47 protein-coding genes and 1 riboswitch (1 of these 48 cut by a window edge) are annotated in these 57,671 nt (G+C 66.8%); of the genes, 17 read left to right on the forward strand and 30 right to left on the reverse strand.

Annotated elements, in window-relative coordinates; all coding sequences use genetic code 11:
• Window positions 1-59 precede the first annotated feature (59 nt).
• Together FA90_RS17775 and FA90_RS17780 are read left to right on the forward strand one after the other, a co-directional pair.
• Window positions 60-272: a hypothetical protein gene (locus FA90_RS17775; RefSeq protein WP_036170961.1), complete on the forward strand. Its 213-nt coding sequence runs from the start codon at window positions 60-62 to the stop codon at window positions 270-272.
• 30 nt (window positions 273-302) lie between these two features.
• Entirely contained in the window at window positions 303-1,355 is a 1,053-nt protein-coding gene (locus tag FA90_RS17780) for a glycosyltransferase family 9 protein (RefSeq protein WP_036170964.1), read from the forward strand.
• Window positions 1,356-1,493: 138 nt separating this feature from the next.
• Here the strand turns inward: FA90_RS17780 and FA90_RS17785 are convergent, their stop codons facing one another.
• From FA90_RS17785 to FA90_RS17805, 5 genes are all read right to left on the reverse strand, one after another.
• Window positions 1,494-2,645, reverse strand: coding sequence for a glycosyltransferase family 9 protein (locus FA90_RS17785; protein ID WP_239700801.1), 1,152 nt, complete (start codon window positions 2,643-2,645; stop codon window positions 1,494-1,496).
• On the reverse strand, window positions 2,642-3,661 hold the full coding sequence (locus FA90_RS27355) for a glycosyltransferase family A protein (RefSeq protein WP_239700804.1): 1,020 nt from the start codon (window positions 3,659-3,661) through the stop codon (window positions 2,642-2,644). Before FA90_RS27355 ends, FA90_RS17785 begins: the two co-directional genes overlap by 4 nt.
• Complete coding sequence (locus FA90_RS27360; protein ID WP_051971895.1) at window positions 3,658-4,281, reverse strand: DUF4254 domain-containing protein; 624 nt, start codon at window positions 4,279-4,281, stop codon at window positions 3,658-3,660. The genes FA90_RS27355 and FA90_RS27360 overlap by 4 nt, the downstream gene beginning before the upstream one ends.
• A 378-nt stretch (window positions 4,282-4,659) precedes the next feature.
• A complete protein-coding gene (locus FA90_RS17800) occupies window positions 4,660-5,820 on the reverse strand; it encodes an MFS transporter (RefSeq protein WP_239700807.1) in 1,161 nt (386 codons plus the stop codon).
• Window positions 5,821-6,161: 341 nt separating this feature from the next.
• Window positions 6,162-6,419, reverse strand: a complete 258-nt coding sequence (locus tag FA90_RS17805) for a DUF3861 family protein (protein WP_081933918.1) — start codon at window positions 6,417-6,419, stop codon at window positions 6,162-6,164.
• A gap of 54 nt (window positions 6,420-6,473) precedes the next feature.
• Here FA90_RS17805 and FA90_RS17810 point away from each other — a divergent pair, with 54 nt between their 5' ends.
• The 7 genes from FA90_RS17810 (at window position 6,474) to FA90_RS17840 (ending at window position 17,128) form a co-directional block, all read left to right on the forward strand.
• Window positions 6,474-6,980 (forward strand): hypothetical protein, encoded by a 507-nt coding sequence (locus tag FA90_RS17810; protein ID WP_197065324.1) that lies wholly within the window; start codon window positions 6,474-6,476, stop codon window positions 6,978-6,980.
• Between the two features lie 291 nt (window positions 6,981-7,271).
• Window positions 7,272-7,832 (forward strand): gluconokinase, encoded by a 561-nt coding sequence (locus FA90_RS17815; RefSeq protein ID WP_051971896.1) that lies wholly within the window; start codon window positions 7,272-7,274, stop codon window positions 7,830-7,832.
• A 93-nt stretch (window positions 7,833-7,925) separates the two neighbouring features.
• Window positions 7,926-11,015, forward strand: coding sequence for a TonB-dependent siderophore receptor (locus tag FA90_RS17820; RefSeq protein ID WP_036170968.1), 3,090 nt, complete (start codon window positions 7,926-7,928; stop codon window positions 11,013-11,015).
• 12 nt (window positions 11,016-11,027) lie between these two features.
• A complete protein-coding gene (locus FA90_RS17825) occupies window positions 11,028-12,338 on the forward strand; it encodes a gluconate:H+ symporter (RefSeq protein WP_036170971.1) in 1,311 nt (436 codons plus the stop codon).
• Window positions 12,339-12,367: 29 nt separating this feature from the next.
• Entirely contained in the window at window positions 12,368-15,418 is a 3,051-nt protein-coding gene (locus FA90_RS17830; RefSeq protein ID WP_036170974.1) for a glycosyl hydrolase family 28-related protein, read from the forward strand.
• Window positions 15,419-15,428: 10 nt separating this feature from the next.
• Window positions 15,429-16,361: an alpha/beta hydrolase gene (locus FA90_RS17835; RefSeq protein WP_036170977.1), complete on the forward strand. Its 933-nt coding sequence runs from the start codon at window positions 15,429-15,431 to the stop codon at window positions 16,359-16,361.
• Window positions 16,358-17,128, forward strand: coding sequence for a ThuA domain-containing protein (locus FA90_RS17840; RefSeq protein WP_051971897.1), 771 nt, complete (start codon window positions 16,358-16,360; stop codon window positions 17,126-17,128). Before FA90_RS17835 ends, FA90_RS17840 begins: the two co-directional genes overlap by 4 nt.
• Before the next feature lie 107 nt (window positions 17,129-17,235).
• On the opposite strand, the gene FA90_RS17845 is transcribed toward FA90_RS17840, so the two are convergent.
• From FA90_RS17845 to FA90_RS17925, 17 genes are all read right to left on the reverse strand, one after another.
• Window positions 17,236-18,060: an alpha/beta fold hydrolase gene (locus FA90_RS17845; RefSeq protein ID WP_036170980.1), complete on the reverse strand. Its 825-nt coding sequence runs from the start codon at window positions 18,058-18,060 to the stop codon at window positions 17,236-17,238.
• Between the two features lie 89 nt (window positions 18,061-18,149).
• Complete coding sequence (locus FA90_RS17850) at window positions 18,150-21,980, reverse strand: ATP-binding protein (protein ID WP_051971898.1); 3,831 nt, start codon at window positions 21,978-21,980, stop codon at window positions 18,150-18,152.
• Between the two features lie 123 nt (window positions 21,981-22,103).
• Window positions 22,104-22,439 carry a ferredoxin gene (locus FA90_RS17855; protein WP_036170986.1) on the reverse strand — a complete coding sequence of 112 codons (336 nt, stop codon included), beginning with the start codon at window positions 22,437-22,439 and terminating at the stop codon, window positions 22,104-22,106.
• Complete coding sequence (cobJ, locus tag FA90_RS17860) at window positions 22,436-23,452, reverse strand: precorrin-3B C(17)-methyltransferase (protein ID WP_081934116.1); 1,017 nt, start codon at window positions 23,450-23,452, stop codon at window positions 22,436-22,438. The genes FA90_RS17855 and cobJ overlap by 4 nt, the downstream gene beginning before the upstream one ends.
• Window positions 23,453-23,457: 5 nt before the next feature.
• Window positions 23,458-23,874: a cobalamin biosynthesis protein gene (locus FA90_RS17865; RefSeq protein ID WP_036170989.1), complete on the reverse strand. Its 417-nt coding sequence runs from the start codon at window positions 23,872-23,874 to the stop codon at window positions 23,458-23,460.
• Window positions 23,871-24,626, reverse strand: a complete 756-nt coding sequence (locus FA90_RS17870) for a cobalamin biosynthesis central domain-containing protein (RefSeq protein ID WP_036170992.1) — start codon at window positions 24,624-24,626, stop codon at window positions 23,871-23,873. Before FA90_RS17870 ends, FA90_RS17865 begins: the two co-directional genes overlap by 4 nt.
• Window positions 24,623-25,414 (reverse strand): precorrin-2 C(20)-methyltransferase, encoded by a 792-nt coding sequence (gene cobI, locus FA90_RS17875; protein ID WP_036170994.1) that lies wholly within the window; start codon window positions 25,412-25,414, stop codon window positions 24,623-24,625. Before cobI ends, FA90_RS17870 begins: the two co-directional genes overlap by 4 nt.
• On the reverse strand, window positions 25,411-26,736 hold the full coding sequence (locus FA90_RS17880) for a bifunctional cobalt-precorrin-7 (C(5))-methyltransferase/cobalt-precorrin-6B (C(15))-methyltransferase (protein ID WP_036170997.1): 1,326 nt from the start codon (window positions 26,734-26,736) through the stop codon (window positions 25,411-25,413). Before FA90_RS17880 ends, cobI begins: the two co-directional genes overlap by 4 nt.
• A 6-nt stretch (window positions 26,737-26,742) precedes the next feature.
• Window positions 26,743-27,939 (reverse strand): cobalt-precorrin-5B (C(1))-methyltransferase, encoded by a 1,197-nt coding sequence (locus FA90_RS17885; protein ID WP_036171000.1) that lies wholly within the window; start codon window positions 27,937-27,939, stop codon window positions 26,743-26,745.
• The gene (locus FA90_RS17890; protein ID WP_036171003.1) at window positions 27,936-28,631 is read right to left on the reverse strand and encodes a precorrin-8X methylmutase; all 696 of its coding nucleotides are present in this window, start codon (window positions 28,629-28,631) and stop codon (window positions 27,936-27,938) included. The genes FA90_RS17885 and FA90_RS17890 overlap by 4 nt, the downstream gene beginning before the upstream one ends.
• Entirely contained in the window at window positions 28,628-29,677 is a 1,050-nt protein-coding gene (locus tag FA90_RS17895; RefSeq protein ID WP_373994616.1) for a sirohydrochlorin chelatase, read from the reverse strand. Before FA90_RS17895 ends, FA90_RS17890 begins: the two co-directional genes overlap by 4 nt.
• Window positions 29,674-30,465 (reverse strand): precorrin-4 C(11)-methyltransferase, encoded by a 792-nt coding sequence (cobM, locus tag FA90_RS17900; protein ID WP_036171006.1) that lies wholly within the window; start codon window positions 30,463-30,465, stop codon window positions 29,674-29,676. The genes FA90_RS17895 and cobM overlap by 4 nt, the downstream gene beginning before the upstream one ends.
• Window positions 30,455-31,348 (reverse strand): energy-coupling factor ABC transporter ATP-binding protein, encoded by an 894-nt coding sequence (locus FA90_RS17905; protein WP_036171009.1) that lies wholly within the window; start codon window positions 31,346-31,348, stop codon window positions 30,455-30,457. Before FA90_RS17905 ends, cobM begins: the two co-directional genes overlap by 11 nt.
• The gene (gene cbiQ / locus FA90_RS17910; RefSeq protein ID WP_036171014.1) at window positions 31,345-32,091 is read right to left on the reverse strand and encodes a cobalt ECF transporter T component CbiQ; all 747 of its coding nucleotides are present in this window, start codon (window positions 32,089-32,091) and stop codon (window positions 31,345-31,347) included. The genes FA90_RS17905 and cbiQ overlap by 4 nt, the downstream gene beginning before the upstream one ends.
• Complete coding sequence (locus tag FA90_RS17915) at window positions 32,081-32,440, reverse strand: energy-coupling factor ABC transporter substrate-binding protein (RefSeq protein WP_036171017.1); 360 nt, start codon at window positions 32,438-32,440, stop codon at window positions 32,081-32,083. The genes cbiQ and FA90_RS17915 overlap by 11 nt, the downstream gene beginning before the upstream one ends.
• Window positions 32,437-33,117: an energy-coupling factor ABC transporter permease gene (locus FA90_RS17920; protein ID WP_036171018.1), complete on the reverse strand. Its 681-nt coding sequence runs from the start codon at window positions 33,115-33,117 to the stop codon at window positions 32,437-32,439. The genes FA90_RS17915 and FA90_RS17920 overlap by 4 nt, the downstream gene beginning before the upstream one ends.
• A gap of 120 nt (window positions 33,118-33,237) precedes the next feature.
• Window positions 33,238-33,459: riboswitch (cobalamin riboswitch) on the reverse strand.
• A 103-nt stretch (window positions 33,460-33,562) separates the two neighbouring features.
• Complete coding sequence (locus FA90_RS17925) at window positions 33,563-34,276, reverse strand: GntR family transcriptional regulator (protein WP_036171021.1); 714 nt, start codon at window positions 34,274-34,276, stop codon at window positions 33,563-33,565.
• 217 nt (window positions 34,277-34,493) lie between these two features.
• Here FA90_RS17925 and FA90_RS17930 point away from each other — a divergent pair, with 217 nt between their 5' ends.
• The 3 genes from FA90_RS17930 to FA90_RS17940 all read left to right on the forward strand — a co-directional run bounded on the left by FA90_RS17930 (window position 34,494) and on the right by FA90_RS17940 (window position 37,921).
• On the forward strand, window positions 34,494-35,711 hold the full coding sequence (locus FA90_RS17930; RefSeq protein WP_036171023.1) for an alanine--glyoxylate aminotransferase family protein: 1,218 nt from the start codon (window positions 34,494-34,496) through the stop codon (window positions 35,709-35,711).
• A gap of 156 nt (window positions 35,712-35,867) precedes the next feature.
• The gene (locus FA90_RS17935) at window positions 35,868-37,151 is read left to right on the forward strand and encodes an MFS transporter (protein WP_036171026.1); all 1,284 of its coding nucleotides are present in this window, start codon (window positions 35,868-35,870) and stop codon (window positions 37,149-37,151) included.
• Window positions 37,152-37,153: 2 nt separating this feature from the next.
• Entirely contained in the window at window positions 37,154-37,921 is a 768-nt protein-coding gene (locus tag FA90_RS17940; protein ID WP_036171029.1) for a 2-keto-4-pentenoate hydratase, read from the forward strand.
• A 75-nt stretch (window positions 37,922-37,996) separates the two neighbouring features.
• On the opposite strand, the gene ssb is transcribed toward FA90_RS17940, so the two are convergent.
• Together ssb and FA90_RS17950 are read right to left on the reverse strand one after the other, a co-directional pair.
• Window positions 37,997-38,512: a single-stranded DNA-binding protein gene (ssb, locus tag FA90_RS17945; RefSeq protein ID WP_036171033.1), complete on the reverse strand. Its 516-nt coding sequence runs from the start codon at window positions 38,510-38,512 to the stop codon at window positions 37,997-37,999.
• Between the two features lie 226 nt (window positions 38,513-38,738).
• A complete protein-coding gene (locus FA90_RS17950; RefSeq protein WP_156116762.1) occupies window positions 38,739-40,106 on the reverse strand; it encodes a hypothetical protein in 1,368 nt (455 codons plus the stop codon).
• A 327-nt stretch (window positions 40,107-40,433) separates the two neighbouring features.
• Here FA90_RS17950 and uvrA point away from each other — a divergent pair, with 327 nt between their 5' ends.
• Window positions 40,434-43,283 carry an excinuclease ABC subunit UvrA gene (gene uvrA, locus FA90_RS17955; RefSeq protein ID WP_036171039.1) on the forward strand — a complete coding sequence of 950 codons (2,850 nt, stop codon included), beginning with the start codon at window positions 40,434-40,436 and terminating at the stop codon, window positions 43,281-43,283.
• Between the two features lie 45 nt (window positions 43,284-43,328).
• Here the strand turns inward: uvrA and FA90_RS17960 are convergent, their stop codons facing one another.
• The 5 genes from FA90_RS17960 to FA90_RS17980 all read right to left on the reverse strand — a co-directional run bounded on the left by FA90_RS17960 (window position 43,329) and on the right by FA90_RS17980 (window position 53,142).
• Window positions 43,329-44,537, reverse strand: a complete 1,209-nt coding sequence (locus tag FA90_RS17960) for a cyanophycinase (RefSeq protein WP_036171041.1) — start codon at window positions 44,535-44,537, stop codon at window positions 43,329-43,331.
• A gap of 10 nt (window positions 44,538-44,547) precedes the next feature.
• On the reverse strand, window positions 44,548-47,298 hold the full coding sequence (locus FA90_RS17965) for a TonB-dependent receptor (protein WP_036171043.1): 2,751 nt from the start codon (window positions 47,296-47,298) through the stop codon (window positions 44,548-44,550).
• A 147-nt stretch (window positions 47,299-47,445) separates the two neighbouring features.
• On the reverse strand, window positions 47,446-49,008 hold the full coding sequence (locus FA90_RS17970; protein WP_081933919.1) for a beta-xylosidase: 1,563 nt from the start codon (window positions 49,006-49,008) through the stop codon (window positions 47,446-47,448).
• Between the two features lie 147 nt (window positions 49,009-49,155).
• Window positions 49,156-51,117 carry a phosphatase PAP2 family protein gene (locus FA90_RS17975; RefSeq protein ID WP_036171045.1) on the reverse strand — a complete coding sequence of 654 codons (1,962 nt, stop codon included), beginning with the start codon at window positions 51,115-51,117 and terminating at the stop codon, window positions 49,156-49,158.
• 159 nt (window positions 51,118-51,276) lie between these two features.
• A complete protein-coding gene (locus tag FA90_RS17980; protein ID WP_036171047.1) occupies window positions 51,277-53,142 on the reverse strand; it encodes a phosphoenolpyruvate carboxykinase (GTP) in 1,866 nt (621 codons plus the stop codon).
• 70 nt (window positions 53,143-53,212) lie between these two features.
• Between FA90_RS17980 and FA90_RS26600 the strand changes: the two genes are divergently transcribed.
• Window positions 53,213-53,473 (forward strand): hypothetical protein, encoded by a 261-nt coding sequence (locus FA90_RS26600; protein WP_156116763.1) that lies wholly within the window; start codon window positions 53,213-53,215, stop codon window positions 53,471-53,473.
• A gap of 78 nt (window positions 53,474-53,551) precedes the next feature.
• Window positions 53,552-54,541 (forward strand): D-2-hydroxyacid dehydrogenase family protein, encoded by a 990-nt coding sequence (locus FA90_RS17985; RefSeq protein WP_036171049.1) that lies wholly within the window; start codon window positions 53,552-53,554, stop codon window positions 54,539-54,541.
• A gap of 84 nt (window positions 54,542-54,625) precedes the next feature.
• Here FA90_RS17985 and FA90_RS17990 read toward each other — a convergent pair whose 3' ends face one another.
• Window positions 54,626-55,390, reverse strand: a complete 765-nt coding sequence (locus FA90_RS17990; RefSeq protein WP_036171052.1) for a hypothetical protein — start codon at window positions 55,388-55,390, stop codon at window positions 54,626-54,628.
• A gap of 268 nt (window positions 55,391-55,658) precedes the next feature.
• Between FA90_RS17990 and FA90_RS17995 the strand changes: the two genes are divergently transcribed.
• Window positions 55,659-56,150 (forward strand): asparaginase domain-containing protein, encoded by a 492-nt coding sequence (locus FA90_RS17995; protein ID WP_036171054.1) that lies wholly within the window; start codon window positions 55,659-55,661, stop codon window positions 56,148-56,150.
• An 86-nt stretch (window positions 56,151-56,236) separates the two neighbouring features.
• Window positions 56,237-57,671 carry the 5' portion of a catalase gene (locus tag FA90_RS18000; protein ID WP_036171055.1) on the forward strand. The gene runs 200 nt beyond the window's last position, so the window shows 1,435 of its 1,635 coding nt (coding positions 1-1,435); its start codon is at window positions 56,237-56,239; its stop codon lies off the right edge, out of view.

The raw sequence follows: 57,671 nt of genomic DNA on the forward strand, positions 1-57,671 counted from the left end.
GTACCGCTGGGCTGACGGGCCGCAGCTGATGCGCCGCTCCGACTGGCTGCCCGGCGCCGATGCCCCTGAACGCGGACCAGGACTGGGACTGGCCGGCCTATGCCTTCGCGATTCCCGCCGACTGTCGATCGAGTGTCTACGTCGCCGATCTCGAGGAAGAGGGCCGCAAGCGCGGTTTCGATGTGGCGCGCGGCTGGGGCGCGGCGTGCGCGCGCGACCGCCGGGTCGCACGGATCACGCAAAACGTGCTCGACCATCTGCTGCGCGCTTGACGCCGCCACTCAGTACTCCTGGAGAACGCCATGTACCGCCGACCGTTTTTGCAGCGCACGGCCCCGTCGTCCGTGGTCGTGTTCCGTGCGCTCCAGCTGGGCGACATGCTGTGCGCCGTTCCGGCCCTGCGCGCACTGCGCAACGCCCTGCCGCGCGCCCACATCGCGCTGGTCGGACTACCGTGGGCGCAGCAGTTCGCCGAGCGCTTTCCCGGCTACCTAGACGAATTCATCCCCTTTCCCGGCCACCCGCTGCTGCCCGAGCAACCGGTCCGGCACGAGGCGCTGGCCAGCTTTTATGCCGGCGTGTGCGCGCGCCAGTTCGCGCTGGCGATCCAGCTGCACGGCAGCGGTGACGTGAGCAACGACATCGTCAGCGGTTTCGGCGCCGACGTCATGGCCGGCTTCTGCCGTGGCGAGGCCGTCGTGCGCGAGCGCGCCATGATGCTGTCCTACCCCGACACCGGCACCGAGCCGGAACGTCTGCTGGCGCTGATGACGCAGCTCGGCGCCGATCCGGCCGGCGAGCAGCTCGAATTCCCGCTGTCGCGCCACGACGAAGACGAACTGGCCGCCAGCGGCATCGTCCGCGACCTGGCCGAAGGCCGCTATTTCTGCATTCACCCGGGCGCGCGCCACCGCGACAAATGCTGGCCCGCCGCCCACTTCGCCGACGTCGGCGACCGCATCGCCACCGAGTTCGGCCTGCGTCCCGTGCTGACCGGCTCGGCCGCGGAAGCCGACCTCACCGCCGATGTGGCGGCGCACATGCGCCACGAGCCACTCAATGCCGCCGCCCCGATCTCGATCGGCGCGATGGCGGTGTTGCTGCGCGGCGCCCGCCTGCTGCTGTGCAACGACACCGGCGTGTCCCACATCGCGGCAGGCCTGAAGCTGAAAAGCGTGGTCATCTTCAACAAGGCCGACATCGCGCGCTGGGCCCCGCTCGACCGGCTTACCCATCGCTGCATCTGGGACCCGACCGCCGAGCGCGCCGCGATGGTCTTGCAGCACGCGCGCGCCCTGCTGTCCGGCACCGCACCCAGCCGGCAGCGCAGCGTGGGCATGTGGCCGTATTGGTGATGCTGCTGGCTGCTGGCTGCTGGCTGCTGGCTGCTACCTTCCCTGCCCGCTCGCGCTGCCGCTGTCGATGCAGGCCGCGTGACGCAAAAAATGCACATCGGCTGACGCAACCGGCAACGGCTGGTGGCGCTCCCTCGGTCAGCGCCCGCCCGCCGCGTTTGCATGCGCGCCCCCGGGCGCGAGCACCCGCGCGTGTGGGTAGGCGTGCGGGTGCGGGTGCGCGAGCGCCGTGCGCGCCAGCGCCGCCACCTGTTCCAGGCTGACGTCGTCGACGAAGCTGGGGTCGTGCGCACAGCGGCTTTTCAGGTTGTCCTGCCCGCACACGGCACACCGGGTGGTGGAGGCCACCGCCAGGTACAAAAGCGATGGATGCAGCGGCATGCCCTCGAGCGCATTGGTCAGCCAGAAGATGCCGACACTCGGCACCCCCAACGCCAGCGCCAGATGCAGCGGTCCGGTGTCGTTGGAGACGACCAGCGCAGCGCGCGCGAGCAGGCCGCACAGGCCACCCAGGCCGAGCCTGCCGGCGAGCGGCGTCGCCGGGTGGCGCATCTGGCCGATCACGGCATCCACCAGCGCCGCCTCGTCGGGCGAACCATTGACCAGGACGCGCATGCCCATGGCAGCCAGCACGTCGCCGAGCGCCGCAAAGCGCTGTGTTGGCCAGCAGCGGCGCGGGTCGGTCGAGCCGGGCTGCAGCAGCACCAGGCGCTCGCCGGGCAGCGCCGGCAGCAGCGCCGCCGCTTCCCGGCGGTCGGCATCCGTGAGCGTCAGTTCGGGCAGTGTCAAAGACCGGGGCCGGGCGCCGACCAGTCCGGCAATCTCGAGCAGCGCCAGCCGGCGCGGCATCGGTTCGCGGTAGGCGATCCAGCGCTCGAGCGCCGGCGCCCCCGGGGCGCGCCAGCCGGCGGTGAGGCGTGCGCCCAGGCGCGCCAGAAAGGCATTCGAATGACGCCCGCCGCCGAACATCTGCAAGGCCAGGTCGAAGCGCTCGCCGCGCATCCGATTGACGAAAGCCGCGATGGCCGGTTCGGCGACGCACGCATCGACCGGAACGCCGACGCCCGGCACGGGCGGGAGCTCGACGACGCGGTCCACCGGCCCCGGCCGGCCAGTGAGAAAATCGCGGTGCCAGGCTTTACCCATCAGTACGAGCTCGGCCTTTGGATACGCCGCTTTCAGGGCGTGCAAGGCCGGCAGCGCGAAGACGAAATCGCCGACCGCGTTCGGGCGCAATACGGCGATCTTGGCGACGTCATCGACCAGATCGTGTCCGGAACGCGCGGTCACGGCGTGACTCCGGACGGTGGCGCCGTGACATGCACGGGCTGCGGCGCTGGATGGGCTGCTTGCTTCGAGTCGGATTGAAAGTCGGATTGAAAGTCGGATTGAGACTCGGGCTGCGACTTCAGCTGCGACGCCGGCTGCGACGCCGGCTGGGCCTCGGCTTGCGACCCGAGCGGCAGCACGTACGGCGCATCGATCGCGCGCGCCGTAACCGTGGTCGGCAATTCCATGTGATAGGCGCCGGAGGGCAGGATCGCGCAGCCGCCGAAGCGCGCCATCACGCGCTGCTGGGCCAGCACGTCCTCGCCGCAGTGCTGAGATGGCAGCGCCGGCCAGAAATCGAAGCCGCCGGCAGCGTGCAGCATGGCGCGGTCGAACATCACGCAGCCGCCGACCCAGGCGACCTTGTAGCGCCGTGTTTCCTGCTTGTCCGGACGGCCATCCGCGCCTGTGCCGCACAGGTTCGACTGTACGTGGAACAGGTTGGCGGCGCTGTGCAGGTGATGGCGCGTCCAGGCCGAGGTGCCGGGATGGACGGCTTCCGGCATGACAGGGCCTTCCCAGAATTCGATCGTTTCCTGGAGCGGCCGCCGCTCGCCCAGGTAGCTCAAGCCATGCAGCGCGCTGCCGACGAAGCCGCAGCCCTCGCTGCGAATCACGGCATGCAGGCGCGCCATCAGGTCGGGCTCGAGGAGGACGTCGTCGTCGACGAACAGGCAATAGCGCGCGCCGGCCTGGGCCAGCAGGAACGCACGCTGCTCGGCCATGCCGCGCAGCACTGGGCGGCGATGCGTCTCGACCCTGCGACCGGTGGCGCGCAGGTAGCGCAGCACGGCCTGCACCTCCGCGCACGCGCGCGCGTCGGCGCCGTCGGACTGGTCGGCGATGACGATGCGCAGCGCCGGCCAGCTTTGCGCCCCGAGCATGGCCAGCGTCACGGCCAGCGCCGCCGGACGATTACAGGTCGGCACCAGAACGTCGATGACTTCGGGCGCGCCGGCTCCCATGGACGCGTTCATGGGACGGCCCTGCCGCCGGCCTGCGCCTGGCCGTTGAGGTAGGGATTCAGGGCCGGATCGTTGTACATCTTGAATTGGCGGTAGACCTTGAAGTAGGCGCGGCCGGCGCGCGCATCGGCAAGCAGCGTGTCGAGGCAAGCCATCAGGTCGTGGCGTTGTATCAGCAGCCGCTCGAGCTTCATGGTGCAAGCGTGCACGTGCTCGTCGCCGGCATCGATGCGCAGAGTCTGCACGCGCATGTGGTGGATCTTGAGCGCAAGGATCGACAGCCGGTCGATCATGGCGCCCGGGGTTTCGCTCGACATGCGCGCGCCGGCTTGAGGTGCGATGCCGGACAGGCTGGCCAGCAGGGCTTCGTCGATGGCCTCGACGGCGTCGTTGCGCTTCTGGTTGTAGCGGTCGATCAAGCGCTTGCCGGCGGCGATTTCGGCCGGCGGCACGTCGAGCCGGCGTGCGCGGTCTTCCTCGCGCCAGAGCAGACCGTTGTAACGGTGGTTGGCATCGATCCATTGCCAGATGGCGGACTGGACCGGAGTGCGCGAGAGCATCGGCCAGTCGCGCTCGCTCAACTGGCGGTCATGCAGCCATACCACCGCTGCCGCATCGATTTGGTTTTCCATGGCGTCTCGATCCTGGTCAAGTCAGCGACATGGTTTGGAGTTCTCAGGCGTGCTGGAGTTCGCATGGACGCGCCGGCGCTTGGCGCAGCGCAAATGCCCTCGATTCCGGGCGAACCCGGCCGCCGACGCCCTGCCTAAGCCTTAACAAGAGACGCAGCTCGCGCCGGAAACCGAAGCGCGCATCGGGCGCAGGCCGGCATGGAAACGAAAACACGAACGAAAAAAAGGGCGGCGCCGGTGGCGACCGCCCTGCAAAGGAAGAGGAGGAATGAAACAAACTACTGTTACGGCAACAGCTACTGCAGAGACAACAAACTACGGGACCACAAACCACGGTAAAACAAACCTTTACTGCACAAGCCTTTACTGCACGAACCCTTACTTCAGCATGCGGGCACGGCTCGCCACGTAGGCGATCAGGGCAGCGAGGCCGCCGACGTAGGCGATGGCGATCTGCATGCCCATGCCCTGGGCGATGGCGCCGATCACCGGCGGGCCCATCAGGCTGCCGCTGTAGGCCATGCTTGCCACGCCTGCCAGGGCGGCCGGGCCTTGGGCGCCTGCTGCGCTGAACACGAACGGAAACACCAGCGACATGCCGAGACCGGCGACGGCGAAGCCGAACAGGGCGAAGTAGGCATTCGGCGACAGCACGGCGAAGAACAGGCCGGCTGCGCCGAGCATCGCGCCACTGGTCACCAGCGGACGGGCGCCGTAGCGGACTTTCAGCTTGTCGCCGACCAGGCGGGCCAGCAGCATCATGACCGAGAACGACGACAGGGCCAGCGGCGCCATGCCTTCCGACGCGCCGAAGTGCTCTTTCAGGAACACGCCGCTCCAGTCGGCGATGCTGCCTTCGGCCATCGAGCCGAGGAAGCCCAGCACGCCCAGGAACAGCAGCGGGCCGCGCGGCAGCGAGAATTTCTTCTTCTCGACGGTCTGGCCGGGTTGATCGGCTTCCAGCATGGTGTAGGCGACGTACAGCACGAAGGCCAGCGGCACGGCCAGCATCATGAAGTGGGTGGCCGGCTTGATGTGCAGGCTGGCCATCAGGCTGCCAAGGGTCGCGCCCGCCAGGCCACCGGCACAGCCGAGGCCGTGCAGCTTCGACAGTTCCGATTTGCCGGTACGCAGTTCGCGGCTGGTCGCGGCCGAGTTGATCGCGACGTCGAACGTACTGGCGGTGATGCCCAGGCTCAGCACGGCCATCATCAGCAGCGGCACGGTCGGTGCGACGCCGATGGCGATCAGCACGCACAGCAGCGCCAGGCCCGAGAACAGCAGGGTCTTGCGTGCGCCGAGCGAGCCCATCATGCGCGACGAGATCGGATACGACGCCACGGCGCCCAGGCCGCCGCACAGCAGCACCATCGACAGCGCCGAGTGCGACACGTGCACGCGCTCCGCCATCGACGGGATACGGCCGGCCCACGAGCCCATGATCAGGCCGAACAGGCTGAACAGGACCGGCAGCGCGAATTGCTGTGCTTGCGCGCGGGACAAGTAACGCGAAGTACTGGTACGAGCAGGGGTTTGCATTTGTTTGTTTTTTGAGAAATCGGTCTTCTGAAAAGCCAAACGCCAACCATAAGTAGTTGGCGTCTGGAAACTGATAGGTGGAATTCTACGCGTGTTCGACCGATTTTGCTTTGCTGCGAGGAAAAAAATTCGTAACCGTTTGCAAGCGGGTACCGAAGCGTTGTGGATTATCGACAGGTGCAATAAAAAGCGGCAAAAAGCATGCAAGAACTGCGCTTTTACTGCTCAGTTAGGCGAAAAAGAGCGGTGATACCTGCCATTCGCATGCGTGATAACGCACCGCCGGCGTAACTGGAAGTCGGCAGGCAAACGTTTGCAATGTGTCTTTGGACGCGGACGAATCAGCCGTCGGAAGGCGTGTTTGCGGCCTTCATCCTTGCCTTGAACGCGCCGATGAATCCGCGGTAGGGTTCGACGATCGGCTCGAACAGCGGGTCTTTGCGATGCTGCAGCATGACTTCGCCGAACAGCTTCATGCCCAGTGCCAGCGCGGCGGCCGTGTCGGCATCGAAGACGCCGCTGCGTTGCACATCTGCGATGCCCGCAAAGGGGCGATGTGGCCATTCTGCCCGCATCCCGGACGGGACTTCGCCCGCCATGGCTTACATCATGGCTTACACTACAGGCAAGCCGATCCATTCTACGGAGATACCATGACACGCATCCTGTTCGCATTCCTGCTCGCCGCCAGCTGCGGCGCCGCCATGGCCGACGAGCGCCAGGCCTGCGCCGCGGCCGACGGCAGTTATCTCACCGGGCAAGTCGTCAATGGGCCGAAGTTAGTGCATGGCCAGTTCCGCCAGGGCGTCGAGCTGTCGCACACCCACGTCAAGCTGCGCGCCGACCAGGACGGCCGCGTGTACGACGTGGCGATCGACGACGTGTTCGCCAACGGCTACCGCCCAGGCCAGCGCGGCGTGCCGGCGCCGCTCGACGCGATCCGCGAAGGCGACCGTCTGGAATTGTGCGGTCAACTCTACGATACCGGGGTCGGCATTCACTTCGTGCATACCAACTGCGGCGCACGTCCGACCGAAAACCATCCCGACGGCTGGATCAAGATCCTCGATGGACGCGGCGCGCCCGGACCCAACCTCGAAGCCGGCACCGGCTATTGCGGCCTGTTCGGGTCGAATTCAGGTCACCGCGCGCGGCATTGAAGCCGGTGCGCTGATACGACAGCGAAGCCAAAAACCGGCGCAAGCGTGCGATAAACGCCACACCCGCACAGCCAATAAAAGAAACTTTATTGCTGCGCACAATTGATAGCGCTATCAAGACATTGCCCTCTCATCTTTACAGATTTGGCTGGACGTTCTACCCAAATCGCGTAGGACTTGGCTAGACAATACTGCTGCGCAGCATAAATACCGGTTTACAGAACTGCTGGGTTGTTGAAGACTTAATACAAATGATAGCGCTAACGGTAGCGCAAAAAAACTGGAGACGACATGGCATCAGCAAGCAATGCTGCCCAGCCGGGCCATTCCGGCCGCTGGGTGATGATGGGCGTCAGCGGTTGCGGCAAGAGCACGATCGGCGCCGCGCTGGCACATCACTTCGACGTTCCTTTCCTCGAAGGCGACGCCTTCCATCCGGCCGAGAACGTCGCCAAGATGTCGGCCGGCACGCCGCTGGACGATACCGACCGCGCCGGCTGGCTGCAAGTGCTGGCCGCCGAGATCCGCCAGGCGCGCGACCAGGGCACCGGCCTCGTACTCTCATGCTCGGCGCTCAAGCGCCACTACCGCGACCTGCTGCGCCAGGCCGATCCGGAATTGCGCTTCGTGCACCTGAACGGTCCGCGTCCCCTCATTTCCGAACGCATGCAGGCGCGCGTCGGCCATTACATGCCGCCTTCGCTGCTGGATAGCCAGCTGGGCATCTTGGAGCCGCTGCAGAGCGACGAAGCCGGCGTCACCCTCGACATCGCGCTGCCGCCGGAGCAGCTGCTCGAGCACATCACCGAATCGACCAAAAGGACGGACCAGGCACCCAACAAATGTAGCTAGTAGCTAATGAGTAGTTTAGCGTCGCATCCAGGCGTAGCCGGCCCACCGTCCGAGGCGGGCGCGCCAACCCCTTTATATAAGAACGGAGACACCATGCGTACACCACTACAGAGGACCTTGATCAACCTCGCTGTCGCCAGCGCCTGCGGCATCCTCGCCGCCAGCGCTCATGCACAAACCCAGGCGCAGCAAACCCAGGATCAGCAAAACCAGACCGGCGCCGCCCCTGTGGACGCGAACGCGGCCGCACCAGCCGCGCCGGCAGCCGCAGCGCCGACCGCCAGCGACGCCCAAGCCGTCGCCCCGGTCAATGCCCAGCAATTCAGCGAGACGGTCCAGGCGGCCCAACCGGCGTCCTCGTCCGGCGGCGTGAACACCGTCGTCGTCTCGGGTTCGCGCATCGCCTCACGCGGCTTCACCCAGCCGACCCCGACCACCACCCTGAGCGCCGCCGACCTCGAAAAGGCCGCCCAGCCGAACATGTTCGAGACTCTGGCCGAATTGCCGGCCCTGCAGGGCTCGACCGGCCGCACCACCAGCACCAACAGCACCAGCTCGGGCATCCAGGGCCTGTCGTCGCTGTCGCTGCGCGGTCTCGGTCCGATCCGTACGCTGACCCTGCTCGACGGCCAGCGCGTGGTCGGCGCCAACGTCACCGGCGTCACCGACGTCAGCCAGTTCCCGCAGCTGCTCGTGAAGCGTGTCGACGTGGTGACCGGCGGCGCCTCGGCCTCCTACGGTTCCGATGCGGTCGGCGGTGTGGTCAACTTCATCACCGACAAGAAATTCAACGGTTTCAAGACCAACATCCAGGGCGGCGAGACCAAGTACCACGACGACAAGAACGGCACCCTCCAGGCAGCCTGGGGCCGCGGCTTCATGGATGACCGCGGCCACATCGAGGTCAGCGGCGAGTTCACCAAGGAAAACGGCATCGATGCGCCCGGCTTCGGCGAAGTCGGTGCGAACGGCCGCAGCTGGTACCGCAACACGGTGTTCGTGCGCCGTCCGACTTCGCAGACCACCGACGGCAAGCCCGAGTACATGGTGGTCGACCATGCCCAGCAGTACCAGTATGCCGGCTACGGCCTGATCACCAGCGGCCCGCTGCAGGGCACGGCTTTTGGTGCGGGCGGCGCCCCCTATAAATTCCAGTACGGCTCGAATGGCGTACCGGACGGCAAAGGCGGCGTCACCGGTTGCGTGAACCCGTTCTGCGTCGGCGGCGACTTGTCCGGCAGCGTCGGCGCCGGCACCAACCTGGCGATGAATTTCAAGCGCCAGGTGCTCTACACGCGCGCGTCCTGGGACCTCGATGCGGACAACGAGATCTATGTCACCGGCAACTGGGCGCAGGTGCGCTCGCAGTTCACGCCGAACCCGGGCGCGGCCAAGCAGGCCAACCTGAGCATCAAGTGCGACAACGCCTTCCTGCCAGCCTCGATCGCGGCCGGTTGCGCGTCCGGCTACCCGAGCGGCGCGATGCAGTTCGGCACCTCGAACGAGGAATTCCCGGCCAACATCGACGTGCACCCGACCCGCACCCAGCGCCGTGTGGTGGTCGGCGGCGACGGCAAGTTCAACCTGTTCGGCAAGGACTGGTCGTACGACAGCTACGCCGAATATGGCGAGAACACGACCGTGATCGACGTCCACAACAACACACTGATCCCACGCTACAACGCCGCGATCGACGCGATCCGCCTGGCCGACGGCAGCATCGTCTGCCGCGATCCGGTCGCGCGCGCCGCCGGCTGCGTGCCGCTGAACATCATCGGCAACAACCCGGTGTCGGCCGCGACCTGGAACTACGTGGCGCCGTACGACGGTCCGCGCCAGCACACCAACCAGAGCCAGGACGTGCTGAGCGCGAACTTCAACGGCGAAGTCTGGCAAGGCTGGGCCGGTCCGCTGGCCATGGCCTTCGGCGCCGAATGGCGCCGCGAGCAATACACCGTGCAGGGCGACCCATACGGCGCCGGCGTGTCGCCGGATTCGATCAACTATGCCGCCTACGGCAGCGATCCGACCCTGAACACGGCGGTCGGCAATAACTGGTACTCGGGCAACTATCACAACGGCGAAGGCGCCTACACGGTGCGCGAAGCCTACGTCGAATTCAACCTGCCGGTGCTGAAGTCGGCCACGTGGGGCGAGGCCAACCTGAACGTCGCCGACCGCCAGACCAAGTACAGCACCGCCGGCAGCGTCGGCAGCTGGAAGCTCGGCGCGACCTGGAAAACCCCGATCGACGGCCTGCGCCTGCGTGCGGTCAGCTCGAAAGACGTGCGCGCGCCCAACCTGTCGGAACTGTTCGCCGCGCCGGTGGTGGTCAACAACCAGGTGCAATACCAGGGCAATGCGATCAGCGTCCAGCAGCGCACCCTCGGCAACACCGACCTGCGTCCGGAGATCGGCCGCAACAACTCGTTCGGCATCGTGCTGTCCCAGCCGAGCTGGGCGCCGGGCTTCAACCTGTCGGTCGACTATTACGACATCAAGGTCAGCAACGTCATCTCGACGCTGTCGATCCAGCAGGAAGTCGACCTGTGCACCAACGGCAACCAGGACGTCTGCAAGGCGGTCGTGCTCAACAGCCCGGGCAACAACTACGTCAACGTGCAGAACTTCAACCTGGCGTCGCTGCACAACAAGGGCGTCGACATCGAGACCGCTTACCGCCACAACCTGAGCGACTTCGGCCTGCCGGGCGCGTTCACGGTACGCGGCCTGGCCACGCGCACCCTGCACTTCATCACCGATTCGGGCGTGCTCGGCACCATCCCGAGCGAAGGCGCGGGCGTGAACCTGGGCAGCACCCCGAAATGGAAGCTGCTGGCCTCGCAATCCTGGGACACCGACAAGGCCAGCCTGACGCTGACCGAGCGCTGGTTCAGCGCCGGCGTGTACAGCAACGAGTACATCGAATGCCAGACCAATTGCCCGGTGTCGACGCTGATCCACCCGACCATTTACGACAACCACATGGCGGGCGCGACCTACATCGACCTCGGCGGCAGCTACAATGTGTCGAAGCAAATGATGCTGTACTTCAAGATCGACAACCTGGCCGACCGCGATCCGGTGGCGGCCCCGCAGGCCAACCCGAGTTTTGCGGTCAATCCGACCTTGTACGACGTGATCGGACGGACCTACCGCGCCGGCCTGCGTTACAACTTCTGATCGGGGTTCGATGTGTGGAACGTAGTTTCCGTAGTACTGGCGGTGGGCCTGCTGACGCTCATGATCGCCTGGGGCAAGGTGCAGCCGCTGCTGGCCTTCGTGGTGGCGGCGGTGGTTGCCGCCGTCCTGCTCGGGATGCCGGCGGCTAAAATCCCCGGCGCGATCGAAAAGGGCATCGGCGACCTGCTCGGCTCGTTGGTGGTGGTGATCTGCGTCGGCGCGGTGTTCGGCAAGCTGATCGCCGACAGCGGCGCCGCGCGGCGCATCGCCACCAGCCTGGTGTCGGGCCTCGGCCCGGCCCGCATCCCGATCGCGATGACCATCACCGGTTTCGTGGTCGGGATGCCGCTGTACTACAACGTCGGCTTCGTGCTGATGATCCCGCTGATCTTCTCGCTGGTGGCGCAGTCGGGCCGGCCGGCGGTGGCGCTCGGGATGCCGCTGCTGGCCGGCCTGTCGATCGCGCACGGCTTCCTGCCGCCGCACCCGTCGGCGACCGCGCTGGTGGCCGCCGTGCACGCCGACATCGGCACCACGCTGGTCTACGGCCTGATGGTGGCGATCCCGACTCTGATCATCGCCGGGCCACTGTTCGCGATGACGCTGACCCGCATCCGCGGCACGCCGGCGCAGATCTTCACGACTGCCCAGGTGCCCGACCATGAACTGCCGGGCGCCTTCAACAGCTTCGCCACCGCGCTGCTGCCGGTGGTGCTGCTGGCGGCGCTGACGCTGGTCACGCTGGCACGTCCCGACCTCGCCAAGCCGCTCGCCTTTCTTTCCAGCCCGCTGGTAGTGATGCTGGTGTCGTACGGCGTGGCGGTGGTGTCGCTCGGCCTCGCGCGCGGGCGCACGCTGCCGCAGGTGATGGGCTCGGCGCAGGAGGCGCTGCGCGAGATCGCGCCGATCCTGCTGATCATCGCCGGCGCCGGCGGCCTGAAACAGGTGCTGACCGATTCCGGCGTGAGCGCCCAGTTGGGCGCGCAATTGGCCAGCCTGCCGGTGCCGCCGCTGCTGCTCGGCTGGGCCGTGGCGACCGTGATCCGCATCTGCCTCGGTTCGGCCACCGTGGCCGGCGTCACCGCCGCGGGCGTCATCGAACCGCTGGTGCAGACCACGCACTGCAACCCGAACCTGATGGTGCTGGCGGTCGGCGCGGGCAGCCTGATGTGCAGCCACGTCAACGATTCCGGCTTCTGGATGTTCAAGGAATATTTTGGCTTGTCGCTCAAGGACACCTTCCGCTCATGGTCGCTGATGGAGACCCTGGTCGGCGTGTTCGGTTTGATCTTCGTACTGATTCTGTCGCTGTTCATCAGCTGACCACAATAAAGAATAACCAGGAGACAATCATGAAAACAAAACCGTTCGCCCTGCATGCAGTGGCGCTGGCCGCCATGCTCGTCGCCGGCGCAGCCGCCGTGCCGGCCATCGCCGCACCGGCTTCCGTGTCCGCTTTCCAGACCATGCCCGAAGACCCGCGCGCGGTCGTCGTGCACGCCAAGGGCGATGGCGTCAGCGACGACACCGACGCGATCCAGCAGGCGATCAACAGCGCCTCGAACAAGGAAGAAGGCGGCGTCGTGTTCCTGCCCTCGGGCCGCTACCGCATCACCAGGACCATCCTGATCCCGCTGGCGGTACGCGTGTACGGCGTCGGCGCGAAGCGGCCGGTGTTCGTGCTGGCGCCGAACACCCCGGGCTTCCAGAAGGGCGTGGCCAATATGGTGATCTTCACCGGCGGCGACCAGAACCGCGTCGGCAAGGTGCCGATGCCGGTGCCGTCCGCGGTGCCGTTCAGCGCCGAGGAAGGCAAAGCGGTCCGCGACGCCAACTCCTCGACCTTCTATTCGGTGCTGTCGAACGTCGACTTCGAAGTCGGCAAGGGCAACCCGGCCGCCAGCGCGATCCGCATGCACACGGCCCAGCACTCGAACATCAGCCACATCGATTTCCACATGGGCGACGGCCTGGCCGGCGTCTACCAGGTCGGCAACGTCGCCTACGACTTGAAGTTTTATGGGGGCCGCTACGGCATCCTGGCCGAAAAGACCTCCCCGGCCTGGCAGTTCACGCTGCTCGACTCGCATTTCGAGGGCCAGCGCGACGCCGCCATCCGCGAGCACGAAGCCGGCCTCACGCTGGTCAACACGGACATCCGCGACACCCCGGTCGGCATCGACATCGACCGCGGCTACGGCGACTGGATGTGGGGCAAGGACGTGCGCTTCGAGAACGTCAGCAAGGCCGCGGTCGTGATCAGCAACGAGAACAACGTTTATACGCAGGTCGGCTTCGATCACGCCAGCGCGCGCAACGTGCCGACCTTCGCCCAATTCCGCGACAGCGGCAAGACCATCAAAGCCGATGGCCGCAACTACCAGGTCAGCGAATTCAACTACGGCCTGTTCCTGCCGGGCCTGGGCACCCAGGGCCAGTTCTCGACCAACTTCAAGACCGCGCCGCTGGCGTCCTCGCGCGCCCCCGCGCCCGCGCTGCGCACGCTGCCGCCGACGAAAGAGTGGGTCAACGTGCACACCCTCGGCGCCAAGGGCGACGGCGTCAGCGACGACACCGCCGCGATCCAGAAGGCGATCGACACCCACCGCGTGGTCTACCTGCCGCAGGGCTTCTATCAGGTCAACGACACCATCCGCATGAAGCCGGACACCGTGATCGTCGGCCTGCATCCGGGCCTGACCCAGCTGCTGCTGCCGAACGGCTCGGCGCTGTACCAGGGCGCCGACGGTCCCAAGGCGCTGCTCGAGAGCGCGAAAGGCGGCGACGCCATCGTGTCCGGCATCGGCCTGGCCACCGGCGAAGTCAACAACCGCGCCGTGGCCCTGCTGTGGCGCGCCGGCGAGCGCTCGATGGTCGACGACGTGCGCATCCAGGGCGGCCACGGCACCCGACTGTACGACGGCAACCGTTCCGACCCGTACAAGAAGAGCGCCAACTTCGACACCACCGCCTGGTGGGACCGCCAGTACCCGAGCGTCTGGGTGACCGACAATGGCGGCGGCACCTTCAATGGCATCTGGTCGCCCAGCACCTACGCGCAGGCCGGCTTCTACGTCACCAACACCAGCACGCCGGGCCACGTGTACGAACTCTCGGCCGAGCACCACATCCGCAACGAGATCGTGCTGGACGGCGTGAAGAACTGGGAATTCCTGGCGCCGCAGACCGAGGAAGAAGTCCGCGACGGCATGGACTCGGTGTCCTTCAACATCCGCAATTCGCAGAACATCCTGGTGGCGAACTACCACTCCTACCGCGTGACGCGCTCGATCAAGCCGGCCCTGTCGGCGGCGCTGGTCGAGAACTCGAGCGGCATCCGTTTCCGCAACGTGGCGGTCAACGGCGAGAGCGGCCTGGCCACCTGCGACGAGAACGGCTGCGCCACTTACCTGCGCGCTTCCAAGTACCCGTACGAGAACGCGATCGTCGACGTGACCCACGGCCTGCAGGTGCGCGAGCGCGAGTTCGCGGTGCTCGACTACGACGGCAAGCAGACCACCGCGCCGGCGCCGATGACGCAAGCAAAAGTCGACAAGCTGCAGGACGGCTTTTATTCGATCGCCGGCGGCGTGGTCGACGCCCAGGGCCGCCTGTACTTCGTCGACCGCTGGTTCAAGCACATCTTCAGTTACCTGGATGGCGAAGGCATGAAGGTAGTGCGCGACGCCCCGCTCGACCCGGTCAACCTGCAGATCGACCGCAGCGGCAATTTGATGGTGCTGTCCTCGTACGGCAAGGAAGCGACCGTGTACAGCTTCAAGCCGGGCACGCCGGGCACCGAAGTCACGGTGATCAAGCCGACCCCGGTCGCGCAGCACGCGGGCGCGCGCGTGGCCCTGCCCGTGAATTTCTGGCAGAACGCCGAGTTCCAGGACCAGCTCAACCCGGATACCTACGAGTTCACCACGCTGTCCGAGATGTTCGCGCGCGACGTGGCGAAGCCGAAGGCGCAGGAATACGTGTCGCCGGACGGCAGCCTGGTGCTGCCGGCCTTCCGCGTGCTGCGCCAGGGGCCGTTCGACCACCTCGGCTACCGCTGGTCGGACACGCTCCAGACCCACGGCCTGGTCGCCGCACCGGTCGGCCAGCGCGTGGTGTTTACCAACGGTTCGGAAAACCGCACCTTCAGCGGCCTGGTCGGCCAAGGCGGCGCGATCACCGACCTGAAACAGGTGGCCGACCGCGGCGGCGAAAGCGCGGCGGTGGGCCCGGACGGCAAGGTGTACGTGGCCAACGGCCAGGTGTTCGTGTACGGCGCCGATGGCAAGCAGACGGGCCGCATCGACGTGCCGGCACGTCCGCTGCAGGTGATCTTCGGCGGCGCCGACGGCCGCACGCTGTACATCCTGACCCACCACGCGCTGTACTCGACCCGCGTCTGAGGAGACCTGCATGAAGATCCATAACGTGATTCTGGCGGCGAGTCTGGCGCTGGCCGGCTTCGGTACGGCAGCGCTGGCCCAGCAGCAGGCCGCGCCGGCGGTGTTTCAACTCTGGCCGAACGGCGCGCCCGGTTCCGAAAAACACCACGGCGAAGCCGAGAAGCTGGTCGACGGCGCCTACCCGGTCAACATCCACGACCCGTCGCTGACGGTGGTGCGCGCCGATCCGCGCCACGCCAACGGCGCGGCCGTGGTGGTGGTGCCGGGCGGCGGCCATCGTATCCTGGTGTTCCAGAACGAAGGCATCGCCGCGGCCAAGAACCTGAACCGCATCGGCGTGACCGCCTTCGTCCTGAAGTACCGGCTGGCGCGCGACGACAGCAGCGGCGCCCTGCCCGGCTACACGATCGAGGGCGATGCCGCCGGCGACCTGCGGCGCGCGCTGCGCTGGGTGCGCGCGCACGCGGCCGAGTACGGGGTCGATCCGCACCGCGTCGGCGTGATGGGCTTTTCGGCCGGCGGCGAACTGGTGTCGCTGGTGGCGGACAATCCGGAGCCGGCAGGTCCGAACACCGCGGCAAGCAAGCGCGATGCCGTCGACCAGCAGAGCGCGCGGCCCGACTTCCAGGTGCTGATCTACCCGGGCCCGCTCGGCTCGCCGGCCAAGGCCGTCAACAATGCGCCGCCGGCCTTCATCGCGGCGGGCTCCAAGGACAAATGCTGCATGCCGCCTGCCATCGGGCTGTACCAGCAGCTGACCGCGGCCGGCGTCTCGGCCGAGCTGCACCTGTACGCCGAGACCGACCACGCTTTCAACGTCGGCCAGCGCGGCGAGCGCGTCTCGATCCAGCACTGGCCGGACCGCCTGTCCGACTGGCTCGCCGACGGCGGCTGGCTGGTGCCGCACAACGGCCAGGCGCCGCAAGGGGTGCCGGCGCCATGATCAAACGCGCGCTGCCGCTGCTTGCCGTGTCCGCGGCGCTGGCGCTGCCGGCGAGCGCGGCGTGGGCCGACGGCCAGTTCAAGGTGCTGGTGCTGGCCATCCCCAACAAGTACCACTACGAGTACATCCCGATCGCGCGCGACAGCCTGGAGCACCTGGCCAGGCTGCACGCCTTCGAGATGACGTACACCAACCAGACCGGCGTGTTCGACGGCGACCTGAAGCAGTACGCCGCCGTGGTCTTCCTGAACACGCCCGGCGAGGAGCTCAACCCTGCGCAGCGCCGCCATTTCGAGGACTACATGCGCGCCGGCGGCAATGCGATGGTCGTGCACCGCGCCGCGATCACGCCGCCGAACGGCTGGGTATGGTACGAAAAGCTGGTCGGGCGCAGTTTCAAGATTCATCCGATGGTGCAGACCGCAGCGGTGGACACGGTGGACGCCGGCTTTCCGGCCACCTTCGGCATCCCGAAGCGCTGGATCTGGAGCGACGAATGGTACGAGACCACCAATCCCTACCAGGTCGCGATCCACCCGGTGCTGAACGTCGACGAGTCGACCTACGATCCGACCCGGATCTGGCCGGGCCAGGTCGCGACCGGCATGGGCAAGGATCATCCCGTCGCCTGGCAGCACCGCTATGAAGGCGGCCGCGTGTTCGTGACCCTGCTCGGCCACAACGGCGAGATGTACCGCGACCCGCAATACCTGTCGCACCTGCTGGGCGGATTGTGGTGGGCCGCCACCGGCAAAGGCGCCCTTTAACACGCCCCCTACCGAGTTCTTTGGAAGTCCCTTTTGCCCCGGCGTTTTGCGGCGCCGGGGATTTTTTTGCCTGCTCGTTTTGCCTGCTTATTTTGTGTGCTTCTGGCTCAGGTCTTCAAAAAGGCCAGCATGATGGCGTTGAGCTGCTCCGGATGGGTCGCCGCGAAGCCGTGCGGGGCGCCGCCCACGATCTGGAGCCGGCTGCCCGGGATCATCTCGTGCGAGCGCTGGCCGGACACGGCGAGCGGCACCACATGGTCGGCGTCGCCGTGCGCGACCAGGGTCGGCACGTCGAACTTGGCCAGGTCGGCGCGGAAATCGGTCTCGCCGAACGCGACGATGCACTGCGCCGTCGCCAGCGGCGAGGCGCCCCAGGCGATCCACTTGCTGAAGGCCAGCAGGTCCTGGGCGTCTTCGGCGTTCTTGTCGACGTTGTAAAAGCCGGGGAAGAAGTCGCGCAGGAAGGCGATGCGATCCTTGCGCACGCCTTCCAGCATGCCGTCGAACACCGATTTGTCGACGCCTTCCGGGTTGTCCCCGGTCTTGAGCAGGAACGGCGGCACGGCGCCCAGCAGCATCGCCTTGGCCACGCGTTCGGTGCCGTAGCGGCCGATGTAGCGCGCCACCTCGCCGCCGCCCATCGAGAAGCCGGCGATGACGGCGTCGCGCAGGTCCAGCTGCGTCATCAGGTCGTTCAGGTCGGCGGCGAAGGTGTCGTAGTCGTAGCCGCCGGTCGGACGGCCCGATTCGCCGAAGCCGCGGCGGTCGTAGGCGATCACGCGAAAGCCGGACTCGGACAGGGCCGTGATCTGCGACTCCCACATGCGATAGCTGAGCGGCCAGCCATGGATCAGGACCACGGGCTGACCCTGGCCCTGTTCGTAGTAATACAGCTCGGTCGGATTCGGGCCGGAGGTCTGGATGCGGGGCATGGCGTTCCTTTCATTGCGGGCGATCGGTTTGCGGAAACGGCAGTGTAATCCTGCCGTCCCCGGCGCTACGCACGCTTGCCCGCAGGAACTCAGGTACGCGCGGCGGCGTCCTGCAGCAGCTGCTCGACCTTGGCGAAATCGGCCGGCTTGGTGAGGTGAGCGTCGAAGCCGGCCTCGCTCGAGCGCTGGCGGTCCTGCTCGGCGCCCCAGCCGGTCAATGCGATCAGGGTCGCCTGCGCCATGCCGGGCAGCGCGCGCATCGAGCGCGCCACCTCGAAGCCGCTCTGGTCGGGCAGGCCGATGTCGAGCAAGACCACCTGCGGCGGCTGGCGCCCCGCCACCGCCAGCGCCGAGGCGCCGTCGTGCGCCACCGAGACCGCGTGGCCGGTCATCTCGAGCAGGGCGCCGAGCGTCTGGGCGGCGTCGACGTTGTCGTCGACCACCAGCACGCGCAAGCCGGCGGCGCCGGGCGCGGGCGCGGCATCCGGCACCGATGGCTCGGGCGCCAGCGCCTGTTGCGCCAGCGGCAGGCGCACCGTGAAGCGGCTGCCCTGTCCGGTGCCGCCGCTCTCGGCGCCGACGCGGCCGCCGTGCAGCTCGACCAGGCGCTTGACCAGGTTCAGGCCGACACCCAGGCCGCCCTGCGCCATCGTGTGGTGCGCCTGCGCCTGCACGTACATGTCGAACACGTGCGGCAGCAGGTCGGCGCCGATGCCGATGCCGTTGTCCGACACCGAGATCGCCACTTCGTTCTCGGCGACCCGCGCCGCGACTTCGATATGCCCGCCCTTGGGCGTGTACTTGGCTGCATTGTTGACCAGGTTGCTCAGCACCTGGGCGATGCGGTGGCGGTCGACGCACAGCGCGATCGACGTCGGCGGCAGGCGCAGCTCGAGGCGATGGTCGCCGGCGGTCACCAGCGGCATGCTGATCTCGAGCGCGTCGTGCACCACCTCGTCCAGCAGCACCGGCGCCAGGCGCAGCTCGACCTTGCCCTCGGACAGGCGCGCCATGTCGAGCAGGTCGTCGACCAGGCGCACCATGTGGTCGACCTGGCGCTGCATCATCTCCTGCACCTTGGCGCCGCCCGGTGCGCCGCTCTTGATGCGCATCAGCTCGAGGCCGGTGCGGATCGGCGCCAGCGGGTTGCGCAGCTCGTGCGCCAGCGTGAACAGGAACTCGCTCTGCATGCGGTTCTTTTCGGTCAGCTCGCCGGCCAGGCGCTGCAGTTCGTGCTCGAGCAGCACGCGCTCGTGCACGTCGATCACGGTGCCGACGAAACCGGCCGGCTGGCCATGCTCGTCGAGGCGCGGCGTACCGGCGTCGACCACCCAGCGGTAGCTGCCGTCGCGCATGCGCAGGCGGTAGTCCTCGGCATGCGCCGTAAGCGCGGCATACGCCCCGGCGAAACCGTCGCGCACGCGCTGGCGGTCGTCCGGATGGACGTTTTCGGTCCAGCCCTGGCCCAGGTCCTGTTCCGGCGAGCGGCCGGTGTAGTCGTACCAGCGCTGGCTCAGGTAGGTACAGTAGCCGCTGCTGTCGGTGGTCCACAGGATCACCGGGGCGACGTCGACCAGCGAGCGGAAATAGGTTTCGCGCAGCGCCCGCTCATGCTGCTGGTGGCGCCGTTCGCGCGCCAGGGCGACCTGGCGCTGCACGCGCGCCAGCAGCTCGTTGGCGGCGAAGGGCTTGATCAGGTAGTCGTCGGCGCCGGCCTGCAGGCCCTCGACCTTGGCTTCCTCGCCGGCGCGCGCGGACAGCAGGATCACGGCCAGGTCGTGCAGGACCGGCGTGGCGCGGATCTTGGCGATCAGGCCGAAGCCGTCCAGCTTGGGCATCATCACGTCGCTCAGCAGCAGGTCGGGCGGATCGCTCAGCAGGTGTTCGTAGGCGGCCTGGCCGTCGGCGCACACGCTCACCTCGGCGTGCGGGTCGAGCAGCGACTTCAGGTAGGCGCGCATGTCGTTGTTGTCGTCGGCGATCAGGATGCGCGGCGGCCGCTCGGCCGGCTGCAGCAGACCAGCGCCCCCGACGGCGACAGCCGCCGGCGCCGGCTGCGCACCCGGCTCGTCCGGCAGCCAGCGCAGCGCTTCCTCGACGAAGGCGGCGCCGATGCGCGCGGCGCCCGAGGCCGGCGTGGCCGGCTCCACGGCGGCGGCCGCATGGACGATGCGCTCCTCCGGCAGGTGCGCGTGGCCGAACGGGATGTCGACGTCGAAGCAGGTGCCCTGGCCCGGCGTGCTGCGCACCGCGATGGCGCCGCCGTGCAGGCGCACCAGTTCCTGGATCAGCGCCAGGCCGATGCCGGTGCCCTCGTAGGTGCGGCCGGGCGTGCCTTCGATGCGGTGGAAGCGCTCGAACACGCGCGGCAGCTCGGCCTCGGGGATGCCGCTGCCGGTGTCGCACACGCTCAGTCGCGCCATGCCCTCATGCCGGCCCAGCGTGACCGTGACCCCGCCCTGCAGCGTGAACTTGAAAGCGTTCGACAGCAGGTTGAAGACGATCTTTTCCCACATGTCGCGGTCGACGTACACGTCCTGGCCCAGGTCGTGCAGCTCGAGCGTATAGGCCAGGCCGCCCTTGGCCATGGCCGATTCGAACACGCTGGCCAGGTCCGCGGTCAGGCGCGTCAGGTCGAGCGGCTCGTAGGACGCCTGCACGCGCCCGGCCTCGATGCGCGAAAAATCGAGCAGCGAGTTCACAAGCTTGAGCAGGCGCAGCGAATTGCGGTGGGTGACGTCGATGCGGCGCCGCTGGATCGGGCCGAGCGGCTCGTCCTGGTCGGACAGGGCATCGTCGAGCGGGCCCAGGATCAGCGTCAGCGGGGTGCGGAACTCGTGCGAGACGTTGGAGAAGAAGGCCGTTTTGGCGCGGTCGATCGCGGCCAGCTCCTCGGCGCGGCGCTGCTCCTTTTCGTAGGCGATCACGTTGCCGACCGCGGTGTTGACGGCCGCGCCCAGCAGCTCGTAGAAGTTCAGGTAAGCCGCATCCAGCGCGCGCGCGGCGCTGACGCCCGCCACCAGGAAGCCGAACAGTTCCTGCTGGCCCGGCACCGTGACCGGCAGTACCACGGCCGCATCCGGGGCGGCCTCGTACGGGCCGCAGCGCACGTCGCCGAAACGCGCGCGCAGGCCGTCGACCTGCTGCGGCAGGCGCGCCTGTGCGGCGCGCGCGAACGGCCACAGCGTGTCGTCGACGTCGGCCATTACCGGCGCCAGCGCGCGATGGTGATCGAGGCCGGCGCCGCCGCGCAGCATCAGCTTGCCGCTGTCGGGGTCGAACTGGTACAGCAGCGCGAACGGCAGGTCCAGCTCCAGGCTGGCGTACTGGCCGCCGATGTCGTGGGCGATGTCGCCGATCGTGCGCGCGTCGGCGATCGCCACGCTCAGGTCGCGCAGGCATTGCGTGCGGCGCGCGTTCAGCACCGTCGCCGTGGCTTCCGAGATCGGGTGGAAGATGCCGCCGACCTCGCCCGACTCGTCGCGGATCGGCGAGAACGAGAAGGTCATGAAGGCTTCCTCGAGGTAGCCGTGGCGCTCGAGGAACATGCGCTGGTCGCGGATGTACACGCCCTCGCCCTTGTGCGCGCGCTCGAACTTGTCGCCGACCACCGGCATCGCCGCGGCCCAGATCTCCTTGAACGCGCCGCCCATCGAGCGCGGGTGCAGGTCGCCGCAGATCGGGCGGTAGGCGTCGTTGTAGATCTGGATGTCGTCCGGGCCCCAGGCGATCAGGATCGGGAAGGTCGACGACAGGCACAGGCTGACCGAGGTGCGCAGGCTCTGCGGCCAGGTCTGCGGCGGACCGAGCGGGGTCTTCGACCAGTCCATCGAACGGATCAGTTCTCCCATTTCCCCGCCGCCGGTGAGCCAGCTCAGGTCGTCGTGCATGGCGGGCGTCGAGGGGTTTACAGGAGACATGGATGTCAAGACTTTACGTGCAGGAAATTAAATGATAAGCGCCACGTATTGTAGACGAACCCAGCTGAAGTCTTCCGAAAATTAAAAAGGCGACAATACAAGCCCCGCCTCCGCTGTTGCAGGTTACTCACCGGCCTGGTGAAACACCAGATCCTCGACCCGCTCGCCGTGACACAGGTGGCGCTCGATGATGCGGTCCATGTTCTCCGGCGTGACGTCGTAGTACCAGGTGCCGTCCGGCTGCACGCAGACGATCGGTCCGCCCTTGCAGGCCGCGAAGCAGCTGACCCGGCTGCGTTTCACGCGCAGGTCGCCGGTGTTCAGCCCGGCCGCCTTGAACTTGTCGCCCAGGCTGTCGAACAGGACTTGCGATGCGCCGTCGGCGCTGCAGCGCGGGCCGGTGCAGACCAGCAGGTGGCGCTTGTAGTCGCCGATCTTGGGTTTGACAACTTCGCTCATGCTTCGTTTTCCTCGGTGGCGGGCGCATTCGCATCGACGGCCCAGGGTTCGGCCAGCGTGGCCCGGATGTAGTCGGCCGGCAGCCGGTGGCGCGCGGCCAGGGTTTCGATGTCGATGCCGGCCGCGTGCTCGGCCTGCAGCGTCTCCAGCCAGCCGAGCAGGCCGGTCGACAGCGAACGCCCGGCGCGCTCGCCTTCGCGCGTGGCGCCGTCTTCCATGTCGTATTTGTTCGCGTAGCCGCGCGGCGTGACCATCAGGCCGTGGCGCACGAAGGTGTTGCTGTTGCCGATCAGGACCGTGCTGAGCATGCCGATGTCGGCGTCCGCCATCGAGTCGAGCGTGGTAAACACGATGTTCTCGCGGCGGCGATAGGCGCTTTTCACGATCGCGACCGGCGTGTCGGGGCGGCGATGGCGCAGGAACAGGCGCTGGGCCTCGACGATCTGGCGCGTGCGCCGGCCGCTCTTGGGGTTGTACAGCGCGACCACGAAGTCGGCCATCGCGACCGCGTCCAGGCGGCGCGCGATGGTCGGCCAGGGCGTGAGCAGGTCCGACAGCGAGATCGCGCAGAAGTCGTGCGTGAGCGGCGCGCCGACCCGCGCGGCGCAGCTGTTCAGCGCCGAGGCGCCCGGCACGATCTCGACCTGCACCGGATCGTCGGGACTCCAGCCGGCCTGGAACAGCACCTCGTAGGTCGGGCCGGCCATGCCGTACACGCCGGCGTCGCCGGACGAGATCAGCGCCACCTTCTTGCCGGCGCGCGCGGCCTCCAGGGCGCTGACGGCGCGGTCCAGCTCCTCGGTCATCGACTTGCGGATGATCTCCTTGCCTTCGATGAGGTCGGCCACCAGCTTGATGTAGGTGACGTAGCCGATCACCACGTCCGCTTCGGCGATGGCGGCGCGCGCGCGCTGGGTCATGTGCTCCACGCTGCCGGGGCCGATCCCCACCAGCATGATCTTGCCAGCGGCGGCGGCGCCTTCGTTGCCGGCGGCTGCGTTCGGGTCGAACATGTCGTTCATGATGATTTCCTTGCGATCGAGACGGTGGCGTGCTTGCCATCGACGCCTCGGAGTTTGAGTTTTTCGACGACCAGGGCGCTCATCGGCGCACCGGTGCCTTCGACCGGCCCCGCGGCCAGCAGCGCGGCCGCTTCGCTGACCGACGGCGTGCCGGTGTAGCGGCGTACGGTTTCCGACGGGTTCGGCACCTCGACCTGCGCCAGTTCACGCGCTTCGTAAAAGCTCAGCGGCCACTGCAGTTCCTCGGCCAGCGCCAGGAATGCCGCCTCGTCGCGCTTGAGTGCGATGCTGGCGGCCGCTGCGACCTGTTCGGGACGCGCGCCCGCCTGCGCGAGCGCGGCCAGCACCGCCTCGCGCACGGTCGCCAGCAGCACGCCGCGGTCGCAGCCCAGGCCGACGGTGAAACGCGTCATGCCGTTTCCAGCGGCGGGCGATACACCACCAGCCGCTCCTTCAGCGCATCCCAGCGCCCGGCCGGCACGTCCTCATGCGTGACCCACAGCACGGCGGCGTAACGGTCGAGCGGCACCTCGTCGAAACGGGCGAATTTGTGGATCGTGTCGGGCAGCGGTGTCGGCCGGGTCCACCAGTCCGGACTGCCGGCTTCCTGCACGAAGGCGATCGGTTCGCCGTTGACCACGTGCGCCGAGACGCGCGTGACGTTGATCTTCGGCGCTTCCACGCGCCAGCCGAGATGGCGCCCGAGGATGTCGACCGGGATCGTGCGGCCCACGTCCGACGCCGTGGTCAGCACGGGAGAAGCGCCGATCAGGTCGGCCACGCGCTCGCTCCACTCGTTGGCGCCGCCGACGTGGCCGGACAGCACGGGAATCACGTACTGGCCGGCGTCGTCGACCACGATCACACCGGGGTCCTCGTCCTTGCTGCGCAGGTGCGGCGCGATCAGGCGCACCACCGCGCCGAGCGAGACGAAGAACACGATCTGGTCGTAGCCGGCGAACAGCGGGCCGATCTCGTCACGCAGGGCGCCGTCGTAGGCTTTTACCTGGTTCGGCACGCCGGCAAAGGCCGCGGCAAACTTGCTTGAAGTGCAGATGTCGGCCTGCGGCAGGTCGAGCGCCAGGCGCGCGGCCTGGGCGGCGCCATGCTTGGTGATCGCCACCAGGCACAGGCGGGGTTCGGTGATGGGGTTCGTATCGCTCATGCGCTCTCTTCCAATACAGGTTGCGGGCCGCCCTTCTTGAGACAGCCCTTGATGCGTTCGCCGCGGATGCGGTGCGGGTGTTTGACGATCAGCAGCGACAGGTAGCTGACCTTGGTGCCGCGCAGTTGCAGGATCTGGTCGCCACTGAAGCGGCGCTCGTCCGGCGCGCCGACGCGTTCGATGAAGTGGCTGCCCGCCAGCAGATCGCGCCGTTCGAGCCAGCCGATCAATTCGTCGAGCAGCGGCTTTACTTTCATCAGCACCAGCGTGTCGAAGTCGGGCAGCAGGCGGTCGACCGCGCTGACCCCGTACGCGGCCGGGACGATCGCGACCGTGTCGTCCTGCTCGGCGAACGGCACGTCGACCGATGCGCACGCCGCCGTGAAGGCGTTGACGCCGGCGATGACCTGCACCCCGACGCCGGCGTCGAGCGCACGCACGGTGCGCGCCAGGTGGCCGAAGGTGGCGTAGGTACTGGCGTCGCCCTCGACCAGGAACAGCACGTCGCGGCCGGCGCGCAGCCAGGGCAGCACGGTTTCGGCGGCGCGTAGCCATGCGCGCGCCAGCTTTTCGCCGTCGTGCGTCATCGGGAACAGCAGCTGGGTGTGTTCGGTCGGCGGCGCCAGGCCGGCGCGCTGGACGATGTCGAAGGCATAGCTGGGCGTCTTGCCGCTGCGCGCCGGGTAGACCCAGACCGCGTCGACCCGCTCGAGTTGCGCCCAGGCGGCGCGCGTGATCAGGCCGGGGTCGCCGGGGCCCAGCGAGATGCCGTACAGGGTGCCGCTCATTGTTTTTCTCCCGCTTTGGCAACTGAGCGCGCGCACACGATCCACACCGGATTCTCGGCCGCCATGCGGTGCATGTGCAGGATCGGCTTGCTACGCGCGGCTTGCAGCTGCAACACGTCCCACTCGACGCCCTGGTCTTCCATCGATTGCAGCGTAGCGGTGGCGGTGGCCAGGTTTTCCAGCGTGACGAAGTTCATCACCAGCGTGCCTTGCGGGCGCAGGCGGCGCAGCACCTGTTGGATCAGCGTCGCCAGCTCGCCGCCCGAGCCGCCGACGAACACCGCGTCCGGGTCCGGCCAGGCGTCCAGTCCCTCCGGCGCCTTGCCGTGATGAAGGCTGTAATTGCTGATCCCAAAAGCAGCATGGTTCTGGCCGGCGATGGCGAAATCGGCCTCGTTCTTTTCGATCGCGTACACGTGTCCTTGCGGGCACAGGCGCGCCGCTTCCAGGCCGACCGAACCGGAGCCGGCGCCGATGTCCCACACGGTACTGTCCTGCCGCAGCTGCATGCGCGCCAGGCTGACCGCGCGCACTTCCTGCTTGGTGATCAAGCCCTTCTCCGGCTGGCGCTGCACGAACTCGGCGTCGGCCAGGCCGAAGCGCACGGCGCGCGGCGCCGGCGTGGTGCGCCACAGCAGCACCACGTTCAGGTCGGCGAAGCGCATGTCGGCCGCCTCCCGCGCACCCAGTTCGGCCAGCACGCGCTCTTCCGGCTGCAGCAGGTTTTCGGCGACCGCCATGTGGAAGTCGTCGCCGAGGCCCTCGGCCAGCAGCAGGCGCGCGATACGGTCCGGCGAATTGTCGGGACTCGTCAGCACCAGCAGCCGCGCGTGCGCGCGCAGCGCCTGCGCCAGCGCGTACAGGCCGTGCGCGGGCGTGGCGCCGCGCGTCCATTCGCCGGCGTCGCGCGCATGCACGGAGACGATGCGCGCGTCCTGCCACGCGAGGCCGATGCGCGCGCACGCGAGCTGCAGCGTCGACAAATTCGGCAGGATGTCGAGCGCCTGCACGCACAGGTGCTGGGCCAGGTACGGCGCGATGCCGTGGCACAGTGGGTCGCCGGTGGCCAGCACCACGCAGGCCAGGTGGTCGTTGCGCGCCGCGCGCACCCACTCGGGCACCATCTTCAATTGGCCGGTGAGGTCGTGACGCACCGCGCCGGCCTTGAACTCGCGCTCGAACAGGGACAAGGTGCGCGCGCCGCCGATCACCACGTCGGCGTTGCGCAGGTAGGCCAGCGCAGTCATGCTCAGGCTTTCGATGCCATCGTCGAGCACGCCGATCACGCGGCAGGGGTTGGGGTCTTGGAGAGTCGTGTCCATGCGGGTTCAGTCCTGGTCGACGATGTGATCGATGCCGGTGCGCGCCGGGCGGTCCGGGCGTTCGCGCGGCAGCGCCGGGGCCGACCACACGTCGGCCACTTGCTGGTTGTTGAAATCGGTGACCAGCACGCGCAGTTGAAACGCGCGGCCGTAGCGATCGGGCGCGGTGAGCGTGTCGATCGCGGCCTGGGCCAGCGCCGCGTGAAAGGCGTCGCCCAGGCCGCGCTCGACCATCAGCTCGGCGCCGAAGCGCGCGGTCTCGGCGGCGGCCATCGCGGCGCAATCCTCGGGTGCCGCGCCGATGCGGCGGCCGATCTCGGCCACCAGGTCGGTGTCGACCTCGCTGCGGTTGGCGTGGGTGATGGTCTCGCCCTGGGCGATCTTGGTCAGCTTGCCGACCATGACCGCCAGCACGACCTGCTCGATGCCCTGGGCCACCGCCTCGTCGAGCGCGTAGCGCAGGAAGTCGCCCATCTGCACGAAGCAGGCCGATGGCAGCTCGGGCCGCTCATTGCGCAGCGCGGTCATGGCGAAGGTCTCGGTGCGTCCGCCGGTGGTTAAGGCGACCATGCCGTGGCCGGTGGTGGCCGCCACCTGCACGCCCTGCACGACGCTGGCGCGCCAGGCGGCGGTCGAATATGGCTTGACGATGCCGGTGGTGCCGAGAATGCTGATGCCGCCCAGGATGCCCAGGCGCGCATTGGTGGTCTTCTTGGCCATGACCTGGCCGTCGGGCACGCTGATCGTCACTTCGATGCCGTGCTCGAGCAGCAGCTGGGGCGCCGCTTCGCGCAGGTTGTCGGTGATGTTCCTGCGCGGGACCGGGTTGATTGCCGGGCCGCCGACCTCCAGGCCGAGGCCCGGCATCGTCACCGTGCCGACGCCGTCGCCGGCGGCCCAGGTGACCACGCCGCCCTGCCCGGGCAGCAGGCGCAGGTCGACCGTCAGGTGCGCGCCGTCGGTGCAATCCGGATCGTCGCCGGCAAACTTGACGACCATCGCGTGGGCCTGCTTGCGGTCGGCGTCGACGCGGCCGTCGTGCACCGTGAAACGCACGCGGGTGCCGTTCGGCAGCAGGCTCTCGATCTCGTCCGGCACCTGGCCGGTGGCCAGCCCGAGCACGGCCGCACGCGCCGCCGCCGCCGAGCAGGCGCCGGTGGTGAAGCCGGTCCGGGTGCCGCGCTCGGCCGCCTTGTCTTTCATGCCTGCTGCACTTGCTGCATGCTTTTTTGACGCGCCTCGGCCAGGGACAGCAGCGCGTGCAGCGCCGCCACCACCAGCGTCGAGCCGCCCTTGCGGCCGCGGATCACGATCCACGGTACATCGATCAGCTCGGCCATCAGGTCCTTCGATTCGGCGGCCGAGACGAAGCCGACCGGCATGCCGACCACCAGCGCCGGGCGCACGCCCTCCTCGCGGATCAGGCGCACCAGCTCGATCAGCGCGGTGGGCGCATTGCCGATGCCGACGATGGCGCCGTCGTTGAACAAGCCGAGCCGGTGCGCCTTGCGCATCGCCTGCACCGCGCGCGTGGTGTCCTCGACCTTGGCCGCGTCGATCACGTCGGGGTCGCTGATGAACTGGTGCGTTGTCATGCCGAAGTGCCCCAGACGCGGCTGCGACAGGCCGGAGCAGATCATCTCGACGTCGGCGACCACCGGCGTGGCGCCGGCCAGCATCGCCTGGATCCCGGCCTCGACCGCGTCCGGGTGGAAAGCGGTGAGACCGTTGAAATCGAAGTCGGCGTTCGCGTGGATCATGCGGCGCACGATCGGCCACTGCGCCTCGGTGTAGGCATGCGGGCCGACCTCGGCGTCGATGATCGCGAAGCTGTCGTGCTCGATCGCCTGGCCGGCGCGCGTCAGCTGTTCGGTGACGGTGTTCACGGTGCTCATGCGCCCTGGCCTTCGGTGTGTGGAAGGGCGTGCACGTGGTCGTGGTCGTGGTCGTGGTGCGCGTGTGCGTGCTCATGCCCATGCGCGTGGTCGTGCTCATGCGCGTGGCCGTGCTCGTGCTTGTGCGTTTGCTCGTGCGTGTGCGCGGGTGCATGCGCATGCTCGTGCGTATGCGCGTGCGAGTGGCCGTGGCCCATGTCGTGGGCGATCTCGCGGTAGCTGCAGCCGTCGCACGGCAGGCGGCTGTCCGGCACGCCCGCGCGCAGGTCGGCCACGCGCTGGTCCATCAATTCGAAGATCTCCTTCTCGAAGCCGAAGTGCTCGCCGCAGAAGAAGCGCACCTGCGGATACTGGCTGCGCAGGTGCTCGACCTGGCGGTGGATGCGCTGCATCAGCGTGCCGGTGTACAGGTAGTACGGCAGCACCACGACCTGGCGCATGCCCAGCAACACCTGGCGCTGCACCACCTTTTCCAGGCGTGGCCAGGTGATGCCGGTAAACGCCAGGTCGACCAGCTCGTGGTCGCCCTCTTCCAGCAGCCAGCGCGCCATCTTCGCCATCTCGCCGTTGGCGCCGCGGTCGGACGAGCCGCGCCCCAGCACCACCACGCCGGTGGTGGTCGGATCCGGCATGTCCAGCGCATTCATCGCCTTGCGCAGGCGGCGCTTCAGGATCGCCAGGATCGGGTCGCAGGCGGTCAGGTGCGGCGCCAGCAGGATCTCGGTCTGCGGGCAGGCCAGGCGCGCCTGCTCGACCGCTTCCGGGATCTCCATCTTGACGTGGCCGGCCGCATTCAGGATCAGCGGCACCACCAGCACGCGGTTCGACGTGCGGGCCGCATCGAGCAGCGCGGCGTTCAGCTCGGGCGGCGCGAATTCGATGAAGCACAGCTCGATGCGCAGCTCGGGGCGGCGCGCGCGCCATTGCGCGGTGAAGTCGCGGATTTCCTGGTTGCCGGAATCCTCGCGCGAGCCATGGCCGACGATGAGGATGGTGTCGCCGGCGCCGATTGCATGCGCCGGGGCTGCTTGCATCATGATGTTCATGCGCTCGCCTTTCTGAAACGGTGGGTGAATGTGGGGTCGTACAGCTTGGAGCGCACCAGCGTCTCCCAATGCAGCGCGCCGAGCGTGGGGCTGGCGACGATCATCGCCTGGCTGGCCACGCCGGCTTCGCGGCACAGGCCCTTGATCGTGGCCAGCGTGCCGCGGATGATCTTTTCCTCGCCCGGCCAGCTGGCCTTGTGCACGACCAGCATCGGCGATTCTTCCGGCCAGCCGGCCGCGCGCAGCGCCGCCTCGACCTTGTACATCAGCGTGATCGACAGGAAGATGCAGATCGTGGTGCGGTGCGCGGCCAGGCTGGCCAGGTCTTCGCCTTCGGGCATCGGGGTGCGGCCTTCGACGCGCGTGAGGATCACGGTCTGCGTGACTTCGGGCAGCGTCATCGATTCGCCGGCGGCGGCCATCGATGCCATCGCCGAGGACACGCCGGGCACCACGGCCCACTCGATGCCTTCGACCGTGAGCGGGCGCGCCATCTCGATCAGCGCGCCGTACAGGCCGGGGTCGCCGGTCTGCAGGCGCACCACGGTCGCGTGGGTGCGCGCCTGGTCGACCAGCCAGGCGGTCATCTCCTCGAGCGTCATGTCCTTCGAGTCGCGGATGACGCAGCCGGGCGGCGCGTACAGCGTGGCGGCGCGGTCGACCAGCGAGCCGGCGAACAGGATCGCGCCGGCCTGGGCCAGCAGCTTCTGGCCCTTGACGGTGACCAGTTCGGGGTCGCCGGGACCGGCGCCGACGAACCAGACCTTGCCCAACGTTTCAGATGTCATGCGGTGTGTTCTCCTCGGTTACGCCCTGGGCGCTCATCGGCAGCGCGCGCAGCATGTCCAGCACCGCCTCGACGCTGCGCGGGCCCGGGCCGGGCGGCAGCACGCGGCGCGCCACCAGCTGGGCGTGCAGCGCCAGCGCGGACGGCAATCTCTGGCCGGCGGCGTCGAGCGCGGCGGCGTCGTGCGCGACCTGGGCAGCCGGCCCGGAGGCGATGCAGCGCCCGCCGGCCATCAGGTGGATCTCGTCGGCCCAGGCGTAGGCGAAGTCGATGTCGTGGGTCGACAGCAGGATCGTCACGCCGCGCGCCGCCAGGCGCTCCAGCAGCGCGGCCAGCTCCAGCTGCATCGGCGCGTCCAGGCCGGCCATCGGCTCGTCCAGCAGCAGCACCTGGGGCTCCATCGCCAGCACGCCGGCGATGCAGACGCGCTTCTTCTGGCCGAAGCTCAGGTGGTGCACGGCGCGCCGGGCATGCTCGCGCAGGCCGACCGCATCGAGCGCGGACGCCACGCGCGCACGCACGGTGGCCGCGTCCAGGCCGAGGTTGAGCGGGCCGAACGATACGTCTTCCTCGACCTGGGCCGAAAACAGCTGGCGCTCCGGATTCTGGAACACCAGGCCGACATTGCGGCGCAGCTCGGCCAGGCCCTTGCGGCCGTAGTCGACCGGGCGGCCGTTCCACAGCACGCATCCGGCGCTCGGGCGCAGCAGGCCGTTCAGGTGCTGCAGCACGGTGGTCTTACCCGCGCCGTTCGCGCCCAGCAGCGCATGGCGGTGGCCGCGCGCCAGCGCCAGGCTGCAGCCGCGCAGGCCGGCGCTGCCCTCAGTGCTGCCATCAGCGAAGACATGGTCGACGTTTTGCAGTTGCAGCAGGGGCGTCGTCACAGGCCAGCCCCCCAGCGATCGGCGAGCGCGATCGCCAGCAGCGCCGCGCCGGCGAGCAGCGCGTTGCGGTTCTGGCGGCGCGCCCTGGGAAAATCGGCGGGCAGGAAGCGCAGCGTGCCCTGGTAGGCGCGCGCATCGGCCGCCATTTGAAGAGCCGCGGCGCGCTGCCAGACCTGCACCGCCATCTGCCCGATCAGCAGCGCCATCGAACGCCAGCCGTGGCGCCAGCCGCCGTAGCCCAGGCGCGCCTGTTGCGCGGTGACGCCGTCATCCCAGGCCTGGCGCAGCACGAACAACATGCGGTAGCACAGCGCCATCAGGTCGAGCAGCAGCTCGGGCGTACGCAGGCGGCGCAGCAGCGCGAACAGGTCGGGCATGGGGGTGGTCAAGGTCAGGCCGAGCAGCGCCGCCAGCACGGCCAGCGAGCGCAGCGCGCTGCGTGCAACCGTCGGCAGCATCGCCGCGTTCCAGTGCCAGGCGCCGTCCGCACCGGGCGACACCAGCATCGTCAGGCAGGACAGCAGCAGGAACCCGAGCGGCGCCAGCAACACGCCAAAGTAGGTGCGCACCGGTACGCGCGCGCCCAGCAGCGTCGCCTGCATCAAGAGCAATGCGAGCAGCGCCAGTGCGCCCGGGCCGGCCGCGATCCAGGCCGCGCCGACGCCGGCCAGCGCCAGCAGCGCTTTCGCGGAGGGCGCGACATCCAGCCAGCGGCTGGCGTAGGCGGCGGCTTCAATCCGCACGATGCTCCCGCGGCGCTTCTGCTGCCGATGCTGCGGCCGTCGCCGTCGCCGGTGCCTGCGCGCGCTCGCGCGCGACCGACAGGCCGAGCCAGTAGCCGATCACGCCGGCGCCGATGGCCGCCTGCAGCGCGAACAGCAGCGACGCGATCTCGTCGCTCGCCGGCGTGAACACCGGCGAAAACCACGGCCGGTAGCCGGGCGCGATGGTGCCGATGGCTTGCTGTGCGCGGTCGTCGGACCCGCCGAACAGCGCTGTTCCCGGCGTGCCCGGCGTTGCGCCGATCAGCCACAGCGGCAGCACGGTCACGAGCACGATCACCGCCCACGTCAGCCAGGTGCGCGCTTTCATGTGCCCTCCCGCGCGCGCAGCGACATCACCGGCAGCGCACGCAGCTCGTGCGCATTGAAGCGCGCCATCGCGTTCACCACCAGCACCGTCAACAAGCCTTCGCTGATCGCGATCGGCACCTGGGTCAGCGCGAAGATGCCGGCGAATTTCAGGAACGAGACCTGGAAGCCGCCGACCGCATCGGGAAAGGCCAGGGCCAGCTGGGCGGAGGTCGTCACGTACGTCGCCAGGTCGCCCAGGCAGGCCGCCAGGAACACGGCGACGGAGCGGGACAAGCCGAGCGCGCCCACCGCGCGGAACACGCCATACGAGACGAACGGGCCGACGATCGCCATCGAAAACACGTTGGCGCCGAGCGTGGTGATGCCGCCATGCGCCATCAGGAGCGCCTGGAACAGCAACACGACGAAGCCGACCGGCACCATCGCCGCGGGGCCGAACAACAAGGCGCCCAGGCCCACGCCGGTCGGATGCGAACAGCTGCCGGTCACCGACGGCAGCTTCAGCGCCGACAGCAGGAACGCGAACGCCGCCGCCACGCCGAGCAGCATGCGCCGCTCGGGATGTGCCTGCAAGCTGCGCCCCATCGAGCGCAGGCCCCAGGCCAGGAAAGGAAGGGATACGGCAGTCCAGCCGAGCGCGTGCGCGGGCGGCAGAAAGCCTTCCATGATGTGCATTCGAAACCTCCCGTCGAATGGTCATAAAGGCACCAAACAAACGGGGAGGCAGGGACGGCCGACGAGGGACGGGTGCGGGCACGCGACGCAAGTCGACAGCGCTTCCCGTCACCCCGGGGAATGGTGCTGGCTTGTTTGGGCCGGTATTCTGGCTCGCCGTCATCCTTCTCCGGGCCTTCCCGCGATCTTGTCGTCGCAGTGGCATATGACCGGAGTCGTCAGGCTTACAGCAGCGGGGGCTGCACCGGAATGGCCGCGTTCGAAGTGGACGCGGAGTCACCGGTTTCCCGTTTAACGCCAGCTCCCGGGCGGGAGTGGCGCACCCAAGGTCGAGATATTACACGGATGAGGGAGGGGGTGCCAGTATTGCTCGGCCAAAGCGTGGCGGCGGCGCCATCCTCGAGGGCGCGGTCCGGGCTGATGACGGCACCGGCGCCGTGCGATGCTAGTCGCCCACGCTCGAGGGCATGTCCATCACCGCGTCGCGCTTGTCCAGCAGGTGCTGGCGCAGGATGGCGCCGAGGCGCTTGCCGTCGCGCGCTTCCAGCGCCTCGATCATCTCTTCGTGGTCGTGGGCCGCCCGGTCCCATTTGCCGGACTTGAAATTCGACTTGAAACGCAGCGCCTGGAGCCGCCGGTTGACGCTCAGGTAAGTCTGGCGCAGGACCGAATTGCGCGCGGCCTCGTTGATCTTGTCGTGGATCGCCTGGTTGCGGCTGTAATACCCGGGCAAGTCGTTCTGCGCCTTGCAGGTCAACATGGCGTAGTGCAGCGCCTTGATCTCGGCGATCTCCCCTTCGCTGATGCGCTCGCAGGCCAGCTCGCCGGCCAACGCTTCCAGGCCGCTCATGACTTCGAAGGTCTCGCGGACTTCGGTCGTCGACATCTTGTAGACCGAGGCGCCGCGGTTGGGCGAAATCTCGACCAGCCCTTCGACCGCCAATGCCTTGAGCGCCTCGCGCAGGGGCGTGCGCGAGATGCCCATCGTTTCGCACAATTCGCGCTCGTTGAGCTTGGTACCGGGTGCGAATACCGCTTCGACGATCAAATGGCGCAGGTGCTCGACGACGCTGTCGTGCAGATGCTGGCGCGCCAGCCTGGGGACGGCCAGTCCGGCCGCTACGGAGCCGGCTTGCGGCTCGATCACTGAATTTTGCATACAAAACCTTAGCTTGCTTTTCGCTGTTATTTTAACATGCGAGGTTTTCAGATCTGCGTCCGCACGTCCTTACACCTGACGTAACACGGTTGTCATCTGCAAAAGTTACTGTTCAGTATTGCCTCGAAATAAACCTTTACCTTCGCCGAAACAGGGTCTAGACTCGTTTTGCATGCAAAATACAAAATGAATCAATCACTGATTTTTTGGAGGCACCATGTTGAAACTGGATTTCCACCCCGCCGGCCGTCACTTCCTGCAGATCCCTGGCCCCAGCCCGGTCCCGGACCGCATCCTGCGCGCCATGAGCTACCCGACCATCGACCACCGCGGCCCGGAATTCGGCGCGCTCGGTCTGCAGGTCCTGGCAGGCATCAAGCAGATCTTCAAGACCGAGCAGCCGGTCGTGATCTATCCGGCCTCCGGCACCGGCGCGTGGGAAGCGGCGCTGACCAATACCCTGAGCCCGGGTGACCACGTGCTGATGTACGAGACCGGCCACTTCGCCACCCTGTGGAAGAAGATGGCCGAGGCGCTCGGCCTGAAGCCGGAATTCCTCGGCTTGCCCGGCATCGAAGGCTGGCGCCGCGGCGTGCAGGCCGACATGATCGAAGCGCGCCTGCGCCAGGACGCCGCGCACGAGATCAAGGCCGTGTGCGTGGTCCACAACGAAACCTCGACCGGCGTCACCTCGAACATCGCCGCGGTCCGCAAGGCCATCGACAACGCCGGCCACCCTGCCCTGCTGCTGGTCGACACGATTTCCGGCCTGGCCTCGGCCGATTACCGCCATGACGAGTGGGGCGTCGACGTCACCGTCTCCGGTTCGCAAAAAGGCCTGATGCTGCCGCCGGGGATCAGCTTCAACGCGGTCTCGAAAAAGGCGCTCGCCGCCAGCAAGAGCGCGAAACTGCCGAAGGCGTTCTGGGGCTGGCACGAGATCATCGAGATGAACGCCACCGGCTACTGGCCATACACGCCGAACACCAACCTGCTGTACGGCCTGGCCGAAGCGCTCGACATGATCCTGGGCGAGGGCCTGGACAACACCTTCGCGCGCCACGAACGTCTGGCGCATGCCTGCCGCACGGCGGTCAAGGCATGGGGGCTCGAGATCCAGTGCCTTGACCCCGCCGTGTATTCGCCGGTGCTGACCGGCGTCGTGATGCCCGAGGGGATCGATGCCGACCAGGTCCGCAAGATCATCTACGAGCGTTTCGACATGTCGCTCGGGACCGGCCTGGGCAAGTTGAAAGGCAGGATGTTCCGCATCGGTCACCTGGGCGAAGCGAACGACCTGACCCTGATGGCCACCCTGGCCGGCTGCGAAATGGGCCTGAAACTGGCGGGCGTGCCGCTCGCCGGCAGCGGCGTGCAGGCGGCGATGGAAGCGCTCACCGCGCAGGAACGGCAGGTCGACCTGAAGGCGGCTTGAAGCAGCGAGAAGTACAGAAGCGGTATTGAGGCAGCAAATGGCGTCGGCGCGGACACGATCTGCGCCGGCAAAGTCACATATGCAATTCGTGCCCCGGACAGATCCCGCAGAGGACGTCGCCTGCGCCGCGACAGCCGGCACCAACTGGAGACACCCATGAAATTCCTGCGTTTGCGGCCAACCAGCGTCGTGCTATTGATGCTGTGTTTCATGTATTTCATCACCTATCTGGACCGCGTCAACGTCAGCACCGCCTCGTCCGGGTTCGGCAAGGAATTCAACCTGTCGAAAACCGAGATCGGCCTGGTCTTTTCGGCTTTCGCCTATCCCTACCTCGTATTCCAGATCATCGGCGGCTGGGTCAGCGACAAGTTCGGTGCGCGCAAGACCCTGATCTGGTGCGGCCTGCTGTGGGCGCTCGCCACCATCCTGACCGGTTTCGCCGGCGGGCTGGTCTCGCTGCTGGCGGCGCGGCTGCTGCTGGGCTTCGGCGAAGGCGCCACCTTCCCGGCGGCCACCGCCGCCATGGGCAGCTGGGTGGCCAAGGAAAACCGCGGCTTCGCCCAGGGCCTGACCCACGCCTTCTCGCGTATCGGCAACACGGTGGCGCCGGCGGCGGTGGTGGCCATCATGGCCTGGCACGGCTGGCGCGAATCGTTTTATATCTGCGGCGTCATCAGCCTGGTGTGGGTGGCGATCTGGTCGCGCGTCTTCACCGAAGATCCGGCCAAGCATCCGCGCATCACCCAGCAGGAGCTGAGCGCGCTGCCGGTCGTGAAGAAAAAGCAGGCCGCCGTGCCGTGGGGGCCGCTGTTCATGCGCATGCTGCCGGTCACGCTGGTCTACTTCTGCTATGGCTGGACGCTGTGGCTGTTCCTGAGCTGGATCCCGCAGTATTTCCTGCACAGCTACGACCTGGACATCAAGAAGTCGGCGGTGTTCGCCTCCGGCGTGTTCTTCGCCGGCGTGGTCGGCGATACCCTGGGCGGCATCATCAGCGACCGCATCCTGAAACGCTCGGGCAACCTCAAAAAGGCGCGCAGCTACATGGTCGCGATCTGCATGTTCCTGACCATGCTGTCGCTGCTGCCGCTGATGTTCACCCATGACCGCCTGGTGTCGACCCTGAGCCTGAGCGCCGGTTTCTTCTTCGCCGAGATGACGATCGGACCGATGTGGGCCATCCCGATGGACATCGCGCCGGATTGCTGCGGCACCGCCAGCGGCATCATGAACACCGGATCGGCCATGGCGGCGATCCTGTCGCCGGTCATCTCCGGCTACGTGATCGACGCGACCGGCAACTGGGAGTTGCCCTTCGTCGGCAGCATCGTCCTGATGGGCATCGGCGTGCTGCTGTCGTTCCGCATGCAGCCGGACAACAAGTTCCACCGCCCCGCCGCGCCCGCACCGGGCGTCGCGATCGAACCGCAGGCATGACCATGACGACGCATCCCGACCTAGCAGAACAGCTCGGCCAGCTGCTGGCCGACGCGCACGCGCGCAAGGGCAGCCAAGTGACGGTGCCGACCGAACTCGACGCGCCGGACAATGCCGCCGCCTACCGTGCGCAGCGGGCGTTCCTGCAACGCCATCGGCTCGACATCGGCGGCTGGAAGATCGGCGCCAAATCGGAGGATGGCCCGATCCAGGGCGCGCCGCTGCCGCGGCAAGGCATCCACGCCAGCGGAGCGACCCTGGCGCGCAGCGGTTTTCCGCTGTTCGGCATCGAACTCGAGATCATGTTCCGTTTCGGGCGCGACTTCCTGCCCGATGCGGCGCCGGTCGCGGACGCCGAGGTGTTGGCGAGCATTGCCGGCATCGCGGCATCGATCGAAATCGTCTCGAGCCGCCTGGCCGGCTGGCCCGACGTGCCCAAGCCGAACCAGCTTGCCGACCTGCAGAACCATGGCGCGCTGATCATCGGCGAGTTCGTCGACTACCGCGGCGAGGTCGACGTGCGCAGCCCGCAGGCGCGCCTGGTGCTGGACGGCCAGGTCATCTTCGATGGCGCCGGCAGCAATCCCGCCGGCGATCCGCGCCGCCTGCTGCCCTGGCTGGTGCGGCATTGCCGCGAACAGGCGATCGCGCTGCCGGCCGGGACGGTCGTGACCGCGGGGTCGTACACGGGGATGGTGTTTCCGCAAGCGTTGGGAATGGTGACGGGGACGATTGCGGGGCTGCCGGCGGTGGGGTTCGAGATCACCTGAACGGCGCCGCACATGAAAAATCCCCGGGACCGGGAACGGTGACGGGGATTTTTTTATTGCCTGACTGGGACGCGATCAGAACGGAATATCGTCATCCATATCCGAGAAGTTCGGCGCCGGTTTCGGCTGCGGACGTGCGGCCGGGGCCGGCGGAGCCTGGCGTTGCGGCGCCGGACGGCTCGGCGGGGCGTCGTAGCCGGCGTCGCCGCCGTAGCTGCCGCTGCCGCCACCGTCGTAGCTGTCACCGCCCATGCCCTGGCGGCCGCCCAGCATCTGCATGTTTTCCGCGACGATGTCGGTCGAGTAGCGCTCGACGCCGTCCTTGTCGGTGTACTTGCGGGTCTGCAGGCGGCCTTCGACGTAGACCGACGAACCCTTCTTGAGGTACTGGCCGACGATTTCAGCCATGCGGCCGAAGAACGAGATGCGGTGCCACTCGGTCAGCTCTTTCTGTTCGCCGCTGTTGCGGTCCTTCGATTTGTACGACGTCGCCACGGCGATGTTGGCGATGGCGTCGCCGCTCGGCATGTAGCGGATTTCCGGATCGCGGCCGAGGTTGCCGACGATGATGACCTTGTTGACTGATGCCATGGTGAAATACCCTTTCGTGTGATCCCTGGCTCTGCACGATGACTAAGTGCCGGGGAAACTGGTTAGTTTGAGTCCATTATTATGCCTCTTCGCAAGGCTTCCGAGGCAAAAAAATGAGGGTTGTGGATGGGCCAATACAGCCACCGAAGCGGCCCCGTAGCCACCACATCCTCAGACAGTCGATATGGTGTCGAAGTGCCCGGTTTGGAAGAGATTCGCGTCAAAATTACGGGGCTTTTTGTGCGCTAGGCGCCAGCTCGAAATACTCGGGAAACCGTGTCGCCAGCGTCCGCTCGCGCGCCGTGATGCTGTCGAGAGTGGGCCACAGCGGCGCCAGTGCGCGCGCTATCGTCCAGCTGCGCCAGGCGCGCTGGGTGTCCAGGCGCAAAAAGTAGAAGTCGCCGATATCTTTATAGGCGCCGGCCAGCGCCGGATTGGCGCGCAGCACGTCGAGATACAGCGCGGCGGCCGCGGGCGCTTCGCGCAGCATCACGTGGTCGTTGGCTTCGAACAGGCTCAGCAGGTAGCGCCGGGCGGGCGCCGCTTGCGCGCGCAAGCCCTGCAGCGTCGTCACCGCCTGGCGCAGCTCCTCGGGCGTCTTGGCGGCCAGGGCTGTCGAGAGCTGCCGCAGGTCGGGATCGGTTTGCAGCGCCTGCTTTTGCTCGTCTGGCAACGGCGGCATCGCCACGCCGCCGACCCGGTATTCGGTCACGGTCAGGAAGGCGTCCAGCGGCCGCTGCTCGCGCAGGCTGGCGGCCAGCGTCTCTGCATTCGGGCGCACGGCGCGGGTGGCCAGCGCGCTGCGCATGGCCCAGGCGCGCTCGATCATGTCGTCGAGGGTCACGGCGTCGCCGGCCGGCTGGCGCGGCGCATAGCCGGCCAGCGTGAACGTGGCCGGGGCGTCGGCCTGGCGCGGCGCGCCGATCTTGAGCTCGACCGTGCCGGTACCCCATCCCGGCTGGAAGGTGTAGGTGATGCGGGCCGGGATGGCCTGCTCTTTCTGCAGCGCGGCCAGCACGGCCGGATAGCCGGAAAAGGTATAGCGCAGATATTGCACGAAACGCGCGGCGTCGGCCGGGGACACCGGCGTCGCCTCCTTGCCATGCCTCAACAGGATGGCGTCGCCGCTGGCGAACACCTCGTCCGCGCCTTCGGTACGCACTTCGACCGGGTACGCCTCGGCGCCCTGCACGCTCAGTTCGTGCTGGTCCTCGAGCTCGGACGGCAGCTTGCGCTCGGGCGTGGTGGCGGCGATCGTCTTGCGCAGCGCGGCGCGGTTGCGCAGTTCGAGCTCGCGAAAGCCGAGCGTGTCGAACAGCGAGTACTCGTCGAAGGTCTTGGCGGCTTCGTCCAGGACGTAGCGGCGGCGCCGCTCGAAATCGTAGACGACGGTGATGTTGCCTTCGCGCCGGCTGAGATAGGTGTCGCCGAGCAGCACCTCGCTGTCCACGGTGCGCTCGGGCATGCCCTTGGCGCCCGGATTGACCTGGCTCCTGGTCGCCGCCGTCACGCTCAGGCGCAAGGCGGCGCTCGCCGGCCCGGCAAGCGTGGCGGCGAGCGAGGCCAGCACGACCTGGCAAAGAAGACGCGACATGTTCATGGCTCGACCTTATCTGGATGGCATTCGATAGTCACATACAAATGGCGAGCCGGCAATATTTACCCGGGCCGGCGTCATGCATCCGCGTCATCGCGAAAATATTTTTCGCTTTCTGGTGAGTCTGTCATTGAATTGCCGCGTGTCCTGACCACATACGGACGGTACCGGTTTGCTGAACGGTTGGCGGCTGCATTTCCGGGTCATTGCCAACCACTGTGTATAAAACCAGTTAAACTAGCGAGTTCCCCTCTTCGTTCGGCCGCTCACCGTCGACTTTTCGTGCGCCGGCCCGCAAACCATTGAAAGGCTCCACACAAGCTAATGGAAGAAATCCGAATCCGCGGCGCCCGCACGCACAATCTCAAGAACATCAACCTCGACCTGCCGCGCAACAAGCTGATCGTGATTACCGGCCTGTCGGGTTCCGGTAAATCGTCGCTCGCCTTCGATACGCTGTATGCCGAAGGCCAGCGCCGTTACGTCGAATCGCTGTCGGCGTATGCGCGCCAATTCCTGCAGCTGATGGAAAAGCCGGACGTCGACCTGATCGAAGGCTTGTCGCCGGCGATCTCGATCGAGCAGAAAGCGACCTCGCACAATCCGCGCTCGACCGTCGGCACCGTCACCGAAATCCATGACTACCTGCGTCTGCTGTACGCGCGCGTCGGCACGCCGTATTGCCCGGACCACTCGCACGAGCCGCTCGCGGCGCAAACCGTCTCGCAGATGGTCGACGCCGTGCTGGCCATGCCGGAAGGGACCAAGCTGATGATCCTGGGCCCGGTGGTGGCCAACCGCAAGGGCGAGCACAGCGACCTGTTCGAGGCGATGCAGGCCCAGGGCTTCGTGCGTTTCCGCATCCAGAGCGGCACCGGCACGGCCAAGATCTATGACGTCGACGATTTGCCGAAGCTGAAAAAGACCGAAAAGCACACGATCGACGTCGTGATCGACCGCGTCAAGGTCAACGACGAGATCAAGCAGCGCCTGGCCGAGAGTTTCGAGACCGCGCTGCGCATTGCCGATGGCCGCGCGGTGGCCTACGAAATGGACACCGAGAAGGAACACATCTTCTCGAACAAATTCGCCTGCAACGTCTGCGGCTATTCCCTGCAGGAGCTCGAGCCGCGCCTGTTCTCCTTCAATAACCCGATGGGCGCCTGCCAGGAATGCGATGGCCTGGGCCATATCGAGTTTTTCGATCCGAAGCGCATCGTCGCCTTCCCGAACCTGTCGCTGGCGTCCGGCGCCGTGAAGGGCTGGGATCGTCGCAACCAGTTCTATTTCCAGATGCTGAGCAGCCTGGCGGACCATTACGGCTTCGACCTGGATAAGCCGTTCGAGCAATTGCCGAAGCAGGCGCAGGACGTCGTCATGTTCGGCTCGGGTAAAACCGCGGTGCCGTTCGCCTACGTGAACGAGCGCGGCCGCACCGTGATCCGCGAGCATACGTTCGAGGGCGTGGTGAACAATCTGCAGCGCCGTTACCGCGAAACCGATTCGATGGCGGTCAAGGAAGAGCTGGCGAAGTTCATCAACGAAAAGGAATGCCCGACCTGCGGCGGCGCGCGCCTGCGCACCGAAGCGCGTTACGTCAAGATCGGCAATGGCCCGCAGCAGCGCGCGATTTATGAAGTCGCGAAAACACCGCTGCGCGAATGCCTGACTTACTTCGACAATCTCGAGCTGAGCGGTTCCAAGAAAGACATCGCCGAGCGCGTGATCAAGGAAATCGTCGCGCGCCTGAAATTCCTGAACGACGTCGGCCTCGATTACCTGTCGCTGGACCGCAGCGCCGATACGCTCTCGGGCGGCGAAGCGCAGCGTATCCGCCTGGCGTCGCAGATCGGCTCGGGCCTGACCGGCGTGATGTACGTGCTGGACGAGCCGTCGATCGGCCTGCACCAGCGCGACAACGACCGCCTGATCGCCACGCTCAAGCACCTGCGCGACATCGGCAACAGCGTGCTGGTGGTCGAGCACGACGAGGACGCGATCCGCACCGCCGACTACATCGTCGACATGGGTCCGGGCGCGGGCGTGCACGGCGGCGCGGTGATCGCCGAAGGCTCGCTCAAGGACATCATGAAGAACAAGGAGTCGCTGACCGCGGCCTACTTGTCCGGCAAGAAGAAGATCCACGTCCCGAAAAAGCGCACCCAGTCCGATCCGGACCGCCAACTGGTGATCACCGGCGCGACCGGCAACAACCTGAAGAACGTCTCGCTCGAGCTGCCGGTCGGCCTGATGACCTGCGTGACGGGCGTCTCGGGTTCCGGTAAATCGACGCTGATCAACGACACGCTGTACCCGGCGCTGTCGCGCCACCTGTACGGTTCGCAGACGGAGCCGGCGCCGCACGACACGATCCACGGCCTCGAGCATTTCGACAAGGTCATCTCGGTCGACCAGGCGCCGATCGGCCGCACCCCGCGTTCGAACCCGGCGACCTACACCGGCGTGTTCACCCCGATCCGCGACCTGTTCGCGACGGTGCCGACCGCCAAGGAACGGGGTTACTCGGCCGGCCGCTTCTCGTTCAACGTCAAGGGCGGCCGCTGCGAAGCCTGCCAGGGCGATGGCGTGATCAAGGTCGAGATGCACTTCCTGCCGGACGTGTACGTGCCGTGCGACGTCTGCCACGGCAAGCGCTACAACCGCGAGACGCTGGAAGTCCAGTACAAGGGCAAGAACATCACCGAAGTGCTGGAGATGACGGTCGAGGATGCGCACGAGTTCTTCAAACCCGTGCCGGTCATCGCGCGCAAGCTCCACACGCTGCTCGACGTCGGCCTCGGCTACATCAAGCTGGGCCAGAGCGCGACCACGCTGTCGGGCGGCGAGGCGCAGCGCGTGAAGCTGTCGCTGGAACTGTCCAAGCGCGACACCGGGCGCACGCTGTACATCCTGGACGAGCCGACCACCGGCCTGCACTTCGCCGACATCGACCTGCTGCTGAAGGTGATCCACCGTCTGCGCGACCAGGGCAACACGCTGGCGATCATCGAGCACAACCTGGACGTGATCAAGACCGCGGACTGGATCGTCGACCTCGGTCCCGAAGGCGGCGCGGGCGGCGGCACGATCGTCGCGACCGGCACGCCGGAGGATGTGGCGGACAACCCGGACAGCGTCACCGGCAAGTACCTGAAGCCGCTGTTGAAGCAGTAACAGCATAAGCAGGCAATCGACAAAAGGGCGCTCCGGCGCCCTTTTTTATTGCGCCGAATAGAAAGGCTGGGCGATCCTGACCGGCCGCACGTCCATCCGGATCCGGTAGATCGAATACGCATCCTCGCGGTTGGCGGCGTATTCGCGCGTCTCCGGCACGCGTGTGAACGTGAACTCGAAGCCGCGTTCCGGATTCGCGCTGCCCGGGCCTTCGAAAGCGACGCCGACGGCGCGCTGCTGGTCGCTGTCGGCCAGCTTCTCGAGCAGGTCCACCACCGAGGTGTTGCCGACGATGTCGGTGCTGAAGATCGGCGCGCGGTGCTCGCGGTCGGCGTCCGTCAGGGGCGCCTTGTCCGGTCCCGGCGCAACCGCGAGGGTGAGGAGGTTGAGTCGATCCCCGCTGTCCAGGTAGCTGATGTGCGCGTTGGACAGGTTCAGCAGCGGCTGCGTCTTGTCGACGCTGGCCCCTAGCAGGTCGAGCACCAGCGCGCCGCGGTAGCCGATCACCATGGCTTCGTGCGCGGGACCGACCACCACGGCCGTGTTCTCGTCGATGCCCAGGCCCAGCGTGTAGCCCTTGGCCACCATCGCCGGCAGCATGCGCGCGAAGCGGCCGCGGACCAGGAAGTGCTGGTCGATGAAGACACCGTCGCCGACGAAGCCCAGGCCGGGCGCCACGTCCTTGCCATCGACCACGCCGTTCTTCAGCACCGGCATCACGTCCAGCGGCGGATCGTAGAACATGGTGCGGCTCATGATGGCGGCGCCGGCGCTGGTGCCGGCGATCACGCCGCCGCGCCGGTACAGGCGCCACAGCGCATCCAGCAGCGCCGTGTTGCTGCCGTCCGCGCGCCGCAGCGTCGAGGTGATGCGGGCCTGGTCGCCCCCGGTGAAGAAGACGCCGCCGGCCTTGCTCATCTGCTCCGCCAGGGCCGGATCGTCGGCGACCTTGCGCGCGTCCGTGCCTGGCAGCAGCGGCGCGACCGGCACCACGAAGGGCCGCGCGCCGTAGCGCTTCAGGCAGTCCACGGTGAGCTGCCCTTCGCGTTCGGGCGTGCCGGCCGCGGTCGGCAGCACCGCGATGCGCGCGCCCCTGCCGCCCGCCAGCGCGACGATCTTCCGCCACACCTCGGCATTGTCGGCGCGCAGCGCGCCGCCGATGATGACCAGCGATCCCTTGGGTTCTTGCGCGTGCACGCCCGAGCATGCGCACGCGAGCGCCAGCGCCAGCGCGAGACACCAGCTCTTCAACATGCGGCCCGTGTCACTTGAACGAATAATTCACGCTCACGAAGGCGTTGCGGCCGCGCGGGTCGGTGTAGCTGGGGTCGTACCCGGCCAGGAAGTAGTAGGCCTGGTTCGAGAACGGCGGATCCTTGTCGAACAGGTTCAGGATGCCGGCGCGCAGCTTGAGCTTCTTGGTGACCGACCAGCTGCCGGTCAGGTCCCACAGCGAATACGCCTGCACGTGGTTGGGCGCCAGCAGCTTGTCGGTGTACGGGTCGTAGGTCGTGTTCTGGTCGGTGTAGCCGGACGAATACTGGTTCGCCAGGGTCAGCGAGACCGGGCCGTTGTCCCACTCGAAGTTGACGCGGTGGCGCCACTTCTGGATCACCTGGTCGTTCAGGAACACGCCCAGGTTGCTGCGGTAGGGTTCCTGCGGGCCGAACTGGCGGTCATAGCGCAGCACCAGGGTGCCGGACAGGTTGACGCCGAAGCGTCCCCAGGCGCCGCGGTCGCTGCGCCAGTCGGCGCCGACATCGAAGCCGTTGGTCTTCAGGCGGCCCTGGTTTTCCTTCATCAGCAGGATGCTGGTGATGAAGCCGTCCTCGTCGCGCTGGATGTACTTGCCGTTGTAGGCGGCCGGGTTCTCGATGATGACCTGCTCGCCCAGCGTGCTGATCACGTCCTTCTTCTCGATGTTCCAGTAATCGAGCGACAGGCTGGCGCCCTTGACCGGCTCGAACACCGCGCCGAGCGTGAACTGGCGCGACTTCTCCGGCTTGAGGTTCGGGTTCGAGCGGCGCTCGACGTCCCACTGGTCGGTGCAGGTGTCGATGCTGCCTTCCTGCTTGACGCACTGCGGGTCGGTCAGGATGCCGGCGGTGGTGCCGTAGATGGTCGGGCGCTTCAGGTCCGACAGCGAGGGCGCGCGGAAACCCGTGCCGGCCGAGGCGCGCAGCAGCAGGGCCTGGGCCGGTTGCCAGCGCAGGCCGATCTTCGGGTTGGTGGTGTTGCCGACTTCGCTGTAGCGGTCGTAACGCAGCGCGAACTGCAGTTCCAGTTCCTTGGTGACCGGCGCGACCAGCTCGGTGAACACCGAGGCCACGTTGCGGCTGTCGTCGGCGGTCTCGACGTCGGCGATGTCGCCGGCCGCGATCGTGCTGTCGCGGTCGCCGGCGATGTTGTTCGACTTGAGCAGATCGGAGGGCGTGAACACCTGGTGCTCATGGCGCAATTCGCCGCCGATGGCGATCGCCAGGTCGCCGCCGGCCAGCGCCATCAACGGACGCGACATCTTGGCGTCGAGCATGGTCGACACGCCTTTCGCCTTGCGTGCCTCGTCGTCGATCCGGATGCTGTTGATCAGGTCCAGGCCGGCCTGGGACGACGGGCCGAACGGATTGATGATCCCGGAACGCACGCCGGCGTCGAACTGGTCGTACAGGACGTAGCCGTTGACGTACTGGTCGACGGCGCGGTTCTCGGCGCGCGACAGGCCGGCATCGTAGTCCCAGGCGCCCAGCGTCCCGGTGGCGCCCAGCACCAGGCGCTGGCCGGTGCTGGTGACCTCGTTGCTGCGGTTGCCGGCTTCGGTCATCCGGTAGCGGATGCCGCTGAAGGTGGCGGGCAGGCCGGGACCGGAGAGCGCCGCGCGGTAGGCCGCCGGCAGGATGCTCACCGGCAGGTTGCGGATGCGGACCGGGTTCGGCGACAGCACGTAGGTCGACTTGGCCTGGGTCTGCACCAGTTCGGCGAACAGCTGGTTCTGCGGATCGAGCTGGAAGGTCGCGCGGCCGATGAAGCCGATCTTGCGCGAGTCTGGGTAGATCTCGGTGTCTTCCATGTAGTCGTAGCTGCAGCCGGCCACGCCGCCCGGCCCCTTGGCGGCATACACGGTGGCCGGCGGATTGCAGCCCGGCGCGCTCGGGTTGACGCGGCTGACGGTGCTGCCCGGCGCCAGCAGTCCGGCGCCGATCAGGGCGTTGCGCTGCGCGCTCGAGATGTCGATATTGGCGGGGAAGGTATTGCTGGACATCTGCGCCGGCAGCGTGGTCGCCAATGCGCGGTCGGCGATGAAGCTGCGCTGGCCCGAGCGCAGGCGGTCGAGCTGCTGGACGTCGAACACGCCGAACACATTGAAGCGGTCGGTCTGCAGGTTGCCGGCGCCGGCGCTGATGGCGGCCGTCTTCTTGCCGGCGCCGCCGTGCTGGGTGCCCTCGCCCGAGGCCGCCAGGTCGAGTCCGACGTAGTCCTTGCGCGTGATGAAGTTGATCACGCCGCCGATCGCGTCGGTGCCGTAGATCGCCGAGGCGCCGTCCTTGAGCACCTCGACGCGCTGGATCGCGCCGGCCGGGATGTTGTTCAGGTCGACGCCCGCGTTGTCGCCGGGAGAGGCGAAGTTCGCCAGGCGCCGTCCGTTCAGCAGGATCAGCGTGGACGACACGCCGATGCCGCGCAGGTTGGCGCCATTCATGCCGCGCTGGCCGGAGGTGCTGTCCGAGATGCTCGGACCGTCGGTCAGCGGCGCCGTGTTGGCGCTGATGTTCCTGACCAGCTCGGCGGCGGTGGTGGCGCCCATCTTGTCGATGTCGTCGCGCGTGATCACCTGCACCGGCAGGGCGGTCTCGCTGTCGATGCGCTTGATCGACGAGCCGGTGATCTCGACCCGGTGCATCGCCGGCTGGCCGCCCCGGTCCTGGGCGTACGCCTGCGGCGCCATCAGGGCCAGTGCGGCAAGGATGCTGGACGCCAGGACGGTCGGCCGCAAGGTATTCGAAATGTGCTGACGCATGCAATGCTCCCTTATGCTTGGCCGAGTTTCATAAGTGCAAATCTAAACCCGGTGCACATGCAAGCTCAACAATTTTCTGTCAATACCCCTTGATGGCCTTTAGTTGTGTAAAAAATCATACATTTGCCGACCTGGCGCTGTGCCGTCTCAGTGCCCGATCTTGACCAGCACCACGTCGTTGACCCGCATCGGCACCTGCAGGCTGGCGCTGCCGTCGGCCGCGACCGTGATCTGGCGCGTCTCCGGCTTGTCCAGGGTCTGCGCCTGCAGCTTGGCGATCTGATCGGCGCTCAAGGTCTTCGGCTTGCCCATCTCCAGCCAGGCCGTGTGCGCGTCGTTGACCTTGAAGCCGGTGCGCTGGATCTGCACCGTATGATGGCCCGGCTTCAGGTGCTGCAGGTTCAGGTTCAAGGGCGCGCCGTCGCGGGTCGGCTGCACGGTCGTGTAGAACGGCCGGTTGCTCTTGTTGCCCTGGTCGGGCTGCTGCCAGTCCCAGGCCAGCACCTGCACGTTGCCGGATGCGTCACGCGTCACCCAGCTTTGCGCATCCTGCGTCTTGAGTTCCCGGTCGCCCAGCTGGTGCAGGTACTTGTAGGCGAACCAGGCCGGCTTGCGCACGCCCTGCGGGTTCATCAAGCCGAAACCGCCTTCGAACGGCGCGGTCGGCGGACCCGGTTCCTCGAACAGGTCGGAATAGGTCCAGTAGCTCATGCCCTGCAGCTGGCCTTCGCTGCCCTTGAGCTTGCTCAGGATGTAGGGCGCGCTCACGTACGAGTCGTGCACCGGGTCGCGCGGCGTGTAGCTGGTGCTCCACTCCGTGAAGTACAGCGGCAGCTTGGGCAGGTAGGACGCCGCGATCTCGCCGCGCACCTTGCGCACGTCGCCGAGGATGGCATCGGGCGACGGCGACAGCTTGGTGTCGCCCTTGCCGTCTTCGTCCAGGAAGCCGCCGTCGACGCCGTAGGTGTGGGTGGTGATGAAATCGACCGGGGCCTTGCTCGCGTGCGTGTGCGCGAGGAATTCCGGCACCCAGGCCGCGCCCGCGGTCGACGGACCGCCCACGCGCAGCGCCGGGTCGACGCGTTTCAGGGTCGCGGCGGTCAGGTCGTACAGCTCGAAATAGGCTTTCTGGTCGGCCTTTTCCCAGAAACCGTCCAGGTTCGGCTCGTTCCAGACTTCGAAGAACCAGCTCTGCACTTCCGGCTTGCCGTAACGCTGTTCGACGTGGCGCGCGAAGGCCTCGACCAGTTGCGCCCACTGCGCCGGCACCGGGTGCGAGGTGTTGCCCTTCCAATAAAAGATGCTGTTGTCGGACGTCTTCATGGCTTCCGGCGTAAAGCCGAGTTCGACGAAAGGCTTGATGCCCATGCCGAGCAGTTTGTCGTACAGGTAATCGATCTTGGTCCAGTCGTAGACCGGCTTGCCGTCGACGACTTTATAGGTGCCGAGCACGTCGTGGAAAATGCCGTGGAAGCGGATGTAGCGGAAACCCAGTTCCTCGCGTGCGGTCTTGAGTTGGGCCAGGCTGTCGTCGCGGATCAACGTGCCGGGGTAGTCGGAACCGACCGACAGGTCATAGAAATGGTCGCGTGGCGTGGTCGGCGCCTGGGCGTCGATGACGATCTGGCGGCTCGGGGCGGCGTGGGACAGCTGGGGGAAAGCGAAGGCGAGCGCCAGCGCGGCGCCCACCAGGTTACGACGGTGTCTCATGGTTCTTATCCTTTATCGACGTCGGACTGTTTGCGCTAACAGCAAAGTGCGACGACAGGATAGAGGATAAATAACGATTAGTAAATTCTGCTCCCGACCCGCGTGGCGAGGCCGGGAGCGTCATGCCCGAAGTCAAAGCCGAGAAACTCAGCTGTCGATATGGACCGACACGCTGCGGTTGTCGTAGACCAGCGTGCCCTTGTAGCCATCGATCACGACGCTGGTGAACACGCCTTTGCGGCTGCCCGCGCTCAAGACCTGGTAGGTGGCGCCGACGGTCGGGGTGAAACCGCTGGCGAATTTCAGGTGCAGCATACCGCCGACGATGGTGGCGCTGCCCTTCACCGCCAGCGTACCGGTGTTGCCGGCGCCGTAGGTGAGGTTCAGCGTGCCCTTGTCCAGTTGCGCGTAGTTGCCGCCGATGGCCAGCTGGCCCGGCGCCTTGTTTTCCAGCGTGCCGGCGCTGCCGACGTACACGTCGCCGTTGCCGAAGGCCGTGTTGGAATCGGCTTCCAGCGTGCCGCCGTCGATCTGGGCGCCGCCGGTCCAGCTGTTGTTGCCGCCGAGTTTCAGCATGCCGGTACCCTGCTTGACCAGCTTGCCGCTGCCGGTGATGTCGTTGCGCCAGCGGTCCACTGCGTTGAAGCCGCCCTTGCTCGCATCCATGTTCACTACGACGTTGCCGGTGAACGCGGCATAGCCGTCGGCCGCGGCGAACAGGTTCAGGCGTCCCCAGCCTTCCGGATCGTCCAGGACCGGGTAGCCGGAGGCGATCGCGGTGGTTTTCAGCACCACGCGGCGCTGGGCGTCGCTCAGGTAAGGCAGGCGGCTTTCGAGCAGCACTTCGGCGCCCTTGGGCACGCTGACAGGCAGGTTGGTCGGGCCGGTCGGCGCCAGGCCGTAGGTCATGCGGCGCAGGTAGTCGGCCTTGCTGGCGGCGTAGTCGGCGAAGCGGTCGTTGTCCGTCGTACCGGATTCGGCGTAGGCCGCGAAGGTGGCGTCGGTGGTCTTGGTCAGCGCCAGCATGGTGGCGTGGGCCTGGGCGACCGCGGCGGCGCGCATGGCGGCGCCATCGGCGATCAGGTTGGCCGCGCCGACCGCCTGTGCCTGCACGCGCCCGCCCATCACGTCCAGCGGCGAGTGCATGCCGGCCAGGATACGGTTCTCGCCCAGCTCGAGGCCGCGCGCGACGATCTGCTGGTAGCGTTCCGGCAGCACGTAGGCCATGCCCATCGCGTTGCGGGTCGCTTCGGCCGCGTGGCCGCTCGGGAAACCGCCGTCGGTGGTCGGCGTGCTGCTCTTGGCCGGCACCAGGTTCGGCACCACCTGCACGGCGCTGCTCCAGCGGTACGGGCGCGCGTACTTGAAGAAGCGCTTGGCCGGTTCGGTCGAGCCGTTGTTACCCATCGAATTGATCAGGTCGACCACCTTGCCGAAGCTGGCGTTGGCGTTGCCGCCGACGCCGTTGTTGTTGCCGCCGTCGTTGTACAGGACCGTGGTCGAATCGGCGGCCATGCTGGTGATGGTGGTGGTCTGGCCGGTTGCGCTGCGCCAGACGGACGTCAGCGGACCCATGCTGTCGCTCATGCTGTAGCCCTTGTTGCGGCGGTCGTCCAGGTAGGCGGCCAGGGTCTGCGCGGCAGTGCGGTTGGCCGTGGCTTGCACCACGTAGCCGATGTTGGCGTTGTGGGTGGCCGCGTCGAGGACGGTGCCGCCGTTGGTGCCGTCGTTCGGCACGCCGGTCCAGATCGAGCCGACGACGGCCGGGAAGCCGTCCACGGCCGGCGCGGTCACGCCGGCGTCGACGATCGCCGTCAGCGGCTGCCACATCTTCAGGAAGCCGCCGATGACGCGCACGCCGGCGTTGGTCTCCAGGGTCGCGTAGCGCGCATCACTGCGTTGGTTAGTTGCAGCAGCATCCACGAATGCGGTCGCCGAGGGCACCGGCGCGATATCGGCTGCGCCCTGGTCGGCCGGCGCGGCGGGCGCGGTCGTGACCGGGGAGACATCGATCGCATCGCTGCTGCCGCCGCAGGCGGACAATAGCGCCAGGACAGCGGCGGCGATGAGGGGTTGGGACAGGCGGTGCAGGGTAAAGCTTGGCGACATGGTCACTCCATGGATGGGGAATGCCGCGCATTATTCCTTTACATTATGACCTGCTCATGAATGAAAAAAGGGACGAGTCGAACCTCGTCCCTTCCCCCGTTGCGGCCGCAGTACGTGCTGCGGCCGTCGTCTCCTCGCTGATTCTCCAACGAAACTATTTTATTCTGCTAAACGTTTCTCCAGCGCACGTTTGGTTTGCACCAGTTCCTGCGGCAGGCGATAGGCCAGTTTGTCGAACAATTCGGTGTGCAGCTTGAGCTCGTCACGCCAGGCGTCCTTGTCGATGGACGTGATCCGGGTGAACTGCTCCATGCTGAAATCGGTGCCGGTCCAGTTCAGGTCGTCGTAGGACGGGGTGGTGCCGAACATGTGCTCGACGCCGCCGGCCTGCCCGTCGACGCGGTCCAGGATCCATTTCAGGACGCGCATGTTGTCGCCATAGCCGGGCCAGACGAAGTTGCCCTGCTCGTCCGTGCGGAACCAGTTGACGCAGAAGATCTTCGGCAGCGCCTGCGGGTTCCGGGCGGCGATTTTCTGGCCCAGGTTCAGCCAGTGCTGGAAATAGTCGCTCATGTTGTAGCCGATGAAGGGCAGCATCGCGTACGGATCGCGGCGCACGACGCCCATCTGGCCGGCGGCGGCGGCGGTGGTTTCCGAACCCATGGTGGCGGCCATGTACACGCCTTCGGTCCAGTCGCGCGCTTCGGTCACCAGCGGCACCGTGGTGGAACGGCGCCCGCCGAAGATGAAGGCCGAGATCGGCACGCCGGCCGGATCGTCCCAGGCCGGATCGATGACTGGATTCTGGGTCGCGGCGACGGTAAAGCGCGCGTTCGGATGCGCGGCCTTGGTGCCGGAGGCCGGGGTCCAGTCCTTGCCCTGCCAGTCGATCAGGTGGCCTGGAGCCTCCTTGGTCATGCCTTCCCACCAGACGTCGCCGTCGTCGGTCAGCGCGACGTTGGTGAAGATCACGTTCTCGCGCAGCGAGGCCATGCAGTTGGGGTTGGTCTTTTCGTTGGTGCCCGGGGCCACGCCGAAATAGCCGGCTTCCGGGTTGATCGCGACCAGGCGGCCATCCTGGCCCGGCTTGATCCAGGCGATGTCGTCGCCGATGGTCGTGACTTTCCAGCCGTCGAAACCGGCGGGCGGGATCAGCATCGCGAAGTTGGTCTTGCCGCAGGCCGACGGGAAGGCGGCGGCGACGTATTTCTTTGCGCCTTCAGGCGATTCGACGCCCAGGATCAGCATGTGCTCGGCCAGCCAGCCGGTGCCGCCCTGTTGCGCTTCCTGGTAACCCATGTTGGAGGCGATGCGCAGCGCGAAGCATTTCTTGCCGAGCAGCGCATTGCCGCCGTAGCCGGAACCGAACGACCAGATCTCGCGCGTTTCCGGATAGTGGACGATGTATTTGGTGGCGTTGCATGGCCAGCGCACGTCATGCTGGCCGGCCTGCAGCGGCATGCCGACGCTGTGCACGCAAGGCACGAAATCGCCGTCGTCGCCGAGCACGTCGTACACCGCCTTGCCCATGCGCGTCATGATGCGCATGTTGACGGCGACGTAAGGCGAATCGGACAGTTCGACGCCGACGTGGGCGATCGGCGAACCCAGCGGCCCCATCGAGAACGGCACCACGTACAGCGTGCGGCCGGCCATGCAGCCGTCGAACAGGCTGTGCATGGTCTGGCGCATTTCCTGGGGATCGACCCAGTTGTTGGTCGGGCCGGCCTGCTCGCGGGTCGCCGAACAGATGAAGGTGCGGTCTTCGACCCGCGCGACGTCGCTGGGGTCCGAATGGGCAAGATAGGAATTCGGGCGTTTTTCCGGGTTGAGGCGCATCATTGTGCCGGCCTCGACCATTTGGGCGCACAGGCGGTCGTATTCTTCCGCGGAGCCATCGCACCAGTAGACGGCGTCCGGCTTGGTGAGCGCGGCGATTTCCGCTACCCAGTTGATCAATCGATTATGCTTGACGTGTGCAGGGACCTTCAGTGCGGCGACGCCGCCCATCACAGGTTGATTCATAGTGCCTCCAATTGCCAATTAAGAATGCGTGGCACTTCGAACGGCGGGCGGTTCAAAGCTCGCTGCTGCGATGACGGCGCAAGAAGCGCACTGCGGCGGTTCGAAGTCCTGGTTGTCTTCGGTTCCCGGCAGGATCGTCGTCGATTGGCGCCTCGTGGGCTACGGCGGTCTTGTCGCCAGCGGCGGTAACACTTCCCGGCTGGATGGAACGTTGCTGCTGCTCGCAAGTGATGTCAATCAGTCATCGCGAGTTCTTATGTCTGGTCGATTCTACACCTGCACCATCGCGTTTCAAATGCTTCAACAACAAAAATGTAGTGGTTTTGGTTGACCAATGTAGTAGGTTATTTGCGATCGCTTTGATTCTGTTATTTCATTACTTTCTGCCCACTAACAACATTAAAACCCCATGAAAATCGCAATCCTTGATGACTATCAAGATGCTGTGCGCAAGCTGAAATGCTTCGAATTATTGGACGGCCACGAGGTCAAAGTCTTCAATAGCTCGGCGCGCGGCGTCGGTCAGCTTGCGATCCGCCTGGCGCCTTACGACGCGCTGGTGTTGATCCGCGAGCGCACCGCGTTTGCGCGCAACCTGCTGTCGCGCTTGCCCAACCTGCGCCTGATCTCGCAAACCGGCAAGGTGTCCGGCCACATCGACGTGGCGGCCGCCACCGAAGCGGGCATCGCCATTGCGGAAGGCGTCGGCTCGCCGGTGGCCCCGGCCGAGCTGACGTGGGCGCTGATCATGGCGGCGAGTCGCAAGATCCTGCCTTATGCCAATAACCTCAAGGAGGGGTTGTGGCAGACGGCGTCGATCAATCCCGAGCTCAACGGCCTGGGCAGGACGCTCAAGGGCCGCACGCTGGCGATCTGGGGCTACGGCAAGATCGGCAAGACGATCGCCGGCTACGGCAAGGCTTTCGGCATGCAGGTGATGGTATGGGGAAGCGATGGCAGCCGTGCCGCGGCCGCGCACGACGGCCTGATGGCCGCGCCCTCGCGCGCAGCCTTTTTCGAAGCGGCCGACGTACTCAGCCTGCATCTGCGCCTGTCGGACGCGACGCGGGGCATCGTCACGGCGGCGGATCTGGCGCGCATGAAGCCGGATGCGCTGTTCGTCAACACGAGCCGCGCCGAGCTGGTCGAGGAAGGCGCGCTGGAAACCGCGCTGCATCGCGGGCGGCCGGGCTATGCGGCGCTGGACGTGTTCGCCAGCGAGCCGCTGCCCGAGGATGCGCCGTTATTGAAAATCCCGACCGTGCTGGCGACGCCGCACCTCGGTTATGTCGAGCAGGACAGTTACGAGCTGTATTTCAGGACGGCGTTCGAGAACGTGGTGAATTTTGCGGAGGGCAAGCCGAGCAATATCCTGAATCCGGAAGCGCTGGCGAAATGATGGCTTGCGAATGATCGCTGGCGAATGCTCGCGTGCGAATGATGGAATGCGCGTGACGCAGCGGTCACGCGCAAGCCCGATGAATCAGCGCAGCTCCGGCTCGCCCGTGAAATTCGGGCGGCGCATCGGCATGGCGTGACGGCGCGTCCACAGGCCGTGCCATCCCGGCGGCCAGCCGATCGTGCGGCCGGCATAAGCCGGCAAGCCGGCGCGCACCGGTACGATCGGCACCGGCGGTTCTTCGATCAGGCCGCCGTTGGCGTTCTTTTGCATCGGCGCCATGTCGAACGAGTAGGTGTAACCCGGCAGCAAGGCATCGCAGGCATTGGCGAACCAGGCGGTGTGGTCGTCGTCGCGCCCGAGCGCGCGCGCGAGGCCTTCGGGATCGAACTTGGCCAGCGCATGGATGAGTTCATCGGTCGTGGCGCCGGGCGCGTCGCCCCAGCCCATCACCGGGTTGTTGTTGTAGTCGGCGCCCGAACCGTACCAGCCTTCGCGCCAGGGACGGTTCATCCAGTCGCGCTGGCCGGCGAACAAATGCCAGCGCCAGTGCAGGCCGGAGGGCTTGGGCCAGGAATGCAGATACAGCTTCTGGTAGCCGGCCTTGTGCAGCTCGTGCACCATCGCCATCAGGCGCGCGTGCGGCATGCGGTCCGGCGGCGAGCGGCGGAACCGGATCGCCTCGCCGTCGGCGTGCTGCACCTCGTCGCTCGACAGATTCAGGTCGAGCGTGCGCGCTTCGTTGCCAAAGCGGGCCGAGATCCAGCCGGTCAACAGGTTGACGTGGGTGATGACGCCATAACCGCGATGGCGATGGAAAATGACAGTTCCGGGTGCGACGGGTTTCATGGAAGAAGTTGGCATAAGCTCTAAAGAAAACGCCCGGGCCTTGGAAACCGTAGCGAGCGGCAGCAGTTTTGGCCGAGACGCGCAGCTGTACTCAAGTACAGCCGGTCCGCCGTCGCGGAGCATCGCAGGCCAAAAATGCAACGCGCAGTAGGTTTACAAGGCCCGGGGACACTCATCTGAGCTGGATGATTCTATCGCAGAGGCGGGACGGTACACTACCGTTGCGGCTATCATTACCCACCTTTTTTTACTCAGTTACCAAATAATTATGACTTTGCGTATCATCGCCACCGGCGGCACCTTCGATAAACACTATAACGAATTGAATGGCGTGCTCGGCTTTGCTGACAGTCATTTGCCGGAGGTTATCAAGCGCGCGCGCCTCACGGTGCCGGTCGAGCTCGAGGTCGTATCGCTGCTCGACTCGCTCGACATGCAGGACACCGACCGCCACAAGGTGCTGGGCGCTTGCCAGGCTGCGGCGGAAAAGGCGATCGTGATCGTGCACGGCACCGACACCATGCGCGACACGGCGCAGGTACTGGGCGCGGCCGAGGGCACCAGCGACAAGACCATCGTCTTCACCGGCGCCATGATTCCTTACGAAATCGCCAATTCGGATGCGCTGTTCAACTTCGGCTTCGCCTGCGGCGTGGCGCAAGTGCTGCCGCCGGGCGTGTATGTTGCGATGAACGGCAAAGTATTTACATGGGACAATGTGACGAAAAACCGCGCGGCAGGCGTGTTCCAGCCACTCTGACAAGGCTTTTTGCCGGAGGGCTAGCGAACGCTGCGCGGTTTCGTCAAATCCTATAATGTTTCTTACCTTGATTGAGGAGGAAACAAATGAACGAGCAGCGCCCCACCTTGACTACCCGCCAGGGCCACCCCGTGCGCGACAACCAATCGCTGCGCTCGGTTGGCGAACGCGGTCCGGCCACCCTCGAGAACTACCAGTTCATCGAAAAGATCACCCATTTCGACCGTGAACGCATCCCGGAGCGCGTGGTGCACGCGCGCGGTACCGGCGCCCACGGCTACTTCGAGGCTTACGGCAAGATCGGCGACGAACCCGCCAGCAAGTACACGCGCGCTAGGGTGCTGAACGAAGTCGGCGTGCAGACGCCGATGTTCGTGCGTTTCTCGACCGTGATCGGCGCCAAGGAATCGCCGGAGACGGCGCGCGACCCGCGCGGTTTCGCGGTCAAGTTCAAGACCGTCGAAGGCAACTGGGACCTGGTCGGCAATAACCTGAAGGTGTTCTTCATCCGCGACGCGATCAAGTTCCCGGACATGATCCACGCCTTCAAGCCGGATCCGGTCACCAACCAGCAGGAGCCGTGGCGCTTCTACGATTTCATCGCGAACCACCCCGAGTCGCTGCACATGGTGACCTGGGTCAAGAGCCCGTGGGGCATCCCGGCCAACTACCGCGAGATGGAAGGCTCGGGCGTGAACACCTATAAACTGGTGAACGACCAGGGCATCGCGCACCTGGTGAAATTCCACTGGCAGCCCAAGCAGGGCGTGCGCAACCTGACCTCGCCACAAGCGGCCGAGATCCAGGGCCAGGACACCAGCCACGCCACGCGCGATTTGTACGACGCGATCGAACGCGGCGACTATCCGGAATGGGAATTCTGCGTGCAGATCATGGCCGACGGCGAGCATCCCGAGCTCGACTTCGACCCGCTCGACGACACCAAGCGCTGGCCCGAAGACCAGTTCCCGCTGCTGCCGGTAGGCCGCATGGTGCTCGACAAGAATCCGGACAACGTGTTCGCCGAGACCGAGCAGTCGGCGTTCGGCACCGGTGTGCTGGTCGATGGCATCGACTTTTCCGACGACAAGATGCTGCAGGGCCGTACCCTGTCCTACTCCGACACCCAGCGCTACCGCGTCGGTCCCAACTACCTCCAGCTGCCGATCAATGCGCCGCAGGAAAAGGCGCGCGCCCGCACCAACCAGCGCGACGGCCAGATGGCGTTCTACGTCGATGGCGGCGGTGAAGAGAAACACATCAATTACGAACCGAGCCTGCTGGGCGGCCTGAGCGAAGCGCCGCAACCGGCAAAGGACTATCACCAGTACGTGCAGGGCCACCTGGGCCGCTACCAGACCACCAGCACCGCCGCCGACTACAAGCAGGCCGGCGACCGCTACCGCAGCTTCCAGGACTGGGAGCGCGATGACCTGGTCAACAACGTCGGCGGCGATCTCAAGAAGTGCCCGGAGGTGATCCAGCTGCGCATGGTCTGGCACCTGTGGCACTGCGACGAGG

It is taken from the genome of Massilia sp. 9096 (assembly GCF_000745265.1).
In the GTDB taxonomy this organism is placed as follows: domain Bacteria; phylum Pseudomonadota; class Gammaproteobacteria; order Burkholderiales; family Burkholderiaceae_D; genus Telluria.

Bases quoted from the DNA above. Each gene is read 5' to 3' on its own strand.
- FA90_RS17950 (WP_156116762.1), bottom strand. From the start codon at position 40,106: ATGTCGCGTCTTCTTTGCCAGGTCGTGCTGGCCTCGCTCGCCGCCACG.
- FA90_RS17820 (WP_036170968.1), top strand. From the start codon at position 7,926: ATGCGTACACCACTACAGAGGACCTTGATCAACCTCGCTGTCGCCAGC.
- FA90_RS17830 (WP_036170974.1), top strand. From the start codon at position 12,368: ATGAAAACAAAACCGTTCGCCCTGCATGCAGTGGCGCTGGCCGCCATG.
- FA90_RS17930 (WP_036171023.1), top strand. From the start codon at position 34,494: ATGTTGAAACTGGATTTCCACCCCGCCGGCCGTCACTTCCTGCAGATC.
- FA90_RS17995 (WP_036171054.1), top strand. From the start codon at position 55,659: ATGACTTTGCGTATCATCGCCACCGGCGGCACCTTCGATAAACACTAT.
- FA90_RS17890 (WP_036171003.1), bottom strand. From the start codon at position 28,631: ATGAGCACCGTGAACACCGTCACCGAACAGCTGACGCGCGCCGGCCAG.
- FA90_RS26600 (WP_156116763.1), top strand. From the start codon at position 53,213: ATGACGGCGCAAGAAGCGCACTGCGGCGGTTCGAAGTCCTGGTTGTCT.
- FA90_RS17925 (WP_036171021.1), bottom strand. From the start codon at position 34,276: ATGCAAAATTCAGTGATCGAGCCGCAAGCCGGCTCCGTAGCGGCCGGA.
- FA90_RS17975 (WP_036171045.1), bottom strand. From the start codon at position 51,117: ATGTCGCCAAGCTTTACCCTGCACCGCCTGTCCCAACCCCTCATCGCC.
- FA90_RS27355 (WP_239700804.1), bottom strand. From the start codon at position 3,661: ATGAACGCGTCCATGGGAGCCGGCGCGCCCGAAGTCATCGACGTTCTG.
- FA90_RS17850 (WP_051971898.1), bottom strand. From the start codon at position 21,980: ATGTCTCCTGTAAACCCCTCGACGCCCGCCATGCACGACGACCTGAGC.
- ssb (WP_036171033.1), bottom strand. From the start codon at position 38,512: ATGGCATCAGTCAACAAGGTCATCATCGTCGGCAACCTCGGCCGCGAT.
- FA90_RS17980 (WP_036171047.1), bottom strand. From the start codon at position 53,142: ATGAATCAACCTGTGATGGGCGGCGTCGCCGCACTGAAGGTCCCTGCA.
- FA90_RS17810 (WP_197065324.1), top strand. From the start codon at position 6,474: ATGACACGCATCCTGTTCGCATTCCTGCTCGCCGCCAGCTGCGGCGCC.
- FA90_RS17870 (WP_036170992.1), bottom strand. From the start codon at position 24,626: ATGAGCGATACGAACCCCATCACCGAACCCCGCCTGTGCCTGGTGGCG.
- cobI (WP_036170994.1), bottom strand. From the start codon at position 25,414: ATGAGCGGCACCCTGTACGGCATCTCGCTGGGCCCCGGCGACCCCGGC.
- FA90_RS17940 (WP_036171029.1), top strand. From the start codon at position 37,154: ATGACGACGCATCCCGACCTAGCAGAACAGCTCGGCCAGCTGCTGGCC.
- FA90_RS17865 (WP_036170989.1), bottom strand. From the start codon at position 23,874: ATGACGCGTTTCACCGTCGGCCTGGGCTGCGACCGCGGCGTGCTGCTG.
- FA90_RS17990 (WP_036171052.1), bottom strand. From the start codon at position 55,390: ATGAAACCCGTCGCACCCGGAACTGTCATTTTCCATCGCCATCGCGGT.
- FA90_RS17965 (WP_036171043.1), bottom strand. From the start codon at position 47,298: ATGCGTCAGCACATTTCGAATACCTTGCGGCCGACCGTCCTGGCGTCC.
- FA90_RS17855 (WP_036170986.1), bottom strand. From the start codon at position 22,439: ATGAGCGAAGTTGTCAAACCCAAGATCGGCGACTACAAGCGCCACCTG.
- FA90_RS17835 (WP_036170977.1), top strand. From the start codon at position 15,429: ATGAAGATCCATAACGTGATTCTGGCGGCGAGTCTGGCGCTGGCCGGC.
- FA90_RS17775 (WP_036170961.1), top strand. From the start codon at position 60: ATGCCCCTGAACGCGGACCAGGACTGGGACTGGCCGGCCTATGCCTTC.
- FA90_RS17895 (WP_373994616.1), bottom strand. From the start codon at position 29,677: ATGAACATCATGATGCAAGCAGCCCCGGCGCATGCAATCGGCGCCGGC.
- FA90_RS17780 (WP_036170964.1), top strand. From the start codon at position 303: ATGTACCGCCGACCGTTTTTGCAGCGCACGGCCCCGTCGTCCGTGGTC.
- FA90_RS17840 (WP_051971897.1), top strand. From the start codon at position 16,358: ATGATCAAACGCGCGCTGCCGCTGCTTGCCGTGTCCGCGGCGCTGGCG.
- FA90_RS17880 (WP_036170997.1), bottom strand. From the start codon at position 26,736: ATGGACACGACTCTCCAAGACCCCAACCCCTGCCGCGTGATCGGCGTG.
- uvrA (WP_036171039.1), top strand. From the start codon at position 40,434: ATGGAAGAAATCCGAATCCGCGGCGCCCGCACGCACAATCTCAAGAAC.
- FA90_RS27360 (WP_051971895.1), bottom strand. From the start codon at position 4,281: ATGGAAAACCAAATCGATGCGGCAGCGGTGGTATGGCTGCATGACCGC.
- FA90_RS17935 (WP_036171026.1), top strand. From the start codon at position 35,868: ATGAAATTCCTGCGTTTGCGGCCAACCAGCGTCGTGCTATTGATGCTG.
- FA90_RS17960 (WP_036171041.1), bottom strand. From the start codon at position 44,537: ATGTTGAAGAGCTGGTGTCTCGCGCTGGCGCTGGCGCTCGCGTGCGCA.
- FA90_RS17800 (WP_239700807.1), bottom strand. From the start codon at position 5,820: ATGCAAACCCCTGCTCGTACCAGTACTTCGCGTTACTTGTCCCGCGCG.
- FA90_RS17970 (WP_081933919.1), bottom strand. From the start codon at position 49,008: ATGAGACACCGTCGTAACCTGGTGGGCGCCGCGCTGGCGCTCGCCTTC.
- cobJ (WP_081934116.1), bottom strand. From the start codon at position 23,452: ATGTTCGACCCGAACGCAGCCGCCGGCAACGAAGGCGCCGCCGCCGCT.
- FA90_RS17815 (WP_051971896.1), top strand. From the start codon at position 7,272: ATGGCATCAGCAAGCAATGCTGCCCAGCCGGGCCATTCCGGCCGCTGG.
- FA90_RS17885 (WP_036171000.1), bottom strand. From the start codon at position 27,939: ATGAAAGACAAGGCGGCCGAGCGCGGCACCCGGACCGGCTTCACCACC.
- FA90_RS17845 (WP_036170980.1), bottom strand. From the start codon at position 18,060: ATGCCCCGCATCCAGACCTCCGGCCCGAATCCGACCGAGCTGTATTAC.
- FA90_RS17985 (WP_036171049.1), top strand. From the start codon at position 53,552: ATGAAAATCGCAATCCTTGATGACTATCAAGATGCTGTGCGCAAGCTG.
- FA90_RS17915 (WP_036171017.1), bottom strand. From the start codon at position 32,440: ATGAAAGCGCGCACCTGGCTGACGTGGGCGGTGATCGTGCTCGTGACC.
- cobM (WP_036171006.1), bottom strand. From the start codon at position 30,465: ATGACATCTGAAACGTTGGGCAAGGTCTGGTTCGTCGGCGCCGGTCCC.
- FA90_RS17805 (WP_081933918.1), bottom strand. From the start codon at position 6,419: ATGGCGGGCGAAGTCCCGTCCGGGATGCGGGCAGAATGGCCACATCGC.
- FA90_RS17920 (WP_036171018.1), bottom strand. From the start codon at position 33,117: ATGCACATCATGGAAGGCTTTCTGCCGCCCGCGCACGCGCTCGGCTGG.